The 57,671-nt window shown below is 56.3% G+C and carries 51 protein-coding genes (1 of these 51 running past the window's edge); 38 read left to right on the top strand and 13 right to left on the bottom strand.

The window, feature by feature from the left end:
* Together OPC11_RS21275 and OPC11_RS21270 are read right to left on the bottom strand one after the other, a co-directional pair.
* On the bottom strand, positions 1-2,865 hold the 5' portion of the coding sequence (locus OPC11_RS21275) for a hypothetical protein (RefSeq protein WP_264783322.1). 837 nt of this gene lie to the left of the window's left edge; only the first 2,865 of its 3,702 coding nucleotides appear in the window; it begins with the start codon at positions 2,863-2,865; its stop codon lies off the left edge, out of view.
* On the bottom strand, positions 2,862-3,701 hold the full coding sequence (locus OPC11_RS21270) for a DUF1819 family protein (RefSeq protein ID WP_264783321.1): 840 nt from the start codon (positions 3,699-3,701) through the stop codon (positions 2,862-2,864). Before OPC11_RS21270 ends, OPC11_RS21275 begins: the two co-directional genes overlap by 4 nt.
* A 121-nt stretch (positions 3,702-3,822) precedes the next feature.
* Here OPC11_RS21270 and pglX point away from each other — a divergent pair, with 121 nt between their 5' ends.
* The 3 genes from pglX to OPC11_RS21255 all read left to right on the top strand — a co-directional run bounded on the left by pglX (position 3,823) and on the right by OPC11_RS21255 (position 11,579).
* Positions 3,823-8,061: a BREX-5 system adenine-specific DNA-methyltransferase PglX gene (gene pglX, locus OPC11_RS21265; RefSeq protein WP_264783320.1), complete on the top strand. Its 4,239-nt coding sequence runs from the start codon at positions 3,823-3,825 to the stop codon at positions 8,059-8,061.
* Between the two features lie 94 nt (positions 8,062-8,155).
* Positions 8,156-8,677, top strand: a complete 522-nt coding sequence (locus tag OPC11_RS21260; RefSeq protein ID WP_264783319.1) for a hypothetical protein — start codon at positions 8,156-8,158, stop codon at positions 8,675-8,677.
* Between the two features lie 184 nt (positions 8,678-8,861).
* Positions 8,862-11,579, top strand: a complete 2,718-nt coding sequence (locus OPC11_RS21255; protein ID WP_264783318.1) for a DEAD/DEAH box helicase — start codon at positions 8,862-8,864, stop codon at positions 11,577-11,579.
* Positions 11,580-11,806: 227 nt separating this feature from the next.
* On the opposite strand, the gene OPC11_RS21250 is transcribed toward OPC11_RS21255, so the two are convergent.
* Positions 11,807-12,712, bottom strand: a complete 906-nt coding sequence (locus tag OPC11_RS21250) for a hypothetical protein (protein ID WP_264783317.1) — start codon at positions 12,710-12,712, stop codon at positions 11,807-11,809.
* 153 nt (positions 12,713-12,865) lie between these two features.
* On the opposite strand from OPC11_RS21250, the gene OPC11_RS21245 reads away from it, so the two are divergent.
* The gene (locus OPC11_RS21245; protein ID WP_264783316.1) at positions 12,866-13,939 is read left to right on the top strand and encodes a competence protein CoiA; all 1,074 of its coding nucleotides are present in this window, start codon (positions 12,866-12,868) and stop codon (positions 13,937-13,939) included.
* 77 nt (positions 13,940-14,016) lie between these two features.
* Entirely contained in the window at positions 14,017-14,910 is an 894-nt protein-coding gene (locus OPC11_RS21240; RefSeq protein WP_264783315.1) for a hypothetical protein, read from the top strand.
* A 194-nt stretch (positions 14,911-15,104) separates the two neighbouring features.
* Here OPC11_RS21240 and OPC11_RS21235 read toward each other — a convergent pair whose 3' ends face one another.
* Complete coding sequence (locus OPC11_RS21235; RefSeq protein WP_264783314.1) at positions 15,105-15,992, bottom strand: hypothetical protein; 888 nt, start codon at positions 15,990-15,992, stop codon at positions 15,105-15,107.
* Positions 15,993-16,232: 240 nt separating this feature from the next.
* Between OPC11_RS21235 and xseA the strand changes: the two genes are divergently transcribed.
* From xseA to OPC11_RS21175, 12 genes are all read left to right on the top strand, one after another.
* Positions 16,233-17,279, top strand: coding sequence for an exodeoxyribonuclease VII large subunit (gene xseA, locus OPC11_RS21230; protein ID WP_264783313.1), 1,047 nt, complete (start codon positions 16,233-16,235; stop codon positions 17,277-17,279).
* Between the two features lie 2 nt (positions 17,280-17,281).
* Positions 17,282-17,464 (top strand): exodeoxyribonuclease VII small subunit, encoded by a 183-nt coding sequence (locus OPC11_RS21225; RefSeq protein ID WP_264783312.1) that lies wholly within the window; start codon positions 17,282-17,284, stop codon positions 17,462-17,464.
* Between the two features lie 210 nt (positions 17,465-17,674).
* Positions 17,675-17,923, top strand: a complete 249-nt coding sequence (locus tag OPC11_RS21220) for a hypothetical protein (RefSeq protein ID WP_089699213.1) — start codon at positions 17,675-17,677, stop codon at positions 17,921-17,923.
* Positions 17,924-17,929: 6 nt separating this feature from the next.
* Positions 17,930-18,352: a hypothetical protein gene (locus OPC11_RS21215; protein WP_303649103.1), complete on the top strand. Its 423-nt coding sequence runs from the start codon at positions 17,930-17,932 to the stop codon at positions 18,350-18,352.
* A 30-nt stretch (positions 18,353-18,382) separates the two neighbouring features.
* Entirely contained in the window at positions 18,383-20,119 is a 1,737-nt protein-coding gene (locus OPC11_RS21210) for a hypothetical protein (protein WP_264783310.1), read from the top strand.
* Positions 20,116-20,976: a hypothetical protein gene (locus OPC11_RS21205; RefSeq protein ID WP_264783309.1), complete on the top strand. Its 861-nt coding sequence runs from the start codon at positions 20,116-20,118 to the stop codon at positions 20,974-20,976. Before OPC11_RS21210 ends, OPC11_RS21205 begins: the two co-directional genes overlap by 4 nt.
* Positions 20,977-20,978: 2 nt before the next feature.
* Positions 20,979-22,040 (top strand): hypothetical protein, encoded by a 1,062-nt coding sequence (locus OPC11_RS21200; RefSeq protein WP_264783308.1) that lies wholly within the window; start codon positions 20,979-20,981, stop codon positions 22,038-22,040.
* A 6-nt stretch (positions 22,041-22,046) separates the two neighbouring features.
* Positions 22,047-23,168, top strand: coding sequence for a hypothetical protein (locus OPC11_RS21195; protein WP_058827481.1), 1,122 nt, complete (start codon positions 22,047-22,049; stop codon positions 23,166-23,168).
* Positions 23,152-25,368 (top strand): transferase, encoded by a 2,217-nt coding sequence (locus OPC11_RS21190; RefSeq protein ID WP_306421041.1) that lies wholly within the window; start codon positions 23,152-23,154, stop codon positions 25,366-25,368. Before OPC11_RS21195 ends, OPC11_RS21190 begins: the two co-directional genes overlap by 17 nt.
* Positions 25,334-29,173 carry an ATP-binding protein gene (locus OPC11_RS21185; protein ID WP_264783350.1) on the top strand — a complete coding sequence of 1,280 codons (3,840 nt, stop codon included), beginning with the start codon at positions 25,334-25,336 and terminating at the stop codon, positions 29,171-29,173. The genes OPC11_RS21190 and OPC11_RS21185 overlap by 35 nt, the downstream gene beginning before the upstream one ends.
* On the top strand, positions 29,170-30,054 hold the full coding sequence (locus OPC11_RS21180) for a DNA primase (RefSeq protein WP_264783305.1): 885 nt from the start codon (positions 29,170-29,172) through the stop codon (positions 30,052-30,054). The genes OPC11_RS21185 and OPC11_RS21180 overlap by 4 nt, the downstream gene beginning before the upstream one ends.
* Complete coding sequence (locus OPC11_RS21175; protein WP_264783304.1) at positions 30,051-31,562, top strand: primase-associated protein; 1,512 nt, start codon at positions 30,051-30,053, stop codon at positions 31,560-31,562. The genes OPC11_RS21180 and OPC11_RS21175 overlap by 4 nt, the downstream gene beginning before the upstream one ends.
* Positions 31,563-31,644: 82 nt before the next feature.
* Here the strand turns inward: OPC11_RS21175 and OPC11_RS21170 are convergent, their stop codons facing one another.
* Positions 31,645-32,343: a helix-hairpin-helix domain-containing protein gene (locus OPC11_RS21170; RefSeq protein WP_264783303.1), complete on the bottom strand. Its 699-nt coding sequence runs from the start codon at positions 32,341-32,343 to the stop codon at positions 31,645-31,647.
* Positions 32,344-32,403: 60 nt separating this feature from the next.
* Positions 32,404-32,847 carry a hypothetical protein gene (locus tag OPC11_RS21165; protein ID WP_264783302.1) on the bottom strand — a complete coding sequence of 148 codons (444 nt, stop codon included), beginning with the start codon at positions 32,845-32,847 and terminating at the stop codon, positions 32,404-32,406.
* A gap of 1,218 nt (positions 32,848-34,065) precedes the next feature.
* On the opposite strand from OPC11_RS21165, the gene OPC11_RS21160 reads away from it, so the two are divergent.
* From OPC11_RS21160 to OPC11_RS21150, 3 genes are all read left to right on the top strand, one after another.
* Positions 34,066-34,566, top strand: a complete 501-nt coding sequence (locus OPC11_RS21160; protein ID WP_264783301.1) for a hypothetical protein — start codon at positions 34,066-34,068, stop codon at positions 34,564-34,566.
* A 123-nt stretch (positions 34,567-34,689) separates the two neighbouring features.
* A complete protein-coding gene (locus tag OPC11_RS21155; RefSeq protein ID WP_264783300.1) occupies positions 34,690-34,980 on the top strand; it encodes a hypothetical protein in 291 nt (96 codons plus the stop codon).
* Between the two features lie 548 nt (positions 34,981-35,528).
* Complete coding sequence (locus tag OPC11_RS21150) at positions 35,529-36,746, top strand: hypothetical protein (protein WP_264783299.1); 1,218 nt, start codon at positions 35,529-35,531, stop codon at positions 36,744-36,746.
* Between the two features lie 273 nt (positions 36,747-37,019).
* Here OPC11_RS21150 and OPC11_RS21145 read toward each other — a convergent pair whose 3' ends face one another.
* Entirely contained in the window at positions 37,020-37,832 is an 813-nt protein-coding gene (locus tag OPC11_RS21145; RefSeq protein ID WP_264783298.1) for a DUF6036 family nucleotidyltransferase, read from the bottom strand.
* Positions 37,829-38,752, bottom strand: a complete 924-nt coding sequence (locus OPC11_RS21140; RefSeq protein ID WP_264783349.1) for a helix-turn-helix domain-containing protein — start codon at positions 38,750-38,752, stop codon at positions 37,829-37,831. Before OPC11_RS21140 ends, OPC11_RS21145 begins: the two co-directional genes overlap by 4 nt.
* 637 nt (positions 38,753-39,389) lie before the next feature.
* Here OPC11_RS21140 and OPC11_RS21135 point away from each other — a divergent pair.
* Positions 39,390-40,286, top strand: coding sequence for a DNA-binding protein (locus OPC11_RS21135; RefSeq protein ID WP_264783297.1), 897 nt, complete (start codon positions 39,390-39,392; stop codon positions 40,284-40,286).
* A 102-nt stretch (positions 40,287-40,388) separates the two neighbouring features.
* On the opposite strand, the gene OPC11_RS21130 is transcribed toward OPC11_RS21135, so the two are convergent.
* A complete protein-coding gene (locus OPC11_RS21130) occupies positions 40,389-41,114 on the bottom strand; it encodes a 3'-5' exonuclease (RefSeq protein WP_264783296.1) in 726 nt (241 codons plus the stop codon).
* A gap of 109 nt (positions 41,115-41,223) precedes the next feature.
* On the opposite strand from OPC11_RS21130, the gene OPC11_RS21125 reads away from it, so the two are divergent.
* Positions 41,224-41,985 carry a hypothetical protein gene (locus OPC11_RS21125; protein WP_264783295.1) on the top strand — a complete coding sequence of 254 codons (762 nt, stop codon included), beginning with the start codon at positions 41,224-41,226 and terminating at the stop codon, positions 41,983-41,985.
* 3 nt (positions 41,986-41,988) lie between these two features.
* On the opposite strand, the gene OPC11_RS21120 is transcribed toward OPC11_RS21125, so the two are convergent.
* A complete protein-coding gene (locus OPC11_RS21120; RefSeq protein WP_264783294.1) occupies positions 41,989-42,570 on the bottom strand; it encodes a hypothetical protein in 582 nt (193 codons plus the stop codon).
* Between the two features lie 116 nt (positions 42,571-42,686).
* Between OPC11_RS21120 and OPC11_RS21115 the strand changes: the two genes are divergently transcribed.
* The 3 genes from OPC11_RS21115 to OPC11_RS21105 all read left to right on the top strand — a co-directional run bounded on the left by OPC11_RS21115 (position 42,687) and on the right by OPC11_RS21105 (position 44,922).
* The gene (locus OPC11_RS21115) at positions 42,687-43,613 is read left to right on the top strand and encodes a transcription initiation factor IIB family protein (RefSeq protein ID WP_264783348.1); all 927 of its coding nucleotides are present in this window, start codon (positions 42,687-42,689) and stop codon (positions 43,611-43,613) included.
* A 76-nt stretch (positions 43,614-43,689) separates the two neighbouring features.
* Complete coding sequence (locus tag OPC11_RS21110) at positions 43,690-44,592, top strand: hypothetical protein (RefSeq protein ID WP_264783293.1); 903 nt, start codon at positions 43,690-43,692, stop codon at positions 44,590-44,592.
* Between the two features lie 141 nt (positions 44,593-44,733).
* The gene (locus OPC11_RS21105; RefSeq protein WP_082677698.1) at positions 44,734-44,922 is read left to right on the top strand and encodes a hypothetical protein; all 189 of its coding nucleotides are present in this window, start codon (positions 44,734-44,736) and stop codon (positions 44,920-44,922) included.
* A gap of 181 nt (positions 44,923-45,103) precedes the next feature.
* On the opposite strand, the gene OPC11_RS21100 is transcribed toward OPC11_RS21105, so the two are convergent.
* Positions 45,104-45,322, bottom strand: coding sequence for a hypothetical protein (locus tag OPC11_RS21100; RefSeq protein ID WP_264783292.1), 219 nt, complete (start codon positions 45,320-45,322; stop codon positions 45,104-45,106).
* On the opposite strand from OPC11_RS21100, the gene OPC11_RS21095 reads away from it, so the two are divergent.
* From OPC11_RS21095 to OPC11_RS22115, 9 genes are all read left to right on the top strand, one after another.
* A complete protein-coding gene (locus OPC11_RS21095) occupies positions 45,296-46,282 on the top strand; it encodes a PQQ-binding-like beta-propeller repeat protein (RefSeq protein WP_306421042.1) in 987 nt (328 codons plus the stop codon). The two genes, OPC11_RS21100 and OPC11_RS21095, sit on opposite strands and share 27 nt — an antisense overlap.
* Before the next feature lie 343 nt (positions 46,283-46,625).
* The gene (locus tag OPC11_RS21090; RefSeq protein ID WP_264783290.1) at positions 46,626-47,006 is read left to right on the top strand and encodes a hypothetical protein; all 381 of its coding nucleotides are present in this window, start codon (positions 46,626-46,628) and stop codon (positions 47,004-47,006) included.
* A gap of 82 nt (positions 47,007-47,088) precedes the next feature.
* On the top strand, positions 47,089-47,529 hold the full coding sequence (locus OPC11_RS21085; protein WP_264783289.1) for a hypothetical protein: 441 nt from the start codon (positions 47,089-47,091) through the stop codon (positions 47,527-47,529).
* 104 nt (positions 47,530-47,633) lie between these two features.
* Positions 47,634-48,125, top strand: a complete 492-nt coding sequence (locus OPC11_RS21080; RefSeq protein ID WP_264783288.1) for a hypothetical protein — start codon at positions 47,634-47,636, stop codon at positions 48,123-48,125.
* Between the two features lie 3 nt (positions 48,126-48,128).
* Positions 48,129-48,494: a hypothetical protein gene (locus tag OPC11_RS21075; RefSeq protein WP_264783287.1), complete on the top strand. Its 366-nt coding sequence runs from the start codon at positions 48,129-48,131 to the stop codon at positions 48,492-48,494.
* A gap of 75 nt (positions 48,495-48,569) precedes the next feature.
* On the top strand, positions 48,570-48,965 hold the full coding sequence (locus OPC11_RS21070) for a hypothetical protein (protein ID WP_264783286.1): 396 nt from the start codon (positions 48,570-48,572) through the stop codon (positions 48,963-48,965).
* A 78-nt stretch (positions 48,966-49,043) separates the two neighbouring features.
* Positions 49,044-49,448: a DUF6166 domain-containing protein gene (locus tag OPC11_RS21065; protein WP_264783285.1), complete on the top strand. Its 405-nt coding sequence runs from the start codon at positions 49,044-49,046 to the stop codon at positions 49,446-49,448.
* Positions 49,449-49,465: 17 nt separating this feature from the next.
* Positions 49,466-49,744, top strand: coding sequence for a hypothetical protein (locus OPC11_RS21060; RefSeq protein WP_264783284.1), 279 nt, complete (start codon positions 49,466-49,468; stop codon positions 49,742-49,744).
* A gap of 49 nt (positions 49,745-49,793) precedes the next feature.
* Positions 49,794-50,012: a hypothetical protein gene (locus OPC11_RS22115; RefSeq protein WP_264783283.1), complete on the top strand. Its 219-nt coding sequence runs from the start codon at positions 49,794-49,796 to the stop codon at positions 50,010-50,012.
* Positions 50,013-50,108: 96 nt separating this feature from the next.
* Here OPC11_RS22115 and OPC11_RS21050 read toward each other — a convergent pair whose 3' ends face one another.
* The gene (locus OPC11_RS21050) at positions 50,109-50,498 is read right to left on the bottom strand and encodes a hypothetical protein (RefSeq protein WP_264783282.1); all 390 of its coding nucleotides are present in this window, start codon (positions 50,496-50,498) and stop codon (positions 50,109-50,111) included.
* 171 nt (positions 50,499-50,669) lie between these two features.
* Between OPC11_RS21050 and OPC11_RS21045 the strand changes: the two genes are divergently transcribed.
* Genes OPC11_RS21045 through OPC11_RS21035 form a run of 3 tightly spaced genes read left to right on the top strand, consistent with a single transcriptional unit; the run spans position 50,670 to position 51,939 of the window.
* Positions 50,670-51,119 (top strand): hypothetical protein, encoded by a 450-nt coding sequence (locus tag OPC11_RS21045; protein WP_264783281.1) that lies wholly within the window; start codon positions 50,670-50,672, stop codon positions 51,117-51,119.
* A complete protein-coding gene (locus OPC11_RS21040; protein WP_264783279.1) occupies positions 51,119-51,277 on the top strand; it encodes a hypothetical protein in 159 nt (52 codons plus the stop codon). Before OPC11_RS21045 ends, OPC11_RS21040 begins: the two co-directional genes overlap by 1 nt.
* Positions 51,274-51,939: a hypothetical protein gene (locus tag OPC11_RS21035; RefSeq protein ID WP_264783278.1), complete on the top strand. Its 666-nt coding sequence runs from the start codon at positions 51,274-51,276 to the stop codon at positions 51,937-51,939. Before OPC11_RS21040 ends, OPC11_RS21035 begins: the two co-directional genes overlap by 4 nt.
* A 67-nt stretch (positions 51,940-52,006) precedes the next feature.
* Here the strand turns inward: OPC11_RS21035 and OPC11_RS21030 are convergent, their stop codons facing one another.
* Positions 52,007-56,494 carry a hypothetical protein gene (locus tag OPC11_RS21030; RefSeq protein ID WP_264783277.1) on the bottom strand — a complete coding sequence of 1,496 codons (4,488 nt, stop codon included), beginning with the start codon at positions 56,492-56,494 and terminating at the stop codon, positions 52,007-52,009.
* 589 nt (positions 56,495-57,083) lie between these two features.
* Here OPC11_RS21030 and OPC11_RS21025 point away from each other — a divergent pair.
* The coding region (locus tag OPC11_RS21025) for a DUF6610 family protein (RefSeq protein WP_342765963.1) at positions 57,084-57,671 on the top strand (588 nt) is incomplete at its 3' end.

Below are 57,671 nucleotides of genomic sequence, written 5' to 3'. Positions count from 1 at the left end.
CGCAACCAGCGAAACGAGCGCCTCGCTCTCTATTTCAGTCTCTATACTGACTTCTGTCGTCTCTGCAAGCGTACGCGCTCGCCGCATGACCGACTCATTCAGTTCTTCGAGGGCGACGATTCCCTCGTCAACCGTCTGAATCGGGTCGATGATTCCAGCATCGATGAACTGTTCCTTGAGCGACGTCGACGACGGTGCCGTACGCAGCTTGATCTCCATCTGCAGCGAGAGCGTCAGCAGCTCATCTGCAGCGAGAGCCTCCCCGTCCTCTGCAACCGGACGGAACTCTCCCGCGCGACACAGCCCCCAGAGGACCGCCGTTACTGCCGGTTTGACCTCCCCGTAGAACGGCGTCTCTTCGGTGATTTTCTCGAAGAGTGCTGGCAGACCCATCTCTTTGTCGTGGTCGACCAATGTTCGACCGACAGCACCTCGAACCTCTTTCGCAATCGTCCCCATCGTGGACACCTCTGCATCTGGCGTTGGGACATCGATTTTCTGTGCCCACTCTGGATACTCCTCGTCGTCGTTGAGGCGCTTGAGTTCCGTAAGGTAGCTCTGGTCCACCTCGAGCATGACGGGATGGAAGAACGAGGGGTAGGCACGGTTGATGCATTCTTTTACCGCCGACTCGAGTCCACGTGGCTCCTGGGATTCGACCTTATACGAGCCGTCTTTGAGTGCGCTCGCGAGTTTGCTTTTCACCCTATCTGCTGCATCGTCGACGTCTCGGGCTATCGTATCTGGTGTCTCCGTCTCGGCTGTCGCTTTGTGGAACGACCACCACTCGATGAGCTGGCTTCGAAGATCATCCAACCCGTCCTCCTTGACCGACCAGTAGATCGTCCCCTCGTTGATCTTCTTGGAGTCGACATCAGGTCGCACGCCCCGGATAACGACAGTGGCTTCGAGCGCACTCTCGTGCTCGTCTTCTTCATCCAGTGCTTGCCCGTCGATGGAGAAATTGTACGATATGGGGTATTTGTCGCCATCGCCACCATAGGGAACCGACGTTGGAAGATTCAGACGAGGGCTGATGTCTGCCCAGAGTTCGTCGTCGAGAGCGGCGATTATCTGGTCCCAATCTGGGTTCTCGCGATTCTTGCGTGCCTCTTCGATAATCTCTCGTTCCTCTCGGTCCGTGATTCGGAGCAGAGGACCGTCCTCGGCCGTGTTCGGTCTGATGTACTTGTCGAGGTTCTCCAGTGAATTCTGGACCTGGTTTCGGACGGTCGTCCGCGGCTGCCCGTCGAGGTCGTCCATCACCGCAACCGCGATGTTGGCGTCGTTCTGTGGGACTGAATCGGGCACGTACGAGAGGAGCAGGACTGCTTTTGCGACCTTGAGGTCAAAGTCAGTCGTATCTTCGTCGGCTTCGATCTCTTCCAAGACCTCTATCTCGTTGGGAATGATGTCCTCGAGCTCGTACCGAATCAGGTCATAGAAGTCGACGAGGCTGATGAGGGACAGCTCCTCTTTGGTCTCGTCGCGCATCCATCGATCTCGGAGTCCGGCGACGATAGCGAGAATCGCTCTCGCAGTCCCAGAGAAAATCGACTTCGTCGAGTCGGCTAACTCGTTCCGTAGATTCGAGAGAATTTCCAGGAAGAGCGCCGGCTGGTAGGGCAGGAGCGGATAGAACTGCACGAATTCCTCTTCATCGACTTGATTGAGAGGTGGCTCCGTGTTCTGCCCGACTTCTGAGTAGACGAACGTGGAGGTCGGATGTACCCGCGCCGTCAGTGCTTCTGACTCAACCCAGTCTGCTCCGTCTTCGGTCTTCTCGAGGAGACGGCGCTGAACGATTTCTCCGACGTGATGACTTGGTAGGTGATACTGGTGTGGGAATCGGTCTTTGAGAATCCCGAAGTCGAGTTGCTTCGCGGCGAGTCCTGGTCGGACGTCCTCGATTTCGGACTGCGCCGTTGCGACCATCTGGATGTTTCCATCACCGATCGTATCGATACTCTCCGCGAGTGCGTTGAGTTCCGAGAGACGCTGGTAGTCCCCACCGATGAACAGCGTCACCTCATCGACGAGGAGGACGATTTTGACTGGCTTCTCAGACTCCGCCTCCAACTCTTGTCGATACGACTCGACGGCTTCGACAGCCATCCGCTGTCCGATATCCTGCCGTTGGATGTCTGCCAATCCGTCTGCGGTGCCCGTTTCTCGTTCGACGAGTTCCTCCAGGACGAGGTCAGAGAGGATTCGGTACTGCTGGACGTCGTCCCACGAGTACTGTTCCGCGTTGGGAACGCCTTCGTCTTGGAGGACCTCCTTCGTGAGTTCATCACGCTGATCCCATGTTCCCTGATTCTGGTACCACTCCTCGAAGAACGCGACGTCGAGTCGGTTCGAGAGACCTCGCGCCTGATAGACTGCTTGGAGGATGATCTCACTGAAGCTTTGTTCGCGAACACTCTGGTACTTCAGGAGGTTGATTGGTAGAGGGACGAGGCGATACTCGTCGAGCATCGAGGACCACGTCCCGAAGAGGTCTCTGTAAGCGCTATCTGAATCAAGTCTATTCCAGACCTCTTCTCTGTCTTCCTCTTCGAGATCTGCGGATGCAGTGAGGAGGTTGAGGACGGTCAGCAGGTGGCTTTTCCCGCTGCCGTAGTACCCGTAGAGCCAGTGATTGGCTCCCTTTCGCATCTCCTCGTCGTAGCCGTGGATTCGAGTGAAGAAGTCCCGGAGGAAGTCCTCTGAGGCATCCGTGATGTGGTAGGTGTCGAGGTAGTGGCGGTAGAGCTGGTCTCGATGGGCGGCTCTGTCGTCGTCCTCGTCGAACTTCCGGTCGATGCGGATCGACTCCTCGAAGGTCGCGTCCTGCTTCTCGAAGAGGTCCTCCATGGGCGTCATGCCGACCCCTCCGCAAGCATCGTGTAGAAGTCGTCGATGGGTTCGAACCAGACGCGACTCCGGGCTTCGTGGTGTGTCCAGCCCTCATATCCGGCCAGACGCTTACTCTGAGGCTCCCAGTACTCTTCGGACTGGAACAAGTAGAGCCAGCCGATCGGCTTCGTGAGCCACTCGTCTCCGTTCTGCGCCCAGGAGTAGTACGCGGCGACTTGGAGGGGAACGTCGCCGACTTTCGGCGGTTGACCCGTTGTCTCGGTCTTTCCTTCGAGCACACCGATATCTCGAAGGGCAGACCTGAGGCCCTGTACCCATCGTTTCTGGGTTGATTCAGAGTATCCTAGCGGCTCACCAGCCTTGTCGCGGAATTCGTCGAGAATGCTGAGCACAGTATCCATCTCGAAGTCAAGTGCAGAGGGGCCTTGTTTCATCAGTCGTCGGAGATACTCGTGAACAACAAAGCGGGCCAGCCCGTCGTGGTTGACGAGGTAGAGAAAGAGGACCTGTGCCTGATCTCGTTCGTTCCGACACTGGTCCAGAATCGCTGGAAGCAGCGGGACCGATGGAAGTCCTTCCCCCGCTGACTGAAGCCGGGCTCGGATAGCAATGAGCAAAGACTTCGAACTGTTTCGACTACTCCGATTCGCAACGCGGTCATCGTACCAGATCTCTTTTACTGAGGTCCAATCGAGTTCGTCCGCGTAGAGAGAGGAGATATCGTGCGTTCGCTCGGTCTGGAGACCACACCGAGTTAAAGCCATCGTGATTTTCGATTCGGGGAGTGTCCCAATGAGAGATGGGACCCATGAATCCAGCTCCCCGTTTCGACCTGTAGCCATACTATGACGAGTCCGTGGTATCTACTTAGAAGTTCTTGTGACGATTTCTGGGCGAATGAACGGACGGCAAGGGAACTTTGATGTAGGCTCATTATGAGGTAGGAGACAAGAGCGGTACATCATGTCTGGACAATCTTCTCTTGAGGCGAAAGCTCAGCTGGACAAATCAGAGCGTGAGCATCTCGAAAACGTCGTCACAGACCTTCGGGAAACTGTTGAGGCGGATATCGAATATCAGCTCGAACACGCCTACGAACTCAACGATAAGGACGGAGGTGAGGATCTCTCTGGCGAAGAAGTAGAAACTCGAGCTGGATTGGTAACGGCTGTTCAGCGTGAGGACGATGAAAAGTCATGGGAGGAGAAGTTCGAACGGTATGTAATGGGTGTCGGGTATACTGTCGTCAATCGGATTACTGCCCTCCGTTGTATGGAAGTCAGAGGGTTCATTGACCGCCCAGTCACTCAGTTTGGAGACTCGGGAACAACCCCTGCAGCTGAGAAGCTTGAAAACGAGAAGTATCTCGGTCCTGACGAGGCTAAAATTGAGGCCTACGACGAGGCCTGCGACAAGCTGACTGACGAAATCGAGATTCTGTTTGACCCTGAATCACCATACAGCATCGTTGACCCCGACGTCGATGTCTTCGAACAACTCTGCCGGAAGCTCGATGATGTCTCTGAGGAGGTTTGGCGTGCCGACGACGTCCTTGGCTGGGTATACGAGTATTACAACGCCTCTAAGCTGGAAGAGCTACGCCACAAGAGGAACCAAGAAGGATTAGAACCCGAGGATGTACCTCCGGCAAATCAGTTCTACACACCACATTGGGTCGTGCGGATGCTCACCGATAACAGCCTCACCAAGATGTATCTGGAGGCAAATGACGAACTCCCGACGACTATCGAAGAACAATCGACGCTCTCCGCAGAAGAACGCAAGTTCCGCGACACATCTCCTGCGGAATCACCATCGCTAGCTGATTTCAGCACGTATCTCGTTCCGACAGAAGAAGAAGGTGAAGCCCCGACTTTTGAGGAACCAAAAGACGTCCGAGTAATCGATCCCGCTTGTGGGAGTGGTCATTTTCTATTGTATGCCTTTGACGTCCTCGAGCGAATCTGGCATCAGGAACGCCCCGACCTCGCCCGGTCTGAAATCCCAGAAAAGATTCTTCGGCACAATCTCCATGGGGTAGACCTCGATATGCGAGCCTGCCAATTGGCTGCATTCAACCTGTATCTAAAGGCTCGAGGACGCGCTGAGGAAGAGGGTGCTGAGGACTTCCAAATGCCAGAGGTGGGTATTGTTTGTGCCGACGCGAAGATTGCTAATATCGGAGCTGCTTCTGAGATTTTCGATGAGGTTGCAGGAGATCAGCCCGACGTACGGGCTGCTCTTGAGGACATTTTGGAGGCATTCGAAGATGTCCAGGGACTTGGGTCGCTACTCGATGTAAGGGGAACGCTCGAAGAGCATTTCACAACAGCGGAGCAGCCAACAATCATCGAATCTATCGAGGGTCCTGGTAGTATCACCAAATTCCTTGAAAATCTCCATCAAGAAGTCGCTGAGCACCGGAACGGTGAGTCTTTTATGGCGCAGGACCTCCGAAGCTTTCTGCGCGTTCTGGTAATTCTGTCGCAAGACTACGATGTCTCATTGATGAATCCGCCATACGGTTCGGGAAGTGGAATGCCTGATATCGTTAAAGATTACGTTGAAGAACACTACGAATATACTCCGGAGTTCTACATCAACTTCTTCGAGGTATGCGACCATCTCACCAAGGAAAATGGTCGCATCGGGATGCTCGTCCCGCGTTCATTCATGTTTAAGCGGAGCTTCGAGGATTTCCGTGAGGATTTCATTGGCGAAAAAGGATCGTTCGATTTCTTGGCTGAATACGGTATCGGGGTGTTGGATAATGCGACTGTTCGAACCGTTGGAACGGTTGTCCGTAGTAGCGAGTCACAAACGCCCGAGTCTGAGGGAAGTTTCCTCCGCCTTCATGATCTTGAGTCAGAGGAGAAAGAACAGAAATTCCTCTCGTGTACATTTGGCAACCCCGTGGATGAAAACGGGATTCGGCGTTTCTACAAAAGAGAGATGTCCGAATTCGATATGATATCTGGGAGTCCCGTTTCTTACTGGGTTCCTCAGGATCTTCGTTCATTATACGACTCTGATATTGCTCTTGATGCCGATAACGGCCGTGTAGATAAAGACAGTCTTGGAGTAGTAAAACAAGGACTTGCAACGGCTGATGATCCCCGGTTTCTTAGGCAGTTTTGGGAAATTAGCGGTGATGACTGGGTTCCTTTTGCAAAAGGAGGAGAAGATGCATGGATGCTCCCTCGCGTGAATCTGGTTCTTGATTGGAGTGAAGATGGTGATACGGTAAAACGCTATCCTGGATCCTACCCTCGCAATGATCAATACTATTTCAATGAAGCACTGACCTATACGGTCGCGAAGGAGGGTGGGAGACGATTCGGGTATCTACAACAAGACTCAATATTTGGTCACAAAGGGTCCGTCTTCATCCCAGATAGGGATATTTGGAGCGCCCTCTCATACTCGAACAGCAATCTATTCACATACTTAATGCTCTGTCAAACGCCAGAGCGGATGTGGGAGATTGGAGAAGTTTCGAAAGTCCCATGGTATGATGATTTAGGCGGGATAGATGCACTTGAAGAAAATTCAGAAGGAATCCTTGGTCTGCTTCTAAAGCAGAGGCAACACGATTTCGAATCGCCTTATTACACTGGTCCAAAACTGCTGGAGCCCATAATCGAATCAAAGCCTCCAGAATGGTACGAACACCCACATAGAACTCTCGTTGATTCAATCGACACTCCCACAATCGAGGGACAACACAGTGGTGAGACTACCCTGCGAAATTTAGCCATCGCTGCTGCGAAACGACAAGAATGGTTACAGCGAGAAATTGAGCAACGAGCCTCCGAAATTGATCAGACCCTCTTCGAGCATTTCGATATAAATGAAGACCAACGGGAGGTAATACTGCAGGAGATTGCCCTCCGGACAAATGAAGACCCACGAGAAGAGCATGAGTACGATCCCGAATCCATCACGGAACCTGCCGGGAACGTCGAGGAACTCGTCAAGGATCTCCTGCTCCATCTAATTCTGAAAATCACGGAAGAAGACGACGATGGAATTGTCCCACTCGTCTATGAGGCTGACAACGAAAAACCATTGATCGAACGACTCGAAGCCGAGTTTGAGAACATCTTTGGAACCGAGGCACAGGATCGACTTGCAGAAGCTGATCAAGTACTTGGTGACAAAAAGCCTGAATCCGGGGCCTATCCTAATCTTCAGTCCTGGATCATAGAAGACCTGTTTGAGTACCATCTCCAAAAATTCAAAAATACACCCGTTTTGTGGCGACTTACCACGGAAAGACTCGTCTCGGGCCCCAAGAGAGAGGGGTTTGCCTGTCTAGTAGACTACCATCAGCTTGATGCGAGTCTCTTCGATCGGATCGAATCCCGCTATCTTGAGCCACTCAAGACCGAATATCGCGAGCGCAGGGCAGTTGCAGACCAGCGTCGGTCCGATAGTTCACTATCAACAACTGAACAAGCAGAGGCTGCGGAAGAATATGAACGATATGAGAGTGCCCTCTCCCAGATTAATGAATTTCAGGAAGCAACTCTTGAACTCAGTTCACCTCATCCTCCAGAAAGAGACGAGGCCGTTCAATCAACGGCTGCTGAACTCAAGCCGCTTGTCACGAAGTTTCGAAAGCGTACAGCTGAACGGCTCAGTACGCTCGACAAGCTCGTCAAAGTGATGGACTCTGAAGAGTTTGAGGATCACTTCAGCCCCAAATTCCTTGAACGAGTGAACGAACACCGGGGTGAATGGCTTGATGCACTTGAGGATCTTGAGGCCGCATGTGAGGCTTACAGTCAAGACAAATCAATACCAGTTGAACCCCATCTCTATGATCTCTTCTCATATATCGACGACAACGTCGGTTCGACGTATCACGGAAGCAATGATATCACCTTCTTGAACCACTACTTCAGTAAAGGTGATAGATATTTAGACAACGGAGAGCCCCGTGAAGGACTTGAAGGAGCTCCCCGTCTCTTAGCCGAACTTGCTGCCGAAACTGATGAAGATGTTGAACTCGGTGAGGAAGTCAAGGATAGGTGTAATCAGATATCAAAATTACTGCCCTCTGATTGGGAAGACCGAGCTCTTCAGGAAGTGCTGGTTACTGGCTACAGCCCCGTTAAGAAACACGGCGTTGTAATCAATATCCAGCCGCTTGCAGAACAAAAACTCGTTCCAGAGTCTGTCGACGAAAAGGTCCTATAACACCAAGTGGGGTAGACTGCCAGTTTCGAATATCGTGATCTGGAAACCGGTAAGAAAACGATTTAAAAAGGACCCACAAAAATACGGTACCTAGATGAGAGCAGCTATATTCACAGAAGGCTCGTCGACGACGGGCGAATCTACTGAGTCTTATTCTGAATTCTTCGAGGGCTCATTCCTATCTGTGAATACTCTCGCTGACGATCTCTCCGATTACTGTGATACTGAGGTTCACGTCCTCTCCGAAATCTATGGCTATGTTGAAGGAGGAGACGTAGTAGAGCCAGAACCGACCGTCGATCAAACCAAGTCCACAGAACGCTTTGAGGACTCTCTACTTTCTCAGGTTGGTGAACTCGATGTGGTCGTTCTACTCTTCACTACCGATGTGTTCAAACAGATTCTCACCCCAAACTGGGAGACAATAGTAGAGCAAGCAAAGCCAGACTCGATATGGTGCATTGGAACCTCTCGCAATGCGTTGAATTCAGTCGATCTCGAATCGCTGGAGAGCCAACACCCCGTTCTCATCTACCAACGCCGGGGTGTTGCACGCGTTGGAACAGAAACACGAGAGGAATTGATTGACCATGTCCGTGCTCGATTAGATGACTAGGGACTTCGAACCCGGCGACCGAATCAGGCTCAACGGCGACCCAGCAGAGGTCATCCGTACGTACGAAGTCGGGAATCTCCCGTACCTCCGGGTCTACGTCGAGGGTGATGGTGCGAAAACGGTCTGTCTCGACCACGTCTCCGTCGAACCAAGCAGTGATGCACTCGATACCCTCGAAAACCAGGTGGCGGACCTCCATCCCCGACACGAAGCAGTCTCGTCGGAGTGGTTCGACCTCCGGACCGAGGCCCTCCAGCTCAAGATGGCCCATGAGCAGGGGCAACTCCTGAGCATCTCGAACTCGCTCGTCCGCCTCGAACCCTACCAGCTCGCCTGTGTGAATCAGGTAATGCAGAAGCTTCGCCAGCGAGCGCTCATCGCCGACGACGTCGGCCTCGGGAAGACCATCGAGGCAGGCCTCATCCTCAAAGAACTCGAAGCCCGGAATCGAGCCAACAGCGTCCTCTTCCTAGTCCCGGCCCACCTCCAGAAGAAGTGGATCCGAGATATGGAGCGCTTTTTCGATATCAACCTCACCGTGGCAGACCGCCAATGGGTCGACGCCGAGCGTCGACGCCTCGGCGAGGAGGCGAACATCTGGGACCAGGAGGGCCAGCGCCTAGTCACCAGCATGGCGTTCCTCCGTCAAGACGAGTTCCAGACTGAGATTGAGAACGCTTTCTGGGACGTCGCCGTCATCGACGAAGCGCACAAGGCCAGCAAGCGGGGCGAATCTCCAAGCAAGACCTCGCTCATGGCCGAGCGCGTCGCCAATCGCTCTGAATCTCTACTGTTGCTGAGTGCAACACCACACGACGGGAAAGGTGAGGCGTTCCGGTCGCTCATCAGCTACATCGACCCGTTCCTCGTCGCGGAGGACCAAGATCTCACTCGGGAGACGGTGAACCGCGTCATGATTCGGCGCGGTAAAGAGACCATCTACGACGACAACGGTGAGCGCATCTTCCCCGAACGAGACGTCCAGACGGCCACCGTCTCGATGTCCCCCGCAGAAGAGCAACTGTACGAGCGTGTCACCGAGTACGTCCGCGAGGTCTACAACCGCTCTGACCAATTGAACGAGCCCGCTGTCGGCTTCGCAATGGCGCTCATGCAAAAGCGACTCGTGAGCAGTGTCGGCGCTATCCGCGAGACACTCCGACGTCGCCTCCACGGACTGCTCGAACCCGATGAGCGGAGTCTCTCGAGCGATGCGACGGCCTATCTCGAAGGCGAAGACTTGGAGGACTCTGACCGTGAACAGGCGGAGCAGGAACTCGAACGCCTCACGGTCCCCCAGGGTGATGAGGCACTCCAGAAAGAGATCGACACGCTGCAGGAACTCGTCGCGATGGCCGAGGACCTCCCGGTCGACACCAAGGCCCGGAAGGTCAAGCGTTACATCGAACAGCTCTTCGAGGAGCATCCGGACGAGAAACTCATTCTGTTCACCGAGTACCGTGACACACTGGACTATCTACTTGACCTCTTCGCCGACGAACCGTGGGCAGATGAGATTCTGACCATCCACGGGGACGTGAGCAAAGACGACCGAGCCCAGATCGAGGACGAGTTTAACTACGGGAAGTCGCGACTCCTCATGGCGACGGATGCTGCGAGTGAGGGGATTGACCTCCAGCACAGCTGCCACATCATGATTAACTACGAACTCCCGTGGAACCCGAACCGCCTTGAACAGCGAATCGGTCGAATCCATCGCTACGGCCAGGACAAGGAAGTCAAGGTTTGGAACTTCCAGTTCGATGGTACACGAGAGTCCGAGATCTTCAAGCTCCTCCAGGACAAGGTCGAGGAGATTCGGTCGAAAGTCGGTGCGACGGCGGACGTCCTCGGGATGCTGGACGACGTAAACATCGACTCATTGCTCATGAAGTCGGTTCAGAACCGCGAACCGGCTTCCGCGACGAAAGAAGAACTCGAGGAGCTGATGGAAGAGAGAGAACAGACGCTACTCGAATGGTACGAACGGAGTCTCATCGACTGCAGCACGTTCGACGCCGAAAGTCGGCAAGAGATTCAGTCGATCGTCGACGACTCAGAGGACGTCTTCGGAAGTGAACAGGAGATCCGCGAGTTCTTCACCCGAGCTATCGAGGCGTTCGAGGGCTCTGTCGAGAAACGCGGAAACCAGCTGTACGAGGCAGAAGTCCCACCTGAAGTGACTGACAGTGGGCAGCCTGAGACGCTGGGTCCGTTCACCTTCAGCCGCGATTTCGCCATTGATCACGACGGAATCGAGTATCTCTCCCCGGATGCAGATGTTCTACAGGCCCTCCGTGATCTGGTTCTCCAGCAGGAACAGCACGCGGGGAAGACCGGAATGAAGCTGCTGCCGTTCGTCGACCAGCCCGGCATCACATTCGTCTACAAAGTCGCCTTCGAAGATGCGACCGGCAAGACGATTCGTGAGCAACTCATCCCCGTCTACGTCGACCTCGCTGGACTCGACGCCCAGCGTTCCCTCGGCCAGCGCGTCCTTGATGCAGAAACGATTCACGCTCGTCCAGATGAGAGCACGGTCTCTCGCCTGCTCAAGCAGCGTGATGAACTCGAAGACGCCGCTGAAAGGTACATCAGTAGTATGGTCGCCGACATCCGTGAGGGCCTTCTCGAAACCCGGCAGCAGGATGTCCAGCAGGAACTGTCTGACCTGGAAGCCTACGAGCAAGCAGAGCGAGATCGAATTCAGTCGTTCATCGATTCGTACGAACAAAAAGCGACTACGGGGTCGGATATGCGTATCGCGATTCGGAACCAAAAACAACGCCTCGAGCAGCTGGAAACCCGAATCGCATCTAGGAAGGCGGAGCTACGGAAGCGAGAACAGGTCATCTCTCTGGCGCCAGATATTGAGGCGTACTGTTTGACTCTTCCCGTATAGGTGAGAATGACGGTTCAGTGGCTCCGATCCGCACGGAAAACCAAGGTCAATCACCAGAGAACCCTGCTATCTACGTCTTCGGCGTCAAGCACTCTGATTCCACGTTAGCGGATTCGATCCCCGACACTCTCCCAGAGGACGGCGCTGCGGTGTATCATGAATGTACTCGTGAAGAAATGCCATCAGCACGAGAGGCGTTCTGGACTAGCCCATTCGGACTGCAGATTTCAGTCCTCTAATGCAGTTTGAAGCTCTGACCCTGGGGAGCCAAAGATCTCGTCGAACTCATCGGGCTGCGTTTCCGCAAAAGTGCGGAGCTCCTCTTTCGACGTAATTCCGTATTCAAGAGCGAGATAATCCTTGGTCGCTGCACCGATGCGAGGTAGTTGAGCGAGATCGTCCTCGTATTCCAGCTGGTGGTTCTCTAACCAATCGTGAGCCTGTGTGAGTGCATCCTCAGGTGTGAGTCCATCTTCTGCCCCAGCCTCGATTGAGTAGCCCTTTCGATACCAAGCGGTTCGGCCGGCGTCTGGGGCGTTACACGAGACAGTCGTACTCCCGTCTGGTGCAGGGCTAATCGTGAGATTGAATCGCCCTGCAGAGACCCACCGGATACGGTTCGATGATGACTCCACAAGTTCCCATCCTGTGAATGAGTCGCCGGGAGTGAGATCTGCAAGCGGCCCCGTGTCGCCGAACGAACCGCCGGTCGAGAATCCATCGAGATGGTTCGTCGCGATACTGGAGACGACATCGCTTTCGACACCGGTCTCTTTGGCGATGTCCATTGGGTCTGCTGTTCCGAGAAAGTCCTCTACTGTGGTGTAGTCCGCATCGGCAAAGGCGACGAGCCGCTCGCGGTTCATGAGGTTCTCGTGATGGAGTCGATCGTCAATACCCGTCTCTGTAAGATGGTGGAGGTAGTCGCGAGCGGTCGAATCAGCAAACCGGACGTGCCTTGTCTCTATCGTTCCATGTTCGAGCGCGTCAATGAGTGTCGAGAGTGAATACGATGTCGTGAAGAGGGCATTCCACTCCTCCTCGTCGCCATCGAACAGCTCGAGATCGGTTCCTGGTTTGAAGTAAGGTGGCAGGTGCGTCTCCGCAAATTTGAGCAGCGAAATAAGCGTCATTCTTAGTAATACCTGACAAACTAGTGGGTAAATAGGTACGTGTTGTTCGGAGAATTCACAGACCCTGCACAGAGAAAAGATATTATTCTGTACTTTCACTCTCTATTCAAGAGATAGTCAATGCCGTTTCTGGCCCTACACCGTGGAGAGGAGGTGATTCCAAATCAGGTTCAGCGAGAAGACGCGCTTGAATGTCCGAAATGCGGCGATGCGTTGAAAATTCGCCGTTCCCATCATCGGTCTGGGTCGTTCGTGGCGCGGCATTTCTACCACGCTACAGAGGAAGAGACGGACTGTGGGGGTGAATCACCACCACATCTGCGGATGAAGTCGATTGCGTACTCGAAGCTCACAACGGAGTATCCAGAAGCCACAATCGGGTTAGAGCAACCGCTTGGAGATCGCCGAGCTGATATTCTCGTTGAGTTCTCGGCCCCCCAGTTTCCCGAGGGCCGGGGAATCGGTGTTGAGGTTCAGCATCGTCACGAAGACAAGGATATTGAGGCGGTTACTGAGGAATATCTCGCCCAGGAGTACAGCATCCTGTGGCTTGACCAGGACGATTTCTCTGGCTTTGACGTCGACCTCTCCGGTATTCTCACGGTCTGGCCACATAGCGTTCAGCACGACTTCTCCGACGGGTATCATGGTGTCATTCACTGGCTCCGCCAATCCAAACCGGCGAACCCTTCGGTTGAGGTCGTGCTCCCGGCGGAGTATCTCGCTGAGATCAGTGGTCTTCTCCGTCGCTCGTGGGAGTATGGGAAGTTCGAGTATGGTGGGCAGTCAGACTGGACTGATCTGGGATTCTGGTGGTTGAGCGCATCGTATGACCCATTCCAGAAATGGGTCAAGCTTGTCGAGACGCCGGACGGTCGTACAATGCTCCAGTTGGGGAAACAGGTGCGCGGGACAGAGCATGTTCTCGCACCGGTTCAAACAAATCATGGACGAAACCGGGGGAAAGTCCATAGCTTGGCGTACGAGGTCGAGTCGGCCGAGGTCACGTCTCGTGGATGGCAGGACGTTAAGAAGGTCTGGCTTGAGAGCGGTCTCCAGAATACGTCCGTGCTGTTGAAGCTCGTCGGGACGCCGAGTGGGGATCTGGCGCTGTCGCTGGGGAAATTCAAGCAACACAGCGATTCGAAGGAGTTCATCACGGTTTCGACCGAACACGAGCACAACCTGCAGGAGAGTCTCCACGAACTCGCGAACCTGCTCGGTTGAGATGCACTAAAAATCGAAGACAGGGTGCTCTTCGAGCGCGACTTTTGTTTAAGTAGGTGGGATTAAGAGTCAGTAACATGGACGAACACGATTTCGAGATGGACGAGAGCGATTTGGAGGTCGGTCCTGCGCCGACGGAACCCGAGGCTCCGATGATTACTGACGACTACCAGATACGGCTCGCAGACGGCTGGACAGAGGAATCCTTTGAACGCGGGACGTACGGGTCGGAGGACACGCCCGGCGTCGAAGCACGGTTCACTGCAGCCGAGAACACCGAGATCCATATTGACCCGGTGGAGTACGAAGTAGTCGGGCGTCGACGACGTATCCAGGGACTCGAAGCTGACTTCGAGTCGCGTCTACACAGCGACGACGTCGCCGCCGAAGCGAATGAGGCAGGTGGACGAGTCTACGAGCCCTGTCTATTCGCAGTGCGTGCGTACTACGCGCCAATCAGCTCCCCAGAAATCTCGACGTACACGCTCACCACCGACGCAGACGACGCTATTGCAGCAGCCTGCTGGCTCTCGCATGCGACCGACCCAATGAGTCTCGGGCAGGCGATCGAACGGGTAATTCAAGCACAATCGGGCGACGACCCCGACCACTACGGCATCGACTATCCGACTGACGAGGAACGCGTTGAGGATGTACTCGTTGCAGATCCGAATCGGTGTTTCTACTCCGGGAAAACAACCCGGAGTCATCTGCTTCGTCTTCCCTTCCGATACGCACCGCTTCTTGAGGAGTACCCGGAGAACGCCGAGGCATTGCCCGCAGTTCCACCACAAGTCGCCGGATTTGAGGTCGCGGTTTCCCATACCGAGTGGAGCGAACGGTCGCTCTCAGAGGGGGCGCTCGAAGCACCGATGGAACGAGTGGAGGGCGGAGTCTACCAGCTCCCAGGCCATGTCGCAAAACGGGCTGACGGGTTCCCAGTTGAGGCGACCGGATTCTCGCAGCGGTAGCTCCATCCAGTCATTAGACAGTCTGGTCATCTCCTCCGTAGTCATGATACAGCACTAGGTTTATACTGATCGGAGCGCTTCCTTCACGTATGAGCCTCGAAGAGACGGTTGATTACCTCGCTGAGGAACTTGACCTCGAGCGAAGTGAGCACGTCCGCGAGGTCGGTCAGTCGGTCGCAGAGCTTCGCGACTGATCAAAACAGTTCTTTGAAATCCCGTTCGACGAGCCCAGACTCCAGATAGTCGATGAACTCCTGCTTTGTCGGCCCCGCTTTCTTGAGGAGATCGTCTCGCTCTGCGCGCTCCAGGACTGCACGAGCAAACTCCGTACAGTGGTCTTCGTGCCGAGTGGCGTACGTCGACAGTGCCTCACGCCAGTGCATATCCAGCTCGAACTTGTCTAACTGAATCTGAATCCCGTCTTTTCGCTCCACAAGTTCGACGCCAAGCTCTTGCAGTTGCTTGAATCGAATGTTGTTCCGGCGAACAGTGATGAGGCGTTTCGAGTCGACGATATAGGGATCAACCCACTCCTGCCAGGTTTCATCATCGAAGTGAGTGCGAGGCATCTCGAAGTCTGGCTCCACACTCTCGATACAGAACTGCAGCATCGCAATCCCCGTCCGATGATTCGCATTCGGCAGCGAATGTCGGAGAATAAGGTTCGACATTACCTCGCCGGCGACCTGTGGGAGTCGTGTGCCCCACGAGACATGGTCGAGTGCCTGCCGAATCTTCTGTGGCTCAAACTCCTTGTAGAGGCGGAACTCTTCTTCTTCTCTCACGTCTACAGCCGCTTCGAGCAACTCCACTAATCGAAACGCGACGACCTGCCCCTCACGGGGGAGCTCGGCGATTCGGTCGCTGAGCCACTTCTGGTCGAAATCAATCTCGTTTGCGTCTTTGATCTCCGTGTCGCTCTCATACAGGACGTAGACAGGGGTATCAAACGGATAGCCGATGAGCTTCGTCGCGCTGTCTGAATCGTCACGACGGGACAGAATCTCAGATTGAGAGGCCGAGCTATACTTCAGCGAGAAGTTCTCGGCTTGGGGATGGTGATAGTAGACGACACGAGCCATCTGTGCAGAGGGCTTGGTGATACGTGCTTAAATCAACTCGGCGTTCGCGCAATCAGGGCCCCAGTGCTGCTCTGTCTTGGTATCACAGCTGTCTGAAAGATTGAGGGGTATTTGGATTTGGAACTACAACTCGATTCAGACATAGATTCGCTTGAAAGTAGAGTTAGGGGACTTGGTGTCGCACTATCCTCAACGACTGTAGATATATAGTTGTGGAGAGTCAATCAAACGACGGATCAGATGGGAAGAACCTCCGAAGCCGACGCTGACGTGGTCGAACCCTCTAGAGATATCCTTTCTGTACAGCAGCTCAATCAGCGTATCTCAGATGTCGTAGATACATCCGAACCGCTCCAGGATGTCCGCTGTTATGGTGAGGTCACGAATCTCGGGGGGAGTAATGCAGCCCTCTACTTCACGCTCACCGATGGCACACACGAGCTTCCGTGTATGCTCTGGCGGAGCCGCTATCGGAATATGGACATCGACCTCGAGGATGGCCTCGAAGTCATCGTTCACGGTGACATCGATTACTGGGTCGAAGGTGGGAAACTCGACATCAAGCCGTGGCGGATCACGGTCGTCGGCGAGGGAGAACAGGCTGCCGCTCTCGAACGTCTCACTTCTGAGCTCGAACAGCGCGGATGGTTCGAAGACGAGCACAAGAAAGACCCACCACGATTTCCGGACCGAGTCGGCGTCGTTACTTCCCTCCAAGGCGATGCCCGATACGACATTCAGGACTCGGTCCATAGTCGAAACCCCACAATTGACCTCGTGATGAAGGATGCGAGCGTCCAGGGGCCAAACGCGCCGACGTCACTCGCAAACGGAATCCACCATCTTGACCGCAACCAGGACGTCGATTCCATCATCGTGGGTCGAGGCGGCGGAAGCGACACCGACCTGATGGCGTTCAACCACGAGTCCGTCGCGGAAGCCATCTTCACGTCTAACACCCCGGTTGTCGCCGCGGTCGGTCACGCAGAAGACCGGACGATAGCAGGACGCGTTGCGGATCGAAACGCGATCACGCCGACTGACGCCGGTGAGTACGTTACTGCGGACGTAGAGCAGTTCCTCTCTGGCGAGGTGGACAGATTAGAGCAAGAATTGGAAGCCGCCTACGAGTCGTTCAGGCGGGAGTTCGAACACGAGAAAGAACTCGAGCAAGCCGCCGCGGAGGCGGGTGGACCAACGGGGATGAGCCCGGCCTACTACAAGGCAATCATCGCGGTCCTCGTCGTGCTCCTGCTTGTCGTGCTCGGATTGTGGCTGTTCACGTAACCATGGCTAAAGACACAGAGATTTCGGAGAACGTCGAGCGAATCAATACCCTCATCGAGCAGCTGGAATCCGGTGACCATTCGAAGTCGACTGGGGAGGAACTCTTTCAGGAGGGACAGGGTCGGCTTGCGAAGCTCCGTGAACTCGTCAACGATGGGGATGGCGAGATCATCGAGCTGGACTGACGGACCTGCTCTGGATGACTTAACCAACGTGGGACGGTACTTCACCAGCCTTGTTGGTTAAGACGTGTTCGATGCTGTCCTCCAGCCAAACTCTCCCGATTTATTTCTAGCTTAGTAACACTCGCAATATCCAGAAAATATTTATTTCTCATCCAAATACTCGGTCAATATGTACCACGACTCCGTTGGTGCATACCCATACTCGCACGTATGATAACCCGGTCAGTCACCATCGAAGACATCGATGACCTGTACCTGATGTGGAACGACCACATCAACGCCTCCGCCCTCTATCGCCGCGCTCTCCGGGAGGAAATGGAAGTCCGCGATGTCGACCCCGACGACCTCCGCACCCTCCTCGAACGGGCCCGCGAGCAGGGCTACACGAAAGAAGAAATCGCCGACGAGACCAACCGGTACGCCGATCTGAAGGCACTCGTCGAAGACGCAGAGGAATAACCCGCTATGACACAGGACAGTACAACCTCCGAGACGTCTGAGAATCGTACTGACAATCAGTCCACGGTAGTGAGCAAGGTCCCCAAACAAGCCGTTCTCACCGTCGCACTATTGACCCTGTTCGCTGTCCAACCCGCCGCAGCACAGACCAGCGCGGTCTGTAGTGCGGACAACCTCCCCAGCATGATTGAGGGGTTCTTCCAGCTCACCACTGGACTCGGCATCGTCGGCCTTGCCGTGGTCTGGCAGGCTGACTCCCTCATCGAGATGTTCACCCTCAACCCCGAGCAGAAGAAGGGACTCAAGCGCCACAAGCGCTCTGCGATGAAGTCTGCCGTCGTCCTCGTCGTCCTCGGCCCGTTGTACACGGTTGCCGGGTCGATGATGGGCCTCCCGCTGGCGCAGTGTGTTGACCTCGTCCCCTGGTAAGCCACTCCACCACCCCGTCGCGAGCCCCCCATGGAACAACGAGAGCTCTCCGTGCTCATGGCCGTCCTGTTCGTGACGAGTCTAGTCACGGGTATCGTCACGGCAAGCCCACCACGGCCAGGTACGGAAGGAAATGGGCTTTCTGAGAACGAATCTGCGACCCTCTGGTCTCGCGATGCGGATAACTACATCAGTCAAGAGGAGTACCGCCAGCGCTACGGTGACGAGCGGACCGCCATCCACCAGCTCGCGAATGGCACGGACATCACGTTCAAGCGGCCGCCCGCGACTGCCGCAACCTGGACCCGGAACGATTTCGAGGACCTCGACGCCGGTGACTCGGATACGTCCGTTCATCCGCCCCACGCGTCGCTCGAAGATGGCGTGTTCATCGCGGATGCCCACGCGACCGTATTCGCGGTTCAGCCGTCGACGCGGGGCCACCTCGAGTCCGGCGAAACCCCGCTCTACATCGCACCGAATGGGACGATGCGCGGGTTCGTCGATTACCGCGTTCGTGTTCCAAACGGGAGTTCCTCGGGGAACAGGACTGTCGATTGGTCGCTTACGAACCACGAGATCGAGGAAGTTCGGCTGCAGAAAGACGGGGAAACCATCGCGAGGATCGATGGGTCGCACACGCCGGCCATCGACTACCAGATCGACGACGACTGGAGTGCAACCCTCACGCTTGAAGCAGAGATCCACGTCAGGCTGAAGAAGACGATACGGACTAACGTGGGAAACAGCACCGACGTCGACGTCGTCTACCGTGAGGAGACACGAAACGTCTCGGACTCGATCGACGTCGAGATCTACGACCTCTCTGCGTACCCCTACTACGCCGAGTACCCCAACGGCGATGCAGGCGTTGCCATCTTCCAGTCTCGGCCGTGGCAAGGCTACACGCTCACCGACAAGGGGAACGCGAGCGTACGCGGTGTCTGGCGGTTTTACACTGCCCGAAACACCAACTGGGACACGCTCGTCAGGTCGAACCGAACCGACAGCGCCGAAGTCGAGTCCGATGCACTCCCCGTGTACGTCCACGCGTATCCGTCCCGAATCGGACCGCGTGCAGAACCCGTTCGCGACGGCCCGGAAATCATCGACACCTGGGGCACGGAACGGCCCTCTCCGCTGGGGACCATCGGCGAGAACGTCAACATCGAGGTCGTCAACCAGTCCTACGAGACGACGTACGGTGTCGCCGTCCGTGCCGAGAACGTCGACAGAGAGGCACTCCACGTCGCGGGCATCGTCCGCGGTGTGAACGCATCTATCGTCGAACCCGACGCCGGTTCCGAGCGGCAGCTTCGTCGCAGCAACCTCACGGTGGAGGTTCTTCAACAAAACCAGTCACAAGCGACACTCCGGATCGAACTGCGTGACAACCAGACTGGCGCACCGATCGTCCTCAACGACAGCGCCCGCCGGTATCCCATCGGGGGTAGCCCACGTGATGGCTACATCACCATCGCCAACCGGGAGGTCGAGACCAACGTCTCTGGCGTAGCCATCGTGACGATTACTGAACCCGGCATCTACACCGCCCGATATCATCCGGGATCGTGGCTCGGACACAACCCAGCCTACGTGAGTGATACGGCGACCGCCAGGTGGCATCCACTCGGAACCATCGACGGCTGGTTCGCATTCATCTTCGAGGTCGGCTGGCAGTTCATCCCCTTCTTCGTGATGTTCTACGCAGGGAGCCGTCTGCTCCGAATGCTCGGCCCAGAAGATATCTTCCAACGAGATCCATGACCAGAAACCATCCACACATCAGTCGACGAAACGCCCTCCGAACAGTTGCAGGCGCGGCGCTTGCAAGCGTGGCTGGCTGTCTGAACGACGGTGGAAGCTCCGGAACTCCCAGTGACGGGACAGCCGCTACAAACAGCCAGGGGCCGCTCACGCGAGTCGCCGTCGAGGGCACGACGCTCGTCGTCGAGCTCTCTGCAGAAGCCGAGATCGACCAGGTCAACCTCATCCAGCCGAACGGAGAGCTGTTCGGAAAGCGTGACGTGGCTGCAGGGGCCCAGCAGGTCTCGTTCGAGATCGGAACTGCATACGAGCCCGGCGAGTACCGCGTGGTCGCGCTGAAAGGGGAGGAGAGTGTGGTTGAGACAACTCTTCCCATACAACCAGACCTCAGCATTGTAGAGATGGGTATTGGCAGGAATCAACCCGAGAAGATGTGGGACGGTTCGAGCGACGAGATTGCTGAAGAGGCATTCGTGACTGTTGAGAACCGGGGTAGCGGTCCAGATGCGATTACGAAACTTCTCTTCCTCGGTGACGTACCGTATCCCTCTGACGAGGGAGGAACAAATTATGCGAACAACGAAGACGTTAGCGGAATCTACGATCCTCAGTCTGATTCTGAGGTGAGCGAGGTCATCGTTGCAGCAGGGGACCAAGTTACGATTTACAGTTCTCGATCTCCCTTCGCGTTCGTTCCCGGCTCAGGGACTTCGTGTAAAGACGAACAGCAGAGTGGCGAGTTCGAACTCATCCTCGAAACACCAGTAGAGGAGGCTCAGCTAACCAAGAACTACAACATACAGTATTCGGCCTCAACAGAGGCAGACAACTGTGAAATAACGATTAGTGAATCGTAACTATGGTTGATCTAATCGACGTCGTCCTCGAGGGGTTCAAAGAGGTCGTCAACTGGTTGATCGGCCTCTTCATGGAGGGTCTGCAGACCGGATATAATACCCTCACGGAGGAAATGTTTGGAACCCCGACACCACAAACGGATGGGACGTTTGTATTTGGGACACCCTCCAATGCTCCGTGGCCTGCGATACAAGACGCCCTAGTTGGTGGTGAGATTATGCTAATCTCGTTACTCCTGTTGCTGATGTGTGTTCAAGGACGGCACACAATCCGAATTTTCAACATTGGAAGCGCATACGAAGCGAGGCGGACGAAGAAAACCGCCTGGGTCGGAGCCTTCCTCATCATTACGTGGTACTGGGTCAGTATTCTGTGCCTCTACATCGTTGATGGGTTCACAATTGCTCTGATGCCGAGCCTCAGCTCGTTAGGAGATGCGATGCTCAATTTCTTAGAAGTCTCTTTGAGCAATCCAGCACTTGCCTTCGTCTTTGCTCTGGTTGGTGGACTCTCGATGTGGGCACTTGAGGCCCTCTACTACATTCGAGAAATCCTCCTCTACGTGTACGTGTATGGAATGCCGATAGCGTTCGCCCTGGGTTATGGGAATCTCCCCGTCCTCTCCGATATCTCGATGGGATTCATCAAGCGGTTCGTGCCGCTCGCAGTCCTTCCCCTCCCCGCAGCAGTAGTCTTCAAAGGATACGATCTACTCTACTCCGAAGGCGCGCTTGCCCCCGGTAGCGCATTTCTGAAATACCTCGTAGCCGCGTCGCTACCACTGATCGCTCTCTATCTCACTTGGAAGACGTTCAAGTACGCGACTCCGCTGACTGCAAAGGTCGTCGGAGGCGCGACGAAAGGGGCGGCACTCATCGGTGGAGTCGCAGCGGGTGCGTACGTCGGTGGCGCTGGCGTCGCGACGACCGCGGCCCGTTGGGGACCAAAGGCAGCTGCTGGTCACGCTGTCGCGCAGAAAGCCGCAGCTCGAGGAGAGAGTAGTGACGAAGAGAACAGTACGCCGTCGTACCGGCGGACCGAGAACGACCCTGGAATCTACTAAGTACCCATGTCGATGGATCAAGACGCAGCCGCACGGCGCATCATGGACCAGTTCGGCGAAGAGAGTCGAATCCCCTACCTCAACATCGAGGAGGGAGACGTTGGCGTGCTCATCGCCTTCCCGATTATCGGGCTGTTCGTCGCTGGTCTCACCGGAATCGAATCGCTCGCCCTCCCGTTCGTCGCAGGAGGATTCGGGTTTGGCGTTGCCGTCATCTACGTCTCTCCCGACCACCTGAACGCGTGGACGTGGACGAAGGACGTCTATCGCTACGCCAAGCGTCCGCGAGTCACGTTCAGTGCTCCAGAAGAACCCGATACTACCACGAACGAGACAGAGCGAAACGAGGGCGGGCTCGCGAACTACACGCCGTTCAAACCGGACGAGCGAACGCAGGACCTCACGAACGTCAAGCGGGCGTGGCCCGGTGCTGGAGCAATCCAGCGGGCAGACGGAACGATGGAAGCGTTCATCGAGATCGACCCGGGGAACATGGATTTCGCCATGTCCGACGACTGGGCACAGCTCCAGGAGGCCGGGGAAGAGTTCGCCAACAAGGAGCTCGACTCGAAGCTCAAGCTCCACGCGACAACCCGCTCATTTCCGGTGGAACAGATCACCGAGACGATTGAGGAACGGCTCAACGACGAGGACGTCAAGCAGAACCCGATCTTCCGGGAACTCCTCGAGGAGTACCGCGAGACGCGTCCCAAGGAGATGCGTGACCGAGGTATCCAGCAGGTCCGCTACTACATCGGCGTCGAGGTCACGCCCCTCGAAGTCTATGACAGATACCGAGACGAAGGGACACCTGCCGAGAAACTGACACAGTTCCCCGTCATCGGGTTCCTGTTCAACCCGTTCGTGACCCGCCGTGAGGACCTCACGGATGTCGAGCGGCGGGCGCAGATGTTCGAGAAGCTGGACAGCCGCGTCAACGACGTTCGCGCCGAGTTCATCCAGCAGGCCTCTGGCTGGTCTGCTCGTCGGCTCAGTACGGTCGAACTGTTCGTCCTGAATATGGACTTCTGGAACGGGAGAGAGCACGACTACGATGAAGCAGAGCGTGTTGTTCGCGAGCAACCGATAATCGGCCATTCGCGCCGGGAGGATGAGACCAATGCGTAACGTCGTCCTGCAGGCGGGTGGCGGGCCCCTCACCCAGCTCACAGAGTGGCTGCTGAACCCAACGTCGCCCGAAGGTGCGGCGATTTACCTCCTGTTGGTTGTGGTCCTCGGAGTCGTCGGGAAACTCCTCTGGGACCGCCACACCGCCGACGAGGAACCCGAAGTCGACTTCTCGGACGTCCTCGACGAGGAGACGCTCGAAGAGGGGCACGCAGAGGGACAGCTCCTCGACGACATCTCCGAGTCTCACAAGACGGTGACCGCGCCGGCAGCCATCGAGTGGGAGACACGAGCTGCACGTGTTGGCGAGCAGTGGACGACGACGCTGTACATCGCTGACTACGCCGACTACCCGAACGACGGGTATCTGAGCGACCTCTTCGAGTTGACCGACGTCGAGTTCGACCTCACAGCGCACATCACCCCGAAGAACCAGCAGCGGGCACGGAACGAACTGCAGGACATCGCTGACGACCTCCAGGTTGACGCGGATCTGGAACAGAGTGTCCGCAGTGCGTACCTCCAAGAGCGAGCGAACGAAGCCGCTGCGACATACAAGGCCGTCGAGAGTGGTGCGAACGTCTTCGACCAAGGGATGTTCGTCACGGTTCGCGCCGACGACAAGGACGATCTCAGGGACTCAGTCCAGAAGGTCAAGAGCGCCCTTCGCGACGATCCGGCAAACCTCACGCCGAAGACTGCGATCTGTCGGCAGGACCTCGCGCTGCAGTCGGCCGCACCCATCGGAGACAACGTATTCGGGCGCGAGTCCATCGCCCTCGGTGGGGCCGTCGGCGCACTCCTTTCGTCGCCGCATAACGCGACCATCCTCGAAGAGGGCGGGGTCGAGTTCGGGATCCACAAGGATAACCAGAGCCCCGTCGTCATCGACCCGTTCGCCCGTGACAACGGGTACGCGATGTTCACCGTCGGCGATACTGGGTCTGGGAAGTCGTTCGGCTCGAAGCAGAACTTCATCCGCTCTATCGAGCAGAGTAAGGACCGCATCGGCATCATCCTCGAACCGCTCAACAACTGGGCAGGCGTCTCCGAAGCACTCGGAGCCAAACGCATCACGGTCGGTGGGACGCTCGGGCTGAATCCTCTGGAGATTCGCCAGACGCCCGACCACGTCCAGCGGGCGATGGGCGAGGACGCGAGCCCGTTCAACGAGAAGCTCGACGACGCCATGAGCTTCCTGACGAACTTCTTCGCACTGCGTGGTATCTCACTCGGTGACCGCCGGACAACGCTCGAACTCGGCCTCAAACGCGCCTACAAGCGCAACGACATCACCGACGATATCTCGACGCACAGCAATCCCAGTCCGACCATCCGAGACATGATGGACGTCTTCGAGGACATGGTCGACGACCCCGAGTCGTTCGTGGTTCGGTCCGACGAGGAGGCCGGGAAGATCCGCGAAGACGCGACGTGGCTTCTCGACCAGCTTCGTCCCTTCGAGGATGAGGGTCGCCACGCCAATCTCGGGAAGTCTTCGGAGTTCGACATCCGTGACGAGAAGGTCATCTACCTCGACCTTGCACAACAGGAGGGCAGCGTCGACAGCAGCACGGCGCTGACGATGCAGTTGCTCATCTCGCTCGTGTACGAGCGGGCGAAGGAGACTGACAAGGAGGTCGTGTTCGTCATCGACGAGGCGCGGTACATCATGCAAGACGCCGCGAGTCTGGCGTTCCTCGAGACGGTGTTCCGCCATCACCGCCACCACGACCTCTCGATTCGTCTCGTCACGCAGACCGTCGACGAGTTCTTCGAACACGCTGAATCCGAGGCCATCCTCGATCAGTGTGCCGTCAAGCAGTTCCATCGCCTGGACGGGATGGACGACCAGTGGGCCGACGAGTTCGGGCTGAATTACGCCCAGATGCGCTACGTGCAGGACGCGGTCCCCGGGAACGAGGATGCTGGCTTCTCCGAGGCGCTCGTCGGCGTCGACGGTGAGTGGCGTGGCATCAAGGTCGAGGCGATGCCCAAAGAGAAGCAAGTCATCGACTTCGACCCGACCGAGCAGGTACGGTCTTCACTCCCCGGCGCTGGCGAGGAGGCGGTCGATACGGACGTACAGCAGTTCCGTGAGGAGCTGGAACAGCAGGCCACGAACGGACAGTCGAAAGAAGCCGAACCCGCCTCTGCGAAACCTGATGGCGGGGCGATGGAGGGGGAGGACGATGCGTGAATATCTCCGAGTCACGCCGACATCCGAGGAGCTTGAACCCGAGGGAATTCCTCGAGTCCTCGAAAGCCTGCACAAACTGACGACGGCAGAGTCGACGGGACTCGCGCAGAAGCTGAACCCACTCCACAGTAAGACACCGCCGAGGTTCGAGTTTCTCGCATTGAGTGAGGGAGCGGACGACCCTGTCGAGTTCTTCTACGGCGTCGACGAGCATCGCGATACACTGGAAAAACGGCTCCGTTCGATCTACCCCGAGACGTTCGACATCGAGCGTGTCGACGTCGACGTCGCCGCTCGGCTCATCCAACCAGTCGAGTTCACACGAGCCGAGTTCATCGAACACTACGAAGCAGGGCATCTGCAGTACGAATTCAGCCCCGACGAGCAGTACGAACTTGACAGTGAGGACCGTGACCAAGACCAAGCGGCGGCGACTGAAGCCTCCCCGTTTGCAGATGGAGGTGACACGGTCGATGCATCCCCTGGTCACTTCGTCGAGGTCGGTGAGACCGCCCTCAAGCTCGCACCACCGAGCACAATTCCGGACGAGAAGCCACTGACGACGCTCGAAAAGCCAACCGAGACTGCGGAGGGAACGATTCTCGCTCGGCCCACCACCGACGCCGTCTCGCCAGTTGGCGTGCGGTGGTCCGGTTCAGCCGCCCGGAAGAAAGACTGGATGACGTCGTTGACGCCCTTCGCCGCAGGCGACGGCGACGACGGGTTAGTGGCTGTCGACCAGCCCGGTGCGACACTGGCGTCACTAGTGGACCACCTGATGGAGGCAGCCTCACCCGTGGCGTTTCAGGTCGTGTTCCAGCGACGGGCAAGCTGGCAGTCCGACGCAGAGGTCAGAAAAGAGGATCTCATCGACGGACGGGATACCTTCTTCCAGGAGGTCGTGGGCTCTTTCCTCGAGGTCGAAGACCAGCGGAGCGATCACGACGAGAAACAGCTCAGCGAGTCAGTCGCCAAGCGCATCGAGTACATCGACGCGAAGAATCCCAAGCGGTCGTACACTGCCAACATCAGGGCAATCGGTGTTCCGACCGACGACGAATCGCACGACGAACTCGCGGCCCAGATGAACTCACTTCGTCCCGTGTTCGACCCGGTTGACGGTTCCTATTACGAAGTCGAGGGAGAACGACTCCGTGCTGGTGGCTTCCGAGAAAAGACGAAGGAGAAGAACGCACGGACTGCCCTCCGGCGGCTACTTGACCGAGAAATTACGACCGGGCGAGGCAAGACTCGGCCTGATTTCGTCCTCAGTGGAACGGAGCTCGCGAATTTCGTCTTGGTTCCTTCCTCCGAGCAACTCACAGTAGAAGGTACACGCGGAACCCGCGCTGAACAGCAAAGCCGAAACCCGCTTCCGTGGCCCAATCCGGACCTGATTCAGCAGTTTCAGGAAGGGATGGCGATTGGATATGCGCTCGATGAGAACGGAGCTCCCCAACCGGACCCGATTCGGATTCCGCCCAAGCTCCTGACGACGCACTACGGCCGGTTCGCATCGACCGGCGGTGGGAAATCGAAGGCAATCATCAACGATGCGCTCTCCCTCCGTGAGACGACCGGCGGCCCCGTCGTGGTCGTCGATCCGAAAGGCGACGGCATGTGTGCCAACTACCTTCGCTGTCACTACGACCGCTTCAACGGGTTGGACGACGTCTACCAGTTCCGCGTCCCGGAGACTGTCCCCGCGTTCTCCTTCTTCGACATCCGGCCTGCGCTCGAAGCCGGGCGAAACCGCGAGGACGCGATTCAGGATAAGGTCGACCACTTCCACGACATCCTGCGGATGATCATGGGCCGCGAGCAGTACGGGCAGGCGTTCGTCGCGAACGAAATCCTCAGCTACCTCATCAAGGCCCTCTTCGACGAGGAGTACGGGAGCGACGTCTTCGGGCTGGACGATCTCTTCGCGGCAGCCCTCCGGATGCAGCGAGAGCGGACTGTCCCGCCGGTTTCGGCGGCCAACAGGAACGTCGAGGAGTCGCTCACACGGCACTTCGCGAAGGACGACCACCGGTTCCAGGTGTCGATGGACGCCGTCGGGAACCGCCTCGATAAGCTCAGAGAGGATGCACACCTGCGACGGATCTTCAGCCACGTTCCGGAGCAGGACGAGACCGGAGAGTACGTCGACAACCGATTCGACTTCCGCGAGTTCCTCGACGAAGACGCCACGATTCTGTTCGACTTGGGAGACCTCCGTCCGGAGGCACAGCGAGCGATCACACTCCTCCTGTTGAGTAACCTTTGGGACGCAGTGCAGGTGCGTCGACGTGACGGGAAGACGGACTACGAGAATCTCACCAACCTCATCATCGAGGAGGCAGCCCCCGTCGCATCAACGAAACTCGTTTCCGAGCAGTTGCTTCCACAGGGTCGGTCGTTCGGTCTGAGCATGGGACTGGTGATGCAGTTCCCCGGGCAGGTTCGAAATCGGAGCGAACGCGCCTACGACGAGGTCCTCAACAACATCAAGACGAAGCTCATCGGGAACATCTCCATCGAGCGCGACCTCGCTAAGTCGCTGGCCCACGAAGACTTGAGCCCGACCGACCTCAGAAATCGAATCAACACGCTCCCCAGCGGGGAGTGGATCGCGCAACTCCCGAGTCCGTCATTCGGGGAGACGGGGCCGGCCCCGTTCTCGGTGAAGCCGCTCCCGATAGCAGCCGGCCATCCAGAGAGCGACGAGCCGCTCTCTGTCGAACAAGAAGACCACTTCGAGACCGTGGCCCTCCCACGGCTTTCGGAGCGAACACAGGCCCAGTATGGGCTTGCTGAGACCACCGAATCGGAGACAGCCAAAGACGAGGGCTGGGGAAGTAGACCGAACGACGAAGGTTCGACATCCGCAGACTCGACTAGCCCTACGGACTCGACGCAGTCGTCGTTCATCGGACAGGCAACCAGTGGTTCGGCGGCCGCTGAAGAGGAAGAAAGAGACGCGGACACCACCACCTCGCTATTTGGAGATTCCAGGGCAACTGAGCCGGAAGAACCAGTCAGTGAAGAAGCGGAGACAGCTGTCGAAGAGAATGGGTCGTCACCAGTACAGGCAGGTGGTGTAACCGTTCCAGATGACGAACTCCAGCGGCGCGGACTCACGCACGACGACGTCCGATTCCTAACCCGCATCCTCGACGTGATGAATGGTGACGCACCAAATCACAGACTCTTGGATTCAATGAGTTCGTTCAAGAGCGACTTTGAGGATCTGGATGTGCAACGGCTCGTCGAGCAAGACCTGCTGGAGGAAGGACGAGCGTGCGGTCGGAAGTACTACACCGTCCTCCCGGCAGGGCGTGAACTCCTCGGTCAGAAGCTCAAGGTTGGCCCTGGTCAGGGAGATGTCGGTGAGAAGACGCCGCACAAGGTCGGTGTGAAGCTGCTCGAACTGTGGTTAGACTCCCGCGACGACGTCGCACAGGTCAAGCCGTACTACGAGTATGATGAAGAGACGGTGTTCGACGTTGTTGGTCTCGATGCTGACGGGGAACTCGTGTGGGTCGGTGAAGCCGAACTCGCGAGTAACAACAAACACGCGCCGGTCGACGACTACGACAAGCAGAGCACGGTGGACGCGAACGCTGTCTGGGCGTTCAACAGACGCGAAACGGCCGTCGAGGTGTTGGACCGCCTCGCAGAGGCCGACCGGATAGAAAGCAGCGTGAGCGGGCGTGCAGCCCGCTCGTTCTCGGACATTCGAGAGGCCGTTGAATCGTTCGATGCAGCTGGGCTGACGACGATTCGGAGCTTCAACAAACTCGACCAGGAGTACAACACATGAGTTGGCGACAGGCGACCCGCGAGGAGATCTACAGGTACTACACAGAAGAGTTCCCCTCGTACGTCGACGAACTCCCGTCGTTCATCACCGCGAAGGGGCCGAAACAGTACGCACTCGCATTTCAGGAGCCACACCCGGTACGGAAAGACGGAGTCCCAGACAAGGACTTCATCCGACGAGATACGTGGCAGACGAACGTCTCAGGTGACCGGACCACGGCAGCGTTCCACGACGTCGACGACGTCCTCGAGTTCATTCGCCATCCAGCACGGAACGATCCACTTGGGCGGAGCGACTTCGCACTCGCCGATCCGGATCTGCTCGACAAGCCAGACCCGCGTCCTGACGCGGTCTACTACGCCCTCGATCACTGGGAACGACCGTGGGTGCTCCTCATCGATATCGACGCGAAAACGATAGCCCGAGAGCGAGCAACACGAGCGGTCTCGGATGAGGATGCTACGGAAGACAGCGAAGAACTGCTCGATTCCGCGGGTATTCTCGACGCAGAGCCAGCAGGTTACCCGTATGCCTTCGAGGATATCGAACGGGCCATCGAGTACGGCTTTGAGGTGCGAGATATTTTCGAGGACGACTTCAGCGCCGAGGAGACGATGGTAGTGTACAGCGGCCAGGGCGTTCACATCTACCTCCTTGACAGCGATCCAGCCCATCGGTACGACGCCAAGAGTCGAGAAGTCCTAAACGACCTTCTGCAAGACACCTACGAGATTCCCATCGACCCAGTGGTTACCGCCGATCGGCGTCGGGTCGCCCGGCTCCCCTACTCGTTGCACGCTGACGTCTGTAGTATCGTCACGCCCATCGAGAGCCCGAACTTCGACGTCCGGTCTGCGACACCGGAGGTGGTTAAGGAATGACTCAGTCGACGCCTGTCGAGGACGAGCGTGCCGCCTATCGCGTTGCGACGCTCCCGCTCGAATACGGCACGAGCCGCGTCAACCAGCTGTTCACGCGGGGCTACAATCGCTACATCGTCGACGGCGAAGAGCAACCAGAAGATTTGTTGAATGATCTCGAGCGATTCGGGACGGCGGCGTTCAAAGAAGACGTCAGGGCCAACGCCGCAGAGGAACCCTTCGTCGACGAACCCGGAACGCTCGCCGTTCTTGCGACGTTGAGTGCTATCTGCGTCAAGGCACACCCGAAGTTCGAACACGCCCCACCGCGAAAGGTGCAGGTCCTCTACGATATTCGCGAGCTCTACGTCAACAATCTCGCCTCTCTCCTTCGAGAATTCGGTGATGGGAGTCTCCAACAGGATATCGCAGAGGTGCTGTACGCGAAAGACCCCGGAGAGGACGGACCACACCCCGGTCGCGTTTGTACAGGGATCAAAGAGATGCCCGAGTTCGGTGACGGATTGTATCTCGAAATCCCGATGGCCGCAGCATCGAGGAAGTGCCTCGTTCACGCCGAAACTGAGACCGGAGAAGCCGGGGAACTGCTCACTCGCGTCGAGAACAACTGCCTCTATGTGCCCGTCGGTGATTTCGACACGAAGTATCGCGAGTACGCCAGACGTGCGTTCAAGAAGCTCCTGCGGGTCCAGGAGGAGAACCTCTCCGAAGACCAGCTGACGTGGCTAACGACGAATGAGTCGGCCATCACAGAGCGTATCGACCGCTTCATCGAGACGGGACACCACGAACGAATCTGGCGAGATTGGAACCCCGGAGAACGGACCATCCGTGTGCTCAGAGACGCGATTCGAGACGCTCCAGACGAGGTCGTCTCACTGGGGGAGTTCCACTCGGCGAAGGAGCTGTTTGAAGCAGTGGAGGCGTACGATCCGGAAGCGAGCTGGAAGCGAGACGTGTGTAATCGCATCTCGAGTCCTCGGAGTCTCGGAAACCTTCTCGCATCCCAGCGCGACCACCGGAGCCTGACCATTCGAGAGCACGGAAATACGAACCACTATCGGATTCAGGAGTCTTCGCGTGGCGTCCAGCCCCTCGACGTCGAGTCAATTGAGGACCTGTTCGAGCTTCCCTGTATGGCGAATATGGCCGAACGTCTCCACGAGAAGAAGCCAGTCCGAAAGGACCTGTACAACTTTGCCCGGATGGTGATGTGGCTGCCCCAGTACCAGGACAGCGACCTCGAGACGATTGTCGCAGACCTCAAGGATGTCTTCTCGCGGTGGACCTGGTACGACGAACAAGTCACTGATTACCAGATTCGCTATGAGTTCTCGAATACCATTAGGGGCGACACCCCGCTTCCGATGAACTGTGACAACGACGATATGCAGCGGTACTGCATCGGCCAGGAGCAGTGCCCCCACTCGATCTGGGGGAGCCTTCCCTTCCCGGATGAAATGTATGACCAACTGGATGAAGACGGTTCTACGGGAGAGGAATTCTAGCTCGGGAGGATGCCGCTTTTGATGACATTGTCTTCCTGTTCAAGGAAGAAGCGTGGCGCCAGGCTGTCCATCGTGCGAGGCACTATTCAAATATCACCTTCATGTCCTCGCCGAGATCGTCGTGCCACTGCTTTCCGACGACGTCTTCCAGCGTTGATTCTTTCCAGAGTTCGTAGAGTTGTTGGTGATTCTTGGTTTCGTGTTCTAACAGGAGGTACTCTGCCGTTCGTTCACTGACGCCAGTAAACTCGGTCAAGTCTTGCTCAAACACAATCGGGTGAGTTTCCATCCAGCCCACCGCGTACCCGACCGCCTCCTCGACAGAGTCCATTTTAGCCTTCAGCACACGCTCTTCTTTCTTGCTCTGCTGCGGATTGTGTTCTCCCGCAGGCGGGAGAATACCACGAACCTCGTAAGTTCGCGGCTGGTCACCACCGCGCGTTGGAACCGCTTTGATGACGACGGAGTAATCCGATGGCGATGTCCACGAGATACGGTCTGGGGTATGGCGGCGGATGCTCCACCCTTCAACCTCTTCGACCACATCCGCTTCGGTAAGATCTGGCGGCGACTCGACCTCCGCGCCGGACTGAAATCCAACGGGAGTAGCCTGTTCACGTGCGGTCTCGATGAGTTGTTCCGCTTGTGCTTCACCGATTCCAAGTGTATTCGTCAGTTCACCCGGACTAGAGACTGCGACCTTCATTGGGTCGTCAAAGCCACAATCCTCAAGCTTACGGCGTAAATCACTCGACGAGGTTAGGCCGCCGATGTTTGACATGATTCGGCGTACCGAACACGGACATATCGTCTTTTCGGACAGTCAACGTGTTTCGCGTCTCTACACAACTTTCAGGGTGGTATCGGTTGGACGGTAGACTTCGCCTTTATTCTGCAGCGATTCGATGGTAGACGACGCCCTCTCCTTATTCATCTCAAATCGGTCCCGCATCACCAACAGCACATCTTGCTCAGGTGCTCCAGCGGCATCGGGATACTGCTCACCGACGCGTTTGATGACGTCCTTGATTTTCTCTGGAGTAGCTGGCTCATCCTCGTCGGCCGCGTCGTCTATCTCGATCGGGTTGCCAAGGTTGCTCTTGGCGTAGGGGTTTGGATTCTGTGGCTTCCCCCGCTCAAGCATATCCTCACAGAGGCTAACAATTCTATTTGCAGCGGGTGAGTCACCGTCTGAATACTGGTCACGCAGATGTTCGACGTACGACTCCCAATCCAAACCGCTCACATCCTCCCACTCCCACGGCATCAGAATGTCGAGGAACATATGTCCTCGCCGATGACGATGTTCGTCACATACCGGGACTAAGTTGGTGGGATCACCAGACCCTCCGTATCGTGGGGGAACTATCCGATGAACTGCATCAGTGGACTTGTTGCAGGCAATACACTCTCCCTTATGCTGGTCGAAGACAGTTTCCCGCGCCTTGTCGGTGATTTCGTCGTATTCGTCATCTGGGACAACTTCGTATCCACGCGGTCGAACCCATTGCTCCTGAGACATAGAAAACCGTTCACCACATTCTGGACACCACTTTTGCCCACCTTCTCGCCACGATTTGCAATCTGGCCAAGACTGCTTCTGGCGGTCCCCGAGATCCAGCTCTTTCGGGCTTAGTAGATTACCGCAGTCACATTGGTAGTACTCATGTTCGGTTCGACGAAGGCCGTGACCTTCGGCGTTCAGTATGATGAAGACAAGATGGTCGTGGTGCCTCCCTCCAGACTGCTTGTACGTCCCAAGTAGCATCTATCATGAAGCTACAGTCCAGCACAGATTAATCATACTCCATATACAGGTTCAGAAATCCAATGGCCGAGGTCGATCAAGGTCGACGACAAGTTCCTCGCGTTCCAAGCAAGTTCGGAGCGGATCAAAAAGAAATCAGGCAAGGTGGGAGCGTACATACGCACACCAATCACCGGCCGTCTCATCGCTGAGAGTACTAAGCAAGTGAAGCCTCAAGGAGGACTGACGGTTGTCTTAGATCAGTCGATACATCGAGCTTTCGTCATCCATGGGAGAGTAACTACCAAAATTTCTATATTTTCATATAAGATCCGGTCGGGAGAGATTACACTTCCCGTCATGCTCTTCTCAGACCCTAAGACACCAATATTCGTCCGATTTGGGGTAAATTATCCACGAACTCCAGCAAACCAGCGTCGGCTGCTGTAATTCGCCGTTGGTGAGCGCGACCAAGATCTGGTTCTAATTCTCCCGAATTCGAGGGCTTCACCACCTCGTCAAGCACTATTACTCCGGATAACTGTGTCTTGGAGTCCGTCGAGGACATTATTGGTGCCTGAGAACAGCCCGACGAGCCTCTTGATAAATCTAAGCTAGTTTCAGTTCTCTGTGTACCTCCCAAATCATCCAAAGGAAGGCTAGGGTACACCGGTGCAAACGCCGCTGGCTCTCTCCGGCCGAGGGGCCATCAAACAACGATTGTCTCTAACCAATATATCAGAATTCACTCACTATATGATAACGCGATCCGCGGTTGAGTTTGTCGCCCCCGAGAGGGGCGAGGGGGCTGTTGTAGGCACCCACTCAACAACCATGTCATCCGAACACGAGCAACAGCAATCACGACTCTCTAGCGAGCAGGCTGAGCAACCGAGCGAAGAACCGTGGACAGATCTCGAACTAACGCTCCCGCACGGCAGAAGTCCGACTGGCATCGTCTCATTCGTCGAGTGCGCACTCGTCGAACTCACCCACGAAGACGTCGGAGCCGAGTTCGTCTCAACGAGCGTAGCGGGCACGAAGCGGACACAGTTCATTGCCGTCGACGACGTCGGCGAGCAATTCCAGAAGCGGTATTTCGACGAGCGTCTCGGCTGGCACGAAACGACAGTCAGCCGTGAAGCGGTTCGTGAGGAGTTGGTCAACCGGCTCTCGCGGTCGTCGTTGAATCGAACCATTGAGACGCCGAGCACTGACGCAGATACGTTCCGCGTGAAGCCCGTTCATCAGTTCTGAGCCCCCACGAGTTAACCAACGCAGAACCGCAGTCTTCCGCAGTGTTGGTTAACAGCGTGACAGCGAGTAGTTTGTCCGCGCCTGAGAGGCCGAGGCGCGTAGATTCGCGCCGACGTGATTCCCATGCCCGGTACAGACGCACTCGACGACGCATCAGCCGACCACGAACGGTTTGAAGCGGGACTCGTCGCACAGGATCAAGATGCTGCCCGCGTCTCGGTAGCGGATATTGACGAGAGGAGAGCCCATTCTCTGGTCAATGACCTCGTCGACGACGACGTCGTCGCTCCCATCCCCGACGAACGAATCCTCGTCCACGAGCCAAGCGACAAGGCATTCGACTCGATACTCCAACTCGCGGTCTTCCATCGAGGCTGGACCGCCGCTCGCGACACCGACGAGGGAGGAGAGTAATGCAACAGACACTTGCTGGCTGTGCCTTCTGCGATGCGGTTCCCGGTACAGACGTGGGAGAGGCACATACCTGGGGAAAAGACGAACGAGTTACACACCCGATCTGCGTCGACTGCGCGATCCAGTCGAATCCCGATCCCGACGAGCGTGACCATTACGCCTGTGATAGTTGTGGTCTCGTCGTCGATGCGCTTGCAGCCCTCACACAGTTCCGTGTCGAACTCGGCCATCTGGAAGGCCCACTACAGCTGTGTGCGAGATGTAGTCCTGGCGGCCCCGCAACGTACTGGACTCGCGACCTAGACGACCATCTAATTAGTGAGTCGTCGTAGTCGGTCGGGAAGTGGTGTAGACCGCTCTGCTGAAACCCTCAGTTACGGATATGTTTTTGCCGTCGTTCTGAATACATCGCGCGAGGGGTCAATAGAGCCGTCTTAGATCATCGCAGTTGGATCGGTTAGTGCAGGGATTTGACTAATCAGCGGTATCGGCTAGCAGTTCATTGCGTGGGAAAGTACCAATATGTTGGACCAGTGAATATCTCGGTGATGGCAAGGAATCGAAGTGCTCTATTCTGTGATTACAATTTCCTCGACCTGAAAAGAGAGAAGCAGGAAGAGATGAAGGACGAGATTTCATCCCTTACCTCGGAAGAGTTGGATGAGAACAGTACGGACTCTCTAGCGATAATTTTCTCTTCAAAATATACTCCTTCTCATATCGAACTTCACGACGTTATCAAAAAGGACGGAGGACAGGTTGAGAAAGAAGTACAAAACCGAACTGGGATTCCAACCCCTGGTCGAGGCACACCGACTAGGAAATACGAGAGGCTGGAGGTAAAGTTCCAGTTTGACGGGGATAAGAAACTATTCCGCTACAAGCCTAGCAGCTACAATTTCAGCCCTCCATTGTACGACAATCTCGGAAAGAGCGAGGTTGTGAGATACTTTGATTTCCGGACGCAGAACCGGGATGCAGAAGAGGTGAGAGAGGAACTTCACTCTGATATCGAGGATTGGAAGGATGATGTCCGCTCATGGGTTGAGAACCTCAATTCCGACATCAGGCAGATGCGGGAGAAATCTGAAAACAAAGCTCGTTCGGCGATTGAAAGGCGTCGAGGCGAGGTTGAAACCAAGACAAAGGTTATGGAGGATCTTGGTGTCGATACAGGTGGTTCTGGAAGTCAGGGGTTCGTAGTCCCTGAGAAGAAGCGGAGTATTGAGTTTCCGAAACTTGAGGACAGCAGTTCTCGGGATATTGTTCCAGACAATCATTATCTGGAGATTCTCGGAATTATCGATGATCTGGGAGTGAATATCGAACGATCTGCTGAAAGGGTTCGAGATCTGGATGAGGAGTCCCTCCGTGATATTTTTCTCGCAGGGATCAATTCTCACTACGCCGGGATTGCACAGGGTGAGTCTTTCAACCGAAGTGGAAAGACTGATATTCTACTTCCGTACGAAAACCGGAATCTGTTCGTTGCAGAGTGCAAGTTCTGGTCTGGACAGGCTCAGTTCGTAGACGCTATGGACCAGCTCTTGGGGAATCTAACGGTTCGAGATTCGCATGCGTGTTTGATGATGTTCTCTAGGAGAGCGAGGTTCGACGAGATACGTGGAAAGGCGGAGAAGGCGACGAAGAGTCACAAGCAATTTGAGACAGAGTTACCGGGTTACGATGGTCACGACGTGCACCGATTCAACATCGACTCAGGTACACCAGTCAAGGTCGCTGTCAAAGTATTCAACATGAAATGATCGAGTGGGGGCAGGTGTGAGCTTTTTAGCCGTCCATAATTTCAGATGGCCATTTTAGCCGTCTATAATTTCAGATGGCCATTCAGACTGGATACGTATTCCGGACTCTCATCCGGGCGATACGCACACCTACCGAACGGCTGTTTCGACACAGATGGTCTGAAACGAACGATGCCTCGCCTGCAGCATACTCCCTCTATGTGTCACGCACTTCTTGTCATGGTTTGACAGTTTCAGCAGATCCTCACGGCCTCACTTCCTCGCCCCTCGCGGTCAGATCGCCGTTGAGCGACGTTCTATGCGCCCATCGGTCACCGCGACGGCGTCTTTCTCTTCTAGCCGCCTCACAATCTCCTGTACGTCTGCTGCAGACCAGTCGAGCTCCTGTTGCAGGTCAGCCACCGATTTCGGTTCGTCAAGCGCGTGCAGCACTTCGAGCTCCTCGTAGACGCGCTCAGTGATCTCCGCCACGGGGTCGTGCAACGGTGTCGTCACGTTGTGTTGGTCGGTGAGGTCAGTCAGCGCTTCGTTGATGTACGTCACGAACAGCTCTTGGTCCAAGAGTTCGACCTGCGTCTCAAGTTCCGTTTCGACGACGTCGAACTCGAGGCCAGTCTGCATCAACGAGAACATATCCTCGATATCGTCCACCCGACCGGCAACCGCTTTGAACAGGAAGATGTCTTCTGGACTCACGAGTTCGACCACGAGATTTCCCGGGTCAAGATAGCGTTCGCTCCGCTCACGAATGCCTGGAGACAGAATCAGTTTGCCAATCACCTGCTGGTTGAAGATGTCGATACGACACCCGTCATCGTTCTCGAGGATGCGCTGGGCACCGAGTTCTTCGTACTCTTCGTCCGGCTCCCGGACGATATCGTACCCCAATTCGAGGAGCACCGCTTGTAGCTGACTCAGATCGTCGCCGGAGGAGACGATGAGGTCGATATCTTTGGTCGTCTCTTTGAGTCCGCGAAACGCCATCGACCCACCGCCAATCAAGAAGACGGTGAGTGGATTGTCCAGCTGCTGGCCGATGCGCTCGAGTTCCGACCGGATGTATGAACTATCGAATCGCGCCCTCATAGCGCCACCTCGTACTCCTCAGCGAGTTCCAGGAAGTCCTCCCACTCGGGGAGTCGGGACGTCCGCTGGGCACCGCTGGTGTCGAGATACGTGTAGAGGTTGTCGACGACGTCGTCGACGCCGTACTTGGTGGCTTGGGCTCGGAGTTCGTCGCGGTCGATGTCGACGTGACTGAGCAAGAGTAGACAGTATGACTGCATTCGTGCGCCCGAATCGATTACGAGCATGTGGCAGCACAATGTCTCCGGCGAGAGCTCGCTCGTCGCTTCCGAATAGAGGTAGTATCGACGATCACGTGCCAACAGCGGGAGACCGTATCGCTGGAACTGGTCTGGGCCTGTCGGAATGAAGTGTTCGTCGGCGATCTCAGTCGTCGTCTGTACAAGGAACTCGTCGAGGGATTCCCAGAGAATCGTGTAGGTGTCCATCTGTTCTTCGACAGTCTGGCGGTGGGCGTGATGGGCAAGCTCACGAGCGACTGCACTCAGCGGTTCGAAGCCGTCGTTTAGTGCGTACGCCCCGTCGTCGGTTTGGTAGACGAGTCCGCGATGCTGAAGCGGGGCAAGTGTACGGTGGACGGTGCTTCGGTGGACGTCGGCGCGGCGTGCGAGTTCGGTCGCGGTCCGTGGGATGTCGAGATAGTAGCACACACGGAGGGCTGCCCCTGACAACAGCTCCGGCCAGTCGATGTGTGAATACTCCTGTGTGAGGTCCGTGAGTAACTCGAGGGCCTTTGCGTCCGACAGTCGAATCCGCTTTGTTTTCCCCTGTCGACGTGTCTCGACGAGGCCAGTCGTTTCGAGCCGCTCGACGAGTTCTGAGGTGTAACTGAGACTCCGATCGAGATTCGTCGCGAGTTCAGAGACCGTCTGCTCACCGTGGAGGGCTGTAAGGGCGCGAACCTCACCTTCTGTGAGCATCCTGTTGCATACTAGCGAACCAATATATAAATCGCTTCGGTATTTTGCAACGCAGAGCTGACTCTGTCGAGGACGTAGGCACAACAGATGAAAGCCCTCGGCCGCTCGGCATCCCGCGACCACCGCTGCGCTCCTCGTGCCTGCGGTGCTTGCGGGGCCGGGGGACGACCGAGACGGCCTCGCCCTTTCTGAGTCCGCCAGGATGTCGGCTGGGCTACTGAGCGTCGAGAGTGGCTGAACGATGTTTCTCTACGGCCCGCCCCGCTCGCCGCTGCCGCCCTCCGCGTCGCTCGCGACCGACCATTCCGGGCATGCGGGCGCTCTCCGCACCGCCCGCGCCCGTTCCGGGCTAAAGTGAATCTGGTCTCGACGCCAGCGGGTAACCGCGGGGGGTTGCGCGGCGTGGCTGCTCACCCCCCACGCTTACTCCGCTGGACGCTCGCTCCGGGCGGGTCGGCGCGCGGTGCTGGTTGGGTGGCCTCCCTATGGCGCGCTCTCGCTCGCGCCCCAGGGGGCGCTCGCGAAGGCGCGAGCGAGAGCGCGCAGATGGTTCTGTCGGTCGGTGTCGTCGGAAAACCGCGATGTAGCAGCATCGCGGTGTCGGGCGCTGAGCGCCTTCAGGTCTATGGTGAGACCAATGTCAAGTAACAACGCAACCAGTAATGTAGTTTCGGTCGATGAACAGGCATTCGAAAAAGCGGACGAAGCGGCGGTCGACGAAGACGGCTTCGAGGTCGTCGATGAGACGCCGGAGTTCCAGGCGACGGTGCAGATGGAGGTGCAGGCGAAGGTCGACGCGAACCACCCGGACGGGATGGTCGACACCAGCGACGAGCGGATTTACGGTGCGACCCTCGAACAGGAAGAGCGCATTCGGGCGCGAGAGGCAGAGTTGGAGCGCATCAGTGCCCAGGCAGAGCTGGGGACGCAGGATGGTCGGGAGAAGCGGACGCGAGACATCGCGGCGAAGCGGAGCGCTGAGCGGCGTGCAGAGTTCCAGAAGCGGGCGGCGAGCGTGAACCCGATGGTTGACCCGGAACGAGGCGATCCTCGTGCAGAACTCACGCAGGAGCAGTTGGCGGCGGTGAACAAGCAGTCGATGCGGCTGGCCGAAAAGCTGGATGGCTGGTCGCGAGCAGCGATTGGTCGGCGGCTGGGTGAAGCCGTGGTCGGTGGGAAAGACCTGATGAGTGCGGTCGTCGGGGTGTTCGAGGAGTTGCAGACGGCACCCGGGACGGTAGTTCCCATCGGGAAGCTCGAGGACGTCAATCGCAAAGAAGTGAGCATCGAGGGTCGTGTGACGCAGCTTTGGGAGCCGTCGAGTTCAGCCATTTCCCAAGTCGGCCTCATCGAAGACGACAGTGGGAAGACGAAATTCACCAGTTGGGTTGCGAGTGACCAACCGTGGATCGAGGAGGGCGAGCGCGTTCGCATTCACGGAGCGGCGAAGAACTGGTACAATGGGCGCGTCTCGGTAGCTCTGACCGGCTGGAGCACCGTGCATTTCCCTGAGCGCGGTCGGTGGTGGGAGTAGCCGTCGTCGCACCCTTCTTTTTTGCTACGTGCCAGACCGACCCAGGCCCCACCGCCCCACCCTCCGCTCCGTGCTCGCTTCGCTGCGCGCGCAGCCACGACCTTACTCGCTGAATGGCACCCTGTGCGAGAGTGTGAGGAGATGTTCGATATCGCCCAAGATGTAGTCTGAGACCATCCGTTCTGTCTCTTCAAGATTACATGGACCAATGTCGTCATGATCGTCTGAACGAGCGTGGAGCCATGTTTCCATGATTCCCGGAATGTCGCCACTGTCTACGTAATCGGTGTCTGCATCAGACGGACGGATACTCTCAAGATCTAATTCATGAGCGTAGTCATCGAACATCGTCCGCCGGAGCCCGACCCCCTGATGCTGAATAAGATCGTCGAGTCGAGTCCCATACCCGTATGTCTCGGCTGCGAAGTCACCCAAGTCTACAGATTTAGCACTCCCGATGACAGTCTGGATATCGCCCGCGAGTCCATCACCTGCGGGGCCGTCAGCAGCATACACCGGCCGCTTTTTCAGCATCGGCAGGTCAAAGAAATCGCCAGCGTACGTTACAATTTCGTCCGGTTGGTACGCCCACAGTTCAGCGTTGATGCGTCGTAGCAAATCCAGTTCAGAAGCGAGTCCTGGAGCGCGCCGAGTGAGAATCTGTGTTCGAGGCAAACGGCCGCCCGCTTCCGGGCCGTCATACGCGAATCCGATTGCAGCGAGCTGGAAATCCTCTGGATTCTCCCAATCTGGATCATCATCAGGCGAAAGGTGCGGGCTGATTGTTTCGATATCGAGGGCGAGCCGTCTGGTACTGTCAGATGACATAACGGACAGTCTAAGTCTGAATATTTAAATCGGGGTGAAGCGCATAGGTTCGGCTTGCAGGGTACCCGGTCGTGAATACTTTTGCCGCGTTAGACTAGATGACTTAAGTATGAATCAGGCAGACGTCTCCTGGCCAACAGCCCCCACCGGAATAGCCCCCGTGGGCCGGATTTCCGATCCGGCGTTACGTGACCTCGCCGGATTGCTTCAGGAAGACAGTACGTCGCAGTGGTTCAACATGGTGAAACCACCGGAAAAACCGCATCCTACGGTTACCAAGGGGCTCGACTACGATCACGAAGAAGAGCTAGCCGCCGTCCCGGAAGAGCCAACGGAGAACTATCGGAAGCAGGCTCTCGAGTACGTTGAGGGCATCATCGAAGCTCGGAAAACAGTCCGTCCAGATTCACTCCAGCCAGCCTCTGGGCTTCCAGAAGGAATCAGTCGAACTACCTCTCGTCATTGGGTCTGGTACCATACTACTGAAGACATGCAGGAACGAACAGATGACCGCCCAAAATCACTGGCTCAAACGGTCGACCACGGAAAGTACCTGTTCTTTACACCAGATGAAACGGGCGTCCTCGAGAACATAGTCGTTGAGCAATTTCAGTCTCGACCATTCAGCTCGGCGAAGGTTCCCACTATTCCTAGCCGAAAACCGGATGCAGTCCTCTGCCTATATTACTCGGACGACCGATATCGAGCCGATCTTCGAGAGACGTATCAGAACGAACCAGAAGACGATACTTACGGAGTTGCATCACCCTACGACCCAGAGAAACCCATCATCAAACCTCGAGGATTCAAAACTGACTCCGCAACGCGGCGAAATGAGTACTCTGACGAATTCAAGCAGGCATCAGAGTAAGAGTTATTCGATGAGTTTCTTTCTGGCCTGTCGTACATTCTTTCGCACCGCTTCAGGATGGACATCACGTTGGGATGCCCATTCTTTCGGGGCATTCCCCAGCTCTTCCGTCATCCAATAGTCGAGGATTTCAGGAGGGGTAAGGCCATCTTCCGCCAGCTCTTGGAACCACCAGGACAGGACCAGTCTTGATCGTCGCCAAACCTCGATATCTTGAATCGGTACGACGAGATAGGAGTGGCCCTTCGGAAGTTCGTGAGACTGCCCACTAGAAATGAGAAGGTCTCGACCTCGTGCAGAATGATATTGCTTTGCCGCAGCAGCTTCAGGTCGCTCGACGTTTACTGCACTGATGAGATTTGCCCACTCTGATTCAGGAATTACGAAGACGAAATCACTGGGTGGGTCATGGAACACCAACTCCACAGTTGACGTTTCGTCATGCCATGCTTCTTCTAGGAAATACTCGAGGTTCTGAACTCCAGCAATCCTATGTAGAATATCGTTGAGACGATCCATAGAGACGCTTGAGTTAGCAGCAACCTGCTGTATCGGACCTCGATGGAACAGTTGATTCGATACCATACACAACTTGTAGTTTGAATACACATCAATCTAACCCTGAACACAATATGTAGTTTGTTGTTGGCCCCGATGGGTGGGGCCCTCAGAAGGAGGTGTCCCAGACAGAGGTGAGTTCAATGGCAATCAGAAACATCTACGAGAGCGGTTTCGACGAGGATGTCCGTACGGACTCGAACGCGAACCAATGTCCCGAGTGCGACGGGCGGGTCACTACGAACGCTATCGAAACGACCTGTGAGGACTGTGGCCTGGTCATCGATGAGCAACGAATCGACCATGGCCCTGAATGGAGAGCTCACGATCAAGACCAGCGAAAGCGGACGGGCGCTCCACTGACTGCGGCACGTCACGACCGAGGGCTGTCGACGGAAATCGGTCGGCGAAAAGATGCGAACGGGAACGAACTCTCTGGGCAAAAGCGCCAGCGGCTATCTCGAATGCGGCGGGAACAGAACCGTGGTCGATTCCAGTCGAAAGCCGAGCGAAACCTCGCACACGGGCTGGGCGAAGTTCGAAGAGTCGCAAGTGTCCTCGAACTCTCGGACTCGATTCGTGACCAAGCGTGTCAACTGTTCCGGAGTGCTCAGAATGAAGACTTGCTTCGAGGCCGGTCGATCGAGGCGATAGCTGCAGCAAGCATCTATGGAGCCTGTCGCTGTAACGGCCACACACGGTTACTCGACGACGTCGTCGACACAGCACGCGTCGAACAATCGAGAGTCGCGAATGCGTACAAGACCCTGAATACAGAACTTGGGCTCCCGACTCAGCCAGTTCGCCCGAGTGAGTACATCCCCCGTCTCGCGTCAGAACTCGATGTTCCAGCGTACATCCGACAGCGTGCTCGGAGGTTAGCTGAACAGTCAGAATCGTCAGGAGCCGCGTCGGGTGTCAAACCGTCAGGATTCGCAGCGGCCTGTTTGTACAAAGCAGGTCGCGAAGAGGGACGGTGGTTGACGCAGGCAGAAGTGGCGGAGGTGGCGAGCGTCACTGCAACGACCATCCGGTCGCATCGAGACACGCTGAACGAATTGGCGATCTGAAGACGCTGTCTGCGAGTTCTGTGCCGATTCGAGTTCGGCGTTGGTGGCTGAGATTTAAATACAGAGACGAGGGAAAGTGCTGTCAGACGACTCTATGAATGGACGTCAATCTGATTTTGAGGAACTACGACCACTTGGCGAATCGACCCACGTTCCCGACGACGAGGTTTCTGGACGGGGAAACGCTGGACGAGTAGAGCGAAAGCGAAAGGAAGAGCTCGGATCGTATCCTAATCGAGTGAGATCGACGCGGAGCGAGTGTTCCTCGTGCGGTGCGTCGATTCCTGCGAACCGTACCAAGTGTCGGTTCTGCCTCTCAAACCATCTCGATGGAACCAGCGACGATAGTCGCACCCCAGATACTGAGTGGACACTACTCCACGTCGTCCATCTGCTCGTCGAAGCATCGACGTTCTATGCCGCCGTCGCGAAGGGTGCTGCTGCGGCTAGACTCCTCACGAAGACCGATAGGGATCCAGTAGTTGACGACTGCCAGCTGCTCTACGACCTCGATACAAAGCCCGCCGCACAGCTGACCGACAAGTGGCCCTCGCTCCCCGAAGCAGTTAGAGTTACCTCTGAAAGCGGTGAGCAGCTACTCACAGCCGCTCGTGAGCGGACAGGCCAGATAGAGTCGGCGCAGTCGCCGTGTGAGGGGGCGCACACGTCGTTCCTCTACGATGAGGGAGGGCACGACGTTAGTGAGGAAAGTCGGCTTACAGGCTTACTTGAGAGGGGCGAGAGCGACGTCTGGTTAGTGCCAGCAATTGCACTCCAGCGTTCCGTCGACGACGAGCACTCCGAGTGTCGTCAACCCAACGTTCCCTCAAAAGCACGCCTTGAATGTCGCAAGTGTGGTCGAACGACCGAGCATCAGTTCCAGGAGTTCGAGTCGCTCCCAGCTGACGAGTGGTCTGGCCAGCCAATGTGGGAGTGCCAGGTGTGTCAGTCGCCTCGTCACGGACCAGACCCCGAGTAGGATAATCGATTGAACAACACCTTAACCAACATAGGATGTCTACACGAAGTCTGTTGGTTAAGGCTGGTGCAGAGCTTCAGCGGGAGACATCAGCGTACCTGCTTCGTTTTTCTGCGCCAGAAGTCGGCGGAGGCGTACATCATGGATCCACGAGACACACCAGGATACCGACTGCATCGCGCACTCAGTAACCTCAACAGCATCGACATCGAGCAACTAGACTCTCCCGACCGAGAGCGAATCGTTGAGGCCACGACGCTTCTGGAACAGGTGGGACTACTCACTCGTCCAGGTGCTTCGGAGAAAGCAAACACCAAGGCCGAATCCTGAGGAAAGGCTCGGTCGAACAGCACCGATTTAGCCTCTCTCTCAATCGGTTCTGTTGGAATCCTCTGACTTTGTCGACAGCATTATTTTCTTGGCTACAGCAGTAGTGACAGTGTCCCTCCATACGAGACGCCGACTACTTGCGGCCATCGGGGTCGCCGGTGGCGCCGCCCTCGCCGGCTGCTCAACCGAGCGGTTCGGCGGTGGCTGGCCCCGAACTACTGAGACGACAACCGACCCACTTCCCGGTGAGGAACGCGGCTGGGCGCAGTTCGGACGCACGCCCGGTCATGCGGGGTTCGCCCCCGAGGTCCGGGTCGATGACCCCGACCCGGCCTGGTCGGTCAGCTTCGAGGGTGGCCTGACCTCCCCGGCCGTGGTTGAGGATCGAGTGTTCGTTCACGCCGGGCCGACCCCGGAGTCGGGCGAAGCTGGCACGGTGCTCGCACTCGACGGGGGCGGCGAAGAACGCTGGCGGCGGACGCTGCCGGGTGGAGGCGGCGGGTCATCTGGGTGTCCCCCGGTCGTCCACCGTGGCTCTGTGTACGTCGGCGGCCTAGATGGGGTGTACGCGCTCGACGCCCGCGACGGGAGTCCGCGGTGGAGTCGGGAAACTTCCGGATCGGTGAATGAGGCAGTCCTCGGCCGCGATGGTCGGGTATTCGCCTCTACTGGCGAGACGCTGCTGGCGCTCGACACGCGCGGCCAAGAGGGCTGGACCTACACCACCGGCGACGACCGGTTCTCGACGGCCGTCCCCGCGGCTGGCAGCGGCTACGTCCTCTACACGACACGGGTGCTTGGGAGCGTCGTCGCCATCCAGCCCGGCACTGTTGGGGACCCGCTGACGGAGTGGCGGTACGCACCCGGAGAGACCGACTTCGAGACCCCAACCGTGGTCGATGGCGACGCATACATCCCTGGCGACCGCCTCCACGCGCTGTCGGCCACGACCGGGAAAGTTCGCTGGACGGCCCCCGTACGATCAACAGCCGGCGTCTCGACCGACGGGGACCGGCTCTACCTCCCGACCGATGACGGGGCGCTGGTGGCGCTCGACACCGCGGATGGCACCGAGCGCTGGCGTGTCTCCCTTGCCTCCGAGGAGGGCGTCATCCTCCGAACTCGCCCGCTCGTGACCGAACGGTCTGTCATCGTCACTACTGAGAAGCCGGGAGTTGATGAGCCGGCGAACACGTTCGCCGTCGACCGCCGGAACGGGGAGGTCCGCTGGCGACGCGAACAACCCGGTAACATCGGCTACGACGCGGTCGCAGCGGGCGGACGGCTCTACGTTCCGGTCCTTTGGGACTTCACCCTCGACAGAGAGAGCGGCGGAACACTAGTGGCACTGGCCAACTGAGCCGGGTCTCGCAACAGCGAGTCCGTCAGCATCGCACACGAGCTTTGTCTGGATCGAAACGTCAGGAGAAATGGTGATTCCGACGCGTTCAGGGGATGGACGTGCCACGTTCGCTTCGCTGCTCTTCGACAGCAACGAGGAAAGCAATGAGCTAGAGATCGCTCGCAGTGCTGGAAGGAGTACAATATGTGGAAGGTACAAGTGTGACATTCCCGATACGAGCGCTCTATTCAGCACCGCCTCAACGAACGGTCATCAAAGGTCTATTTCAACAGAGCTTCGCAGTCGGGTTTGTTCCCCCCAAAGGGGTGCGGGGGTAGGAAAGCGCCCTCGAGGACTAACAATGGCAACACTCCAAGCAGCGACGACATCGACCGGCGCGACCGTAACCGATGCACAGGCAGTCCGCCAGCTCTGCGAAGCACATTGCTTCGGGACTCTGAATTGGGAAGTGGACGAAGAAGGAGAGCTCATCATCTGGGGCTACGACGCCTTCGAGATCTACGAAACTCGTGAGGATGGACTTCCGGACTACGAAGGTGGTCTCGTCACTCACGAGTTCCTCCGAAAGCTGGCCAACTATCTCGAACCCGGTGAAAAACTCGACATCCAGACCGCGGGATACACAAAGTGTCGGTTCCCGGTTCTGGCAAAGCGATACGTGGTTCGCGACGGTGAGGTTCTCCACGCGGACCTCAGCACCCTCAATCCGATAGGGGAGTAGCTGAAAATCAGTCTCCCCGCGAGATGTGAAGGCCCTGTTTTTCGAGGGCTGAATGACTGAGCCCTCAGGGCTTCGTGATTCAATGTCTGAGCAATCATCGAACGATCCGTTTGAGGATTGTGAGCTGAGCCCCGACGCGATCCTCGGCACTCACACCTTCGAAGACGTACTGTTCACAGACCAGACAGACACACCCGTGAATGTGTTGACCGGTGAGACGCCAGCACATTCGCAAGCAAGCGTCGACGAAGCTCGAGCCTTCGCCGCCGGAATCGACAGTGACACGCCGCACATCGCACTCCCGGCATCAGTCGAAGCGCAAATCGAAACAGCAAGCAAACCGTACACAGCTGCTGCCTTCTTCCACTTCAAGGCGACCGGGTCGCTCAAGCGACATCGCGCGTACCACGCCGCCTACAACTCGGATATATTCTCAGTTGAGTTCGAGACCGACTACGAGAGCGGAGACCTGACGATCACCGTCGAGGAGGAGGGCTGCCAGTCGGAGATCGAGAACGTCTAGCCAGCATCGTCAGTACTATTTTTTGAGCGCCGGCGATGGGTGCCGGCGCATCACGTAGCGAGGCAGTGTGCAGTCGCGTGCGTCGGCAGACGAAGGTGAAACCGATGCATATGGTCATTTACACTCTGGTAGAGGCATCGACGCGAGACGACGCAGTGGCCACCGGCAAAGCAGTGTTCGACCGACTGGTGGGCGCAGACCCGCATTCCCCCGCCGTGTTCGACTACTACGTGACCTTCGACGAGGAGGACACGACGGTTGCGGGCAAGGCTCGATGGGGTGAGTTACCGACCGCAGCCCCCGTCGACTCAAACGATGGGCAGGACCTACTCGACCAAGGGTGGGAAGCGACGAAAGAAGAGTTCGAGCGTAATCTCGAACGGGTGAAGGAAGCCATCGACGAACTCTCTGACGAGGAGATCATGCGCGATGAGGACCTCGCTCGGCACGCGTTCCATCAAGTCGGCGCGTACGACGGTCCGTCGGTGTTCCTGTACGACCAGCACGCGACCGGCATCCGGCATCGCGAACAACTGGATCGAATCCTCGAAGAGAGTGAAGACCTCTGGATCGTCCCCGCCGACGTCCACTTCTAACCGATGCCCCGAATCACCAGCTGGACACGAGAATGTCGCACACCGTCGCTCGCGTATCGAAACACCGAGACTGAAGCCCGAGCTGTTCTCCATCGTGCACCCGTATCGTACCGGTACAAGTGGCGTGGCGCAATCCTCGCCGACGGCTACCCGGTCTGGTCGCGTGGCTTCGAGACGAAGCAAGCGACAGTCTTTCGGGACGCTCTCCGAGACAGACCACTCCCCGAGTTGAGCTGCCCTGAGTGCCCGAACGACGATGTTCTCGTCGGTGAGAAGGCAGCTGACGGGGCGAAGGTACAGCGGTGGTTCGACTGTCCCGATTGTGGCTACGAAGCTCGCTCGAAGGTAGTCTACGGCGCTGAACGCTAAGGTCACAAGACGCCCAGCGGTAGCGTTTTTCTGGGGCAGGAGGGGTGGCCCGATTCACACGGGCCAGATCTACAGATGAGTCTGGACGTCATCAACCGTCACAGCGAAGCACTGTTCGAGTTCCTCTGGTGTCCCGTCTGCGGGCACGAGGTGTTCAGCTACATCCCCTTCGAGGGCGTGTTCTGCAAGGACTGTAACACTCAGGTGGAACTCCAAGAGTCGCAAGAGGACCGTGGCTACGAGGAAGCTGTCCTTGCCTGCTTCGATACCGACACGACCTGGAATCTCCACGTCGACGAAAAACTTCGACGCGACCTTCCTGGTGGTTCGGCGAGGGTAAAGATTCTCGGCGCACCGGGTGCCTACGAGATCGACTGGTGGAGTCCCGAACCCAACGAGGACTGGGACCCGGTCGAGCGCGGTGAATTCAACGACATGGAAGAACCTGCTGAGGTGTCTCACTTGGCCTAAGGAGAGGCGTTCGTTGGGGAGTTTTTCACCCCCTGAGGGGTGCGGGGGTGTTCGAACGAGCACCCCGCGAACAGAACTATGAGTTGGACAAGTGATTCACAGCCATCCGGAGCGTCACACACTTCGGGTGAGACCGACGTCGTCTACGTCGGCTACCGACAGCGAGGCCGCGCAATCGTCGAAAAGTATCCTGGCCGCGAACCACTGACCCCAGATCGGAGTCTCAAGCTGGCAGACCACAGTCCCTCGGGCTTCGAATGGGGGTACAGGGGGAGTGGCCCAGCGCAGCTGGCGCTCGCCCTCCTGCTCGATTACACCGACGACGAGGACGTCGCACTGGCGGAGTACATGGCGTTCAAGGACGAAGTAGTGAGCCGATTGGAGTGTAGTGGTCCCAAACAGCGCTGGCGACTCACAGGACACGAGATAGATTCGGCCCTTCGTGAGACAGTCGATGAGCCAGTCGCACCGTCCGTCAACTAACAGTCAGAGAGCAATCCATGCCAGAACCCACCCAGCAGTCCCGTACGAACGCAGAATCGACCGAGAACAGCGAGCGAAAGACACCAACTGAGTACGTCGAGCGAAGCGATGTCGGGGTCTCCCTCACCGTGAAGCTGACTCGCGGTACTGGGACTCGCGATCAGGACAAGATCACTGCCAAAGTGAAAGCGAAAACGCTCGAAGAGGCCCGCGAGGACATGGAGACGCTTCGGGGGTACATCCACGACCTCGCCGAAGGCGCCCGCCAGATCCAACCGGGGGAAGACGACGAGTAGCGGGCAGGTGCGGTCTATTTCGCCTCTGTAGGAGCGGAGGCGATCATCAGTGAGCAACTCAGAAGAGCAAGAACGAAATTCGGACGGACTGTCGCCAGCACAGCGACTCGAACCGCCAAACTCGCGACTCATCAACGCGGGGATCGTAACGATTCACGATATGGAGACACTGCGAGCGTGTGTCGCCTACGAGAACGCAAATCAACAGCGTGTTCGGATACTTCGCCAGCTCAAACAGCAGGCCGACGATATCCGCTCAACAGACTGAATCACTGCTCGTGGAGGCTGTTTTGGCTCCGTTAAAACCCTATTTGCTGGACATTTTCCCACTAGAGCAGCGGTTAGATAGGTGGCGAATCTACACCTATGCCTGCGGAGAAGGAGCCAGAGATAGCCCCACATATCGGCTCCGCTTGTAGAGGTAGTGTAGACCGATAATCACGCCGACAACAGGCGCGAAGAACATCAACGAATACCACATCGATGGTTTCCAATCGGAAGATTCTGCGACGTAGATTATGTCAAAGTACAGTCCCACGATGGCAAGTGCGAGAGTAATGAAGAAGCTCACAGAGAGGAACCGTGCCACCCAGACATACGCACTCGAAGAAGGGTAGTCCGAGGGTTCCAGTATCACTATAGCAAGCAACTGGAGTCCAAGTATCAGATACGGAACTACCAGAGTAACCCACCACTTGTCTTTGATTGATTCTCTGGTACGGAGGGCAGACAATTTGCGGTACAGGCGGGACATCTACGCGGTTCTACGAGTCGATTGAGTATGATATTTCCGACGATAGACAACGAACCTAATGTTCAGAGTGTCTTGTCGATGTTGTGAGTAATTCTCTGAGGATTTCAACAGAGCCGCTGTTTTTCACCCCCGGTAGGGGTGCGGGGGTATTCGACGACCCGCGTTCGACACATGAAGACGAATTCTACGGACGATCCCAGGACCGTTGCCTCCCAGCACTACATCCAGTTCCGCGATGACGTGGTGAGCCAACTGGAGTGCAGTGGACCAGCCAATTGCTGGCATCTCACCGGCGACGACATCGAGGCCGCACTCGCGAGCGTCACCGGGCACGAAGCGCTCACGCCGGATGGTGGAACGCCAACCCCGTCACTTCCAGTAAACTGGAGTGCCGTGAGTCGGTCAGAACGGACAGTCTTCCAGCGGCGAGACATCGACCACTACGTCGTCCTCGGTGAAGGGACCGAGGAGTGGCTGCTCCTGCTCTGTGCGCAGGGCGACCGTGCGTATCCCGCTCCGCTCGACATACGTACCGTTCCGATTGAGGAGGATCCTGCTCCCGCCGTGCGGGAACTCGTTGCCGAGAGCAACGACCTCGTCGAGCCGGAGGAGGATGCGTGATGGAGACCCTTCGCTTCTCCCGGGCCACTTACCAGTTCATCGAACGCGGCGTTGAGGCACTGGAGCGTATCGGCCACGAACTCGAGCGGTACAACGACAAGCAGGAACGTCAGAGAACCGAGAGCACAGACGTCTCGGCGGGGCGTGACGATTCATGACCAGCGTCCACCACGATGATGCGACTGGCCAGACTGGGTTTCAGTTCACGCGGGCGTCGGGTGGGTGCGACTGTCCGATCCATCACGACGGCGAACCGGTCACGGCGCCGCTTGGACTACGATTCGCCGAGCGAGTCCAAATCGAGACGATTCCCCGGCACGTCGCTGGCGCAATCTACGAGGCCCATCACTCCTACATGGACAGCGTCCCACTCACGAACCTGGTTCATCACGGTCTGAGCTACCAAGGACAGCTCATGGGCGCGATTACGTGGCGACACCCGCTCATCCGGTCATTGAATCACGATGAAACCCGGTACGAAGGCGACGAGATCGTCGAGGCAGCTCGAATCTGTATCGGTGTCGACTTCCCAAACCTCGCATCGGCAGCGCTTGCACGGTCGATGGATCAGTTCATTCGGCGTGAAGCACGTCGACGCGGGATTCGACTCCTCCTGACGTTCGTTCGCGCCGATTTCGAGGGATCGATGGTGAAAGCACTCCGGGCTAAGGGCTGGCGCTGTACGGGAAAGACGGGGACAGGCCAAGCAGGGAATCGACCGGACAAGCAGATTCGTGAGACGCCGAAATGGCGATTCGTGTGTGAGGTGCCCGCCGGTCACGACCGGAGGCAGACGACAGTTGAGCAGTGGTCAGCATGACTCAGAAAGCGACTCTCGATCACTTCGCGACAAGCACGTCCAGTGAATCTTAATCCGAGAAGTAGAGTTACTCTATGCTGTACTCCTCGACCAAACTCAAATACTCCGAGTCCACTTCAGCAATCGTTTCAGCAGCTTCAAGCGCGACGTCTCGAGGAGCGCTACCGGCTTCAAGTGCAGTTTCCAAGATGATCCTCGCATCGCTATCGAAATCACGATAGCTCGGCCAATGCGGTTGATTCAATAGCTGATTGTAAATTCTGATACAGGTGAGAGGGTCATCACTAACCGCACCTGCCAAGTAAGTTTCCAGTGTATTCCAGCACCGTCGTTCCGCAGAAATGTGCGAAATCGTGCTCTGTAGCAGCGACTCAATCTCTGCTGGATCGGTTTCTCCACCAACGAGGTCTAACCATTCTACGAACCACTGGAACTCACGAGTGTGTGACTCATCGCCTTCTTCGGCATCATCTAAACGCCGTTCCCACAGCTCTTGCACCTTCGGCCAGTGCTCCCTAAACTCCTCGTTGTCCGCGCCCCACCGCCATAGCTGCCAAGAAGCACTACCTGCTTTCTCTGTGGATACATGACTGTAGAAGTGGGTAAGTAGGCTTCCTTCGTCACCAAGCGGTTCCTCTGCAAGCAAGTACGAACAAAGAGCGTGAGCAACGAACCCGTTACCCGCGTTGTGCCCATCGAATCTCCCTTCTTCGGCGTGGAGATCAATGGCGTGGAAGTAATATTCTCGCAACCATTCGTATATGTCTGAATACCACCTATTCACAGCGAGGTAGGCTGCCCAAGCAGAACTGAATCGTTCCCGGGGTTCAACTCCCTCCCCCAGCGGGAATATCAATTCTAAGTGGTCCTGAGCAAAATTATGGTCTAGCCAACGCAGAGTCACGATACGCTGACCAAACACCGAATGCACTGCAGAACTCGGATCCTCAATCCGGGTACGGAGTACCGCTTTCACATCCTCCTCCAAGCCAGACTCCTGCTCCTCTTCCGATCCCTCAAACCCGTCCTGCTTGGCCCACTCAGCTGCATATGTAATAAGCGCATTCAACGCGACAGGTCGAACCGCATTGATCGCTGTGTGTAGCGGATCATCATGCGGAAGAAAATCAACCTCCCTACCGGCTTCAAGCCCTGGATCAGGGTCGTTGGAAAGCGATATGAGAATACCCCTCACCGCCGTTCGATGATTCTCCAACAAGCCTGACTCCGAGTCAGTCAAACCGTCCTTCAGAAGACGACAAGTCTTTTTGCGAGTTTCACTCCCCCAGTCGTCAAATCGAGTCGCTGCCTCTTCGCAGACCTCAATAACAGGAGACCAGTCGAAGTATTGTTCATCGCCTAGTGCCCCACTTAGGCCCTGGAAAGCGTGGTAGATGTATACCGAGTCAGCATCAACCAACCTGCTCAGGTGAGGTGCAAAATCATTCGGTGCATCTTCAACAAGCGTTTTCAAATCTTCTGCCAGTCCTCGCTGCGAGACCTCTGTTAAGAAATCATGCTCATCATCCTCATCCTCGGGATTCCAACTAGCACATAATGCAAGAATTTCCTCAGGAGGGAGTTCCCGCAACTCCTCGATCTCCATAGGTCCAACAAACGAAACAGCTCCTCCTTGTGTAGATATCACTGTTTCCGGATGATCGGGCTCCCCGTACTGATCCACTAACTGATCCAACTGATCCGAATATGACCCCGGCAGCTGATCACGGAGCATCCAGAACCGCCTTAGCTTCCACAAATCAACTTTCTCATCAACGATTTGTTCTGTCGATCGATCTTGGAAGCGCTCGCTATTATCTTGTACTAGTTCCCAAATTTCGTCCCGATCCGGCCCATTGTCGATGATCTCACAAATTTCTCGCCGACCCACATCATCTAACACCTCAAACCCGTCGCGCAACAACGTGAAGAACTCATATTGGATCTCAATAGAATCGAAATTCGCATTATCATATAATTCGTCCTTCACAAGGTCGGGGTATGCATCAGCATATAGCCGTAGTAGGTATAGACCAAGTCGGCGGAGGATTAAAATATTCCCCAAATACCGCATGAGCAAATCCCGACGGTTGTTCGCGGTTGTATCCTCAGCAACCCAATCCCGCAAAACCGTCCGAAGAGAATCCAGTAGTACCTCCTTGAGATGCGTGTTTGGCAGATCCGAACCATCAATAGAGAGAGGCCAACCCAGCTCGGAAACTTCCACATCACTCTCACCAGCCTCCAACTCAAGGGCACTTATTAGATTTTCTTCCAAGATAGAGACAAACTGCTCATAGCACTCTTCAGGAAGCGCTCCGTGCGTGTTTTCTATCGCACTCTCAATCGTGTATGTGTCAGCCAGTCCTGTGGCTTCGGTCTGATATTTCCGTTCAAACGTGTCGCCGCTCTCCAGTTCATGTTCAATCGTCTCCGGTTCAGGGGGCTGTGGCTCAATAAGCGAGTCAAGAAGCACCAACGCAGCCTCTGGAACATCCTTCTCCAACAGCGTCTCAATCAAATTGGAATAGTGGACATTATACGGTCCCATCCCGACGTGCGCATCCGGAAGCCATTCCTGGAATCGGTCAAGGTTCGCTGAGATGTATTCGGCGGGTAGACGTTCTGAAATTCGGATGAAATAGGCTCGTGTTCCCTCATCTTCAGTCGTTGTTGAATTCACGATATCTTCTACCAACTCGGGGACGTCTCTAGCCACGCGCTCTAAGTATCCGAGAAGTGGACCATCGGGCTCATCATATCGTCCTTGTCGATGCAGAACCGCTACCCACCCAGGATTTGAAAGGTTATTATAAAAGTATCTGCAAAGTTCATTCCGTTGACTAATGTTGTCAAGAGTGAGTTCTAGAAGATCATCATCAATATCGTCCGGGTTCCACGTTCTAATTTCGTCAACCAGGTTCGAGGCTGTATAGTATCCAAGTACATCTTCTTTCAAGCACTCATCAACGAATTCCATGGTGGCATCAACATTTTCAGTTAATAGGATTCGAAGCATCCATCGGAACACGCCAGCAGCGACTCGTTGGTCTAGTTCCTCGAGAACCGGATACGGCGTGGACCAGCCGAGGCGATTTACAGCGTTCCAAGCGTAAAAATAATCCTGTAGCTCGTCGTGACGGAAACTGTATCGTTCGCCAATCTCATGGTTAATAACATTTCTACTAATCAGGCGGGTATCCGCCCACGTCTGTCGAAGACTGATTGGAAACACGCGTGAACCATCCCGGAGACCTCGTTGTGCGAGCTCTACGGCACGAGCACGGACATCATATCCGCTGTCTCTATCCCACTCACCACCCCGCCGTTCTCGTTCTACAAGGGTCTCTTGATATCGGTCCCACAGTTCTATCTGACTCTTGATCTCCTCGAAGTTGATATCAGAACTCGCGACTTGCTCCGCTAACTCAGCGATAATAGACAAGTTTAACAGATTCTCCCCTAACGACACAAGCTCATCGCTGTGCTCAGAGATCCCTAATCGCCTGAGTACCTCTCGAACTGCAGTTTCCGGCAGCTCAGACACCTCGACGATTTCAAAAGACTCGGATTCAGTGAGGACCTCGTACTCCCGTCTGTTCTTAAGATCCCACTCCCGGCTCGCACAGAGAATGCTGACACCCTCAGCTCCCTCAACAGAGCTAATGAAATTCGAGAACACCCCTCCAGCCGGAGTACCACCAATATTGTCTAATTGGTCAACTACGACTAGACATCCTTCCTGACGGCCGAGGCGTGTAACCGCGTCTGAGATAGACCCGTTGAAATCAAATGCTTGCCGCAACTCGTTTGCACTCGTGACCTCTGAGAAATGACGTGCATCGATGAACAGCACATATTCATTTTCCCAACGTTCGACAACTTGACCTAGAATTCCAGTTTTGCCGACCCCAGCATTCCCTGTAGCAAGAACACCTCGTTCGTCTGTGAGATGGCTAATTATTTCGTTGGTTTCAGTTCGGTCGATATTGTAACCAGAGTGAGGAAGACTGGTTTTTACACGAGAGAGAGTATCATTAGTGACCTCAGAAAATTTCTCGACAATATCGCCATAATAATCTCCGTTGGGCGGTGGGACCTGCAGAACCTCATCTACAAGTTTTTCATACTGAGGTTTCGTGGCGATATCGGCAAACCAAGTCCGGTCATAGATGATTAAATCCCATCCATACTCCTCCTCGACGTGTTCTTCCCACGATGTCCGTTGCCTATTACTGACTTCTCCGGATGTTACGAAAGCGATGGTATCTAACTCAAAATCATTGTCTCTGCACTTGTCACAGTCACTTGTGAGCTTTGAACGTGTAGTTGTCTTTGAAATTGCAAACGAGATACGAGATGGTTCGTCCTCAATTCCTGGAAGTTCAGTAATTGGAAGTTCTTCAGTTCTGGCATCTTGTCCCAAGTCGTCTTGTTCAGGAAGAGGATTCAGTGCCGGATAGAGTTCTCGTTGAAGAAGACGACGAGCAAATTTTTGAAATGAAAACCCATCTAATCCATCAATTGCAGAGAGAACGTCTTCTTCACGGCTCATACAAACACGTTAGAAGATCCATATGTAAAAACATGAGTTATTTACTAATACCTACTGAGAGAAAAGTCGCCTATTTCAACCACATATATTCACATCCCATAATCTAGTTGGGAAAATGCCAATCTACTGAATCCATCCCTCATTTTCAGCACACCCTCTCTCTCGCCTGAGAAGGTTCAATAGTGCCAGAACTTCATCTGTGAAAGATAATTGGTTACAGCTACGTCTGTCGGGCAGAAGCACCAGACCCAGTCCGGTCGACGGTGACAGCGATGTTCGTCACGGAACGCTGGCCCCGGACAACCTACGAGTGTGAGTCATGTGAAGCCCGATCCGACACGGCACGAGATCACGCACTCCACTGCTGGGAGGCCCCTCCCTGAGTACCGAATCCGGAGCAAGTACGCAGACGACGATCTCCCAAAGGGTAATCGGTGGAGAACAGCCAGACTTCGACTTCGTTCAGGTTGTTAACCAACAGACACCCAGTTCCTACCACTTCTGTTGGTTAACGGCTTCCAGTAACCCAGTTTTATCTTCCCCCGAAGGGGTGCGGGGCGGCCAGGAGTGGCCGTTCCAGGCCCCATTCATGTCGCTCGAAATCAGTCCCAGCAGCAGCACCGCACGCGAGATTGACGCTGCGAAGCAAACCGAGTACGTGGCGTTCCTCCATCGGGCTCCGTTCGCTCTCGACGCTTTCACACTCGGCTTCCTGCCCGGGTATCGTGAAGACTGTAGTTATCAGCAATCCCAATTTCAGGGGTTAGAGATTCCCGTCGGGATGCTCGATAACGACTTTCGAAATCCCGACCTGACTCGATACGTCGACCGGTTTTTCGAACACGAGCCGCGAGTCGGCGTCATTGGTGACGCGTACGAACCCGACGATGTCGATGACTACGTCGCTGCCACTCGCGAAATCCAAGCGAGCTACCCCGACGCAGAGCTCGTCATCGTGCCCAAGTGCAGGGAGGTGATCGAGATGATCCCTGTCGACATCGTACTCGGTTACTCCAGCGGCTACGCTGATCGGCTGGCCCACGAATTCTCCGAACCGACCGACTGGCGTGGCCGACGCGTCCACATCCTAGGTGGCAGCCCACCGAAGCAGCTTGACGTCATTCAGCAGTTGACTCGACCAACGCTCACGAATGACCCACCCGCAGATATCGTCGGT

Source organism: Haladaptatus sp. T7, from assembly GCF_026008575.1.
In the GTDB taxonomy this organism is placed as follows: domain Archaea; phylum Halobacteriota; class Halobacteria; order Halobacteriales; family Haladaptataceae; genus Haladaptatus; species Haladaptatus paucihalophilus.
This window is presented reverse-complemented; position numbering and strand designations above follow the sequence as displayed.

Excerpts from the sequence above, each read along its gene's own strand:
- OPC11_RS21270 (WP_264783321.1), bottom strand. The coding sequence starts at position 3,701 with ATGGCTACAGGTCGAAACGGGGAGCTGGATTCATGGGTCCCATCTCTC.
- pglX (WP_264783320.1), top strand. The coding sequence starts at position 3,823 with ATGTCTGGACAATCTTCTCTTGAGGCGAAAGCTCAGCTGGACAAATCA.
- OPC11_RS21260 (WP_264783319.1), top strand. The coding sequence starts at position 8,156 with ATGAGAGCAGCTATATTCACAGAAGGCTCGTCGACGACGGGCGAATCT.
- OPC11_RS21250 (WP_264783317.1), bottom strand. The coding sequence starts at position 12,712 with ATGACGCTTATTTCGCTGCTCAAATTTGCGGAGACGCACCTGCCACCT.
- OPC11_RS21240 (WP_264783315.1), top strand. The coding sequence starts at position 14,017 with ATGGACGAACACGATTTCGAGATGGACGAGAGCGATTTGGAGGTCGGT.
- OPC11_RS21235 (WP_264783314.1), bottom strand. The coding sequence starts at position 15,992 with ATGGCTCGTGTCGTCTACTATCACCATCCCCAAGCCGAGAACTTCTCG.
- xseA (WP_264783313.1), top strand. The coding sequence starts at position 16,233 with ATGGGAAGAACCTCCGAAGCCGACGCTGACGTGGTCGAACCCTCTAGA.
- OPC11_RS21225 (WP_264783312.1), top strand. The coding sequence starts at position 17,282 with ATGGCTAAAGACACAGAGATTTCGGAGAACGTCGAGCGAATCAATACC.
- OPC11_RS21220 (WP_089699213.1), top strand. The coding sequence starts at position 17,675 with ATGATAACCCGGTCAGTCACCATCGAAGACATCGATGACCTGTACCTG.
- OPC11_RS21215 (WP_303649103.1), top strand. The coding sequence starts at position 17,930 with ATGACACAGGACAGTACAACCTCCGAGACGTCTGAGAATCGTACTGAC.
- OPC11_RS21210 (WP_264783310.1), top strand. The coding sequence starts at position 18,383 with ATGGAACAACGAGAGCTCTCCGTGCTCATGGCCGTCCTGTTCGTGACG.
- OPC11_RS21205 (WP_264783309.1), top strand. The coding sequence starts at position 20,116 with ATGACCAGAAACCATCCACACATCAGTCGACGAAACGCCCTCCGAACA.
- OPC11_RS21200 (WP_264783308.1), top strand. The coding sequence starts at position 20,979 with ATGGTTGATCTAATCGACGTCGTCCTCGAGGGGTTCAAAGAGGTCGTC.
- OPC11_RS21195 (WP_058827481.1), top strand. The coding sequence starts at position 22,047 with ATGTCGATGGATCAAGACGCAGCCGCACGGCGCATCATGGACCAGTTC.
- OPC11_RS21190 (WP_306421041.1), top strand. The coding sequence starts at position 23,152 with ATGAGACCAATGCGTAACGTCGTCCTGCAGGCGGGTGGCGGGCCCCTC.
- OPC11_RS21185 (WP_264783350.1), top strand. The coding sequence starts at position 25,334 with ATGGCGGGGCGATGGAGGGGGAGGACGATGCGTGAATATCTCCGAGTC.
- OPC11_RS21180 (WP_264783305.1), top strand. The coding sequence starts at position 29,170 with ATGAGTTGGCGACAGGCGACCCGCGAGGAGATCTACAGGTACTACACA.
- OPC11_RS21175 (WP_264783304.1), top strand. The coding sequence starts at position 30,051 with ATGACTCAGTCGACGCCTGTCGAGGACGAGCGTGCCGCCTATCGCGTT.
- OPC11_RS21170 (WP_264783303.1), bottom strand. The coding sequence starts at position 32,343 with ATGTCAAACATCGGCGGCCTAACCTCGTCGAGTGATTTACGCCGTAAG.
- OPC11_RS21165 (WP_264783302.1), bottom strand. The coding sequence starts at position 32,847 with ATGTTCCTCGACATTCTGATGCCGTGGGAGTGGGAGGATGTGAGCGGT.
- OPC11_RS21160 (WP_264783301.1), top strand. The coding sequence starts at position 34,066 with ATGATAACGCGATCCGCGGTTGAGTTTGTCGCCCCCGAGAGGGGCGAG.
- OPC11_RS21155 (WP_264783300.1), top strand. The coding sequence starts at position 34,690 with ATGCCCGGTACAGACGCACTCGACGACGCATCAGCCGACCACGAACGG.
- OPC11_RS21150 (WP_264783299.1), top strand. The coding sequence starts at position 35,529 with ATGGCAAGGAATCGAAGTGCTCTATTCTGTGATTACAATTTCCTCGAC.
- OPC11_RS21145 (WP_264783298.1), bottom strand. The coding sequence starts at position 37,832 with ATGAGGGCGCGATTCGATAGTTCATACATCCGGTCGGAACTCGAGCGC.
- OPC11_RS21140 (WP_264783349.1), bottom strand. The coding sequence starts at position 38,752 with ATGCTCACAGAAGGTGAGGTTCGCGCCCTTACAGCCCTCCACGGTGAG.
- OPC11_RS21135 (WP_264783297.1), top strand. The coding sequence starts at position 39,390 with ATGTCAAGTAACAACGCAACCAGTAATGTAGTTTCGGTCGATGAACAG.
- OPC11_RS21130 (WP_264783296.1), bottom strand. The coding sequence starts at position 41,114 with ATGTCATCTGACAGTACCAGACGGCTCGCCCTCGATATCGAAACAATC.
- OPC11_RS21125 (WP_264783295.1), top strand. The coding sequence starts at position 41,224 with ATGAATCAGGCAGACGTCTCCTGGCCAACAGCCCCCACCGGAATAGCC.
- OPC11_RS21120 (WP_264783294.1), bottom strand. The coding sequence starts at position 42,570 with ATGGTATCGAATCAACTGTTCCATCGAGGTCCGATACAGCAGGTTGCT.
- OPC11_RS21115 (WP_264783348.1), top strand. The coding sequence starts at position 42,687 with ATGGCAATCAGAAACATCTACGAGAGCGGTTTCGACGAGGATGTCCGT.
- OPC11_RS21105 (WP_082677698.1), top strand. The coding sequence starts at position 44,734 with ATGGATCCACGAGACACACCAGGATACCGACTGCATCGCGCACTCAGT.
- OPC11_RS21090 (WP_264783290.1), top strand. The coding sequence starts at position 46,626 with ATGGCAACACTCCAAGCAGCGACGACATCGACCGGCGCGACCGTAACC.
- OPC11_RS21085 (WP_264783289.1), top strand. The coding sequence starts at position 47,089 with ATGTCTGAGCAATCATCGAACGATCCGTTTGAGGATTGTGAGCTGAGC.
- OPC11_RS21080 (WP_264783288.1), top strand. The coding sequence starts at position 47,634 with ATGCATATGGTCATTTACACTCTGGTAGAGGCATCGACGCGAGACGAC.
- OPC11_RS21075 (WP_264783287.1), top strand. The coding sequence starts at position 48,129 with ATGCCCCGAATCACCAGCTGGACACGAGAATGTCGCACACCGTCGCTC.
- OPC11_RS21070 (WP_264783286.1), top strand. The coding sequence starts at position 48,570 with ATGAGTCTGGACGTCATCAACCGTCACAGCGAAGCACTGTTCGAGTTC.
- OPC11_RS21065 (WP_264783285.1), top strand. The coding sequence starts at position 49,044 with ATGAGTTGGACAAGTGATTCACAGCCATCCGGAGCGTCACACACTTCG.
- OPC11_RS21060 (WP_264783284.1), top strand. The coding sequence starts at position 49,466 with ATGCCAGAACCCACCCAGCAGTCCCGTACGAACGCAGAATCGACCGAG.
- OPC11_RS21050 (WP_264783282.1), bottom strand. The coding sequence starts at position 50,498 with ATGTCCCGCCTGTACCGCAAATTGTCTGCCCTCCGTACCAGAGAATCA.
- OPC11_RS21045 (WP_264783281.1), top strand. The coding sequence starts at position 50,670 with ATGAAGACGAATTCTACGGACGATCCCAGGACCGTTGCCTCCCAGCAC.
- OPC11_RS21040 (WP_264783279.1), top strand. The coding sequence starts at position 51,119 with ATGGAGACCCTTCGCTTCTCCCGGGCCACTTACCAGTTCATCGAACGC.
- OPC11_RS21035 (WP_264783278.1), top strand. The coding sequence starts at position 51,274 with ATGACCAGCGTCCACCACGATGATGCGACTGGCCAGACTGGGTTTCAG.
- OPC11_RS21030 (WP_264783277.1), bottom strand. The coding sequence starts at position 56,494 with ATGAGCCGTGAAGAAGACGTTCTCTCTGCAATTGATGGATTAGATGGG.